Source organism: Bartonella sp. AA86SXKL (assembly GCF_042196885.1).
Genome location: NZ_JBHIRE010000002.1, coordinates 57,672 through 115,342, shown reverse-complemented (window position 1 = coordinate 115,342; position 57,671 = coordinate 57,672). Strand labels below are relative to the sequence as shown.

The following is a 57,671-nucleotide window of genomic DNA, read 5'->3' as shown; positions in this document are numbered from 1 at the left end:
ACAAGCGCTACACGAGCAGAAATTGATCAGCTTTTTGGTTCTGAAATTGGAAAGTTGGTTGAAGGGCTTACAAAGCTTAATAAGCTTGATCTTGTATCAAAGAAAGCCGTACAAGCAGAAAATCTTCGTAAACTTCTTATAGCTATTTCTGATGATGTTCGTGTTCTTTTAGTCAAACTTGCTGATCGTCTTCATAATATGCGTACCCTTGGTGTTATGCGTGATGATAAACGTCGGCGAATTGCTGAGGAGACGATGGATATCTATGCGCCACTTGCAGGTCGTATGGGTATGCAGGATATGCGTGAGGAATTAGAGGATCTCTCTTTCTTTTATTTAAATCCAGAAGGTTATCGTACGATTACCAATCGACTTTCTGAATTATTGAAACACAACCGTGATTTGCTTTCCACAATTGAAAATGAATTGACAAAACTTTTTTTCGAGCATGGCATTAAAGCAGATGTTAAAAGCCGTCAGAAAAAATCTTATTCAGTCTTTCGCAAAATGGAAAGTAAAGCATTATCTTTTGAACAATTATCGGATATTTTTGGATTTCGTGTGATTGTTGAGTCCGTGAATGATTGTTATCGTGCTCTTGGTGTCATTCATACGACATGGCCAATGGTTCCTGGTCGTTTTAAAGATTATATCTCTATACCAAAGCAAAATGATTATCGTTCTATTCATACAACAATTGTTGGTCCTTCAAGACAACGTGTTGAGTTGCAAATTAGAACGGCTGCTATGGATGAAGTTGCTGAATATGGGGTTGCTGCTCATTCCATATATAAAGAGCACGGCTCCAATTATTCGACTGTGAAGTTATCAAGTGAAACGAATGCCTATGCATGGTTGCGTCAAACGATACAATCTTTGTCTGATGGAGATAATCCAGAAGAGTTTTTAGAACATACAAAACTTGAGCTTTTTCAAGACCAAGTTTTTTGTTTTACGCCGAAAGGTCGATTAATTGCTTTTCCTAAAGGAGCTACGCCTATTGATTTTGCTTATGCCGTCCATACAGATATCGGTGATTCTTGTGTTGGTGTAAAAATCAATGGTCGTATTATGCCTTTAATGACCAAATTAAAAAATGGTGATGAGGTTGATATTATTCGCTCACACGCTCAAATTCCGCCAGCAGCATGGGAATTTCTTGTTGTCACGGGTAAAGCACGTTCAGCTATTCGACGAGCAAGTCGTGCAGCGGTACGTAAACAATATTCGGGTTTAGGATATCGTATTCTAGAGCGTTCATTTGAATATATGGGAAAGCAATTTTCAAAAGACCTTTTGAAGAAAGTTTTGCCACGTTTAGCACGTAAAGATGTAGAGGATGTATTGGCTGCTGTTGGGCGTGGAGAGCTGTTTTCCGCTGATGTGATTAAAGCGGTTTATCCTGATTATCAAGATCACCGTGTGGTACAAAAGTCATCTTTTAAGCCTGGGGAAGAAGGTTGGTTTAATATTGAAAATGCTCAAGGTATGATTTTTAAAGTTCCAGAAAATGAAAAGAATGGAATGGTCGAGAATCATCAATCTAAAGCCTTGCCTATTAGAGGAACCCGTGGAGATATACCCGTACGTTTTTCACCGGAAGGAGCAGTACCTGGAGATCGGATTGTTGGTATTATGCAGCCAGGAGCTGGGATCGTTATTTATCCAATCCAGTCTTCAGCTTTGATGGCGTATGATGATCAACCAGAACGATGGATTGATGTCCGCTGGGATATTGATGCCCAAATGAATGAACGTTTTCCTGCACGGATGAATATTTTAGTTGTAAATAGTCCTGGTTCTTTGGCTGAAATTACACAAATAATTTCTGCTAACGATGCCAATATCCAAAATTTATCTTTTATCCGTACAGCACCAGATTTTACAGAAATTATGATTGATTTGGAAGTGTGGGATTTAAAACATTTGAATCGTATTTTTTCTCAGTTAAAAAAGGCAGGTTCAGTAAGTACAGTACGGCGGGTTCATGGATAAAAAGAAAGATTTTGCAATGAATACACAAGATGTCATTGATATTTTTAAACAAGCAGATGCTATTCTAGAAGGGCATTTTATTTTAACATCGGGGCGCCATAGTGCGACTTATATGCAAAAAGCGAAAGTATTCATGCATGCTGACTTGACGGAAAAGTTATGTCGTGGATTGGCTGAAAAAATCAAAAAATCTATTGAGGGAAAAATTGACTATGTTGTTGGTCCCGCAATTGGCGGTCTTATTCCTTCCTATGAAACTTCACGTCACCTTGGTGTTCCTTCTCTTTGGGTAGAGCGTGTAAATGGCATCTTTGAATTGCGTCGTTTTGAAATCAAGAAGGGTGCACGGGTTGTTATTGTTGAAGATATTGTAACAACGGGTCTTTCCATTCGTGAGACTGTTGAAGCGCTTGTTGCAGCAGGAGCAGAGGTATTGGCCAGTGCATGTATCCTTGATCGTTCTGGTGGTAAGGTCAATGTTGGAGTTCCATTGATTGCGCTTGCTGAATACGAGATAACCTCTTATGCTAGTGATGCACTTCCTGCAGAGCTTTCTGTTCTTCCCGCGATTAAACCAGGCAGTCGAAATATTTAATTGTCGTTCTATTTTTTTTGTGCAAAAGCTTAAAAAGATTAATTTGGATGATATAGATTATTTCATCATCAAAAGATGTATATTGAGAGTCATATGCTTTTTCGTCGTCGAAAACCAATAGATTTTGTAACGCGTATTCGACTTTGGTTATGGCCACGTCGTTCATTTTCTCGCTCATTTTGCTACATACATAAACGTATTTTGCGTATATCAGCAACACCGCATGAAGTAGCATTAGGGGTTGCTGTTGGCGTTTTTTTAGCTTGTTCACCTTTCTTTGGGCTGCATATTATTTTGGCAATATTTTTTTCTTGGCTTTTGCGTGCAAACTTTGCTGCCGCAATCATTGGGACAATTTTTTCTAATCCACTCACATTTTTATTGATTGTCATGGCTGATTATAAAGTAGGGTATTTTTGTTTATCACTTTTTAGCGATGTCAAAGAGATTTCTCTTTCGCAAATTCGTGCTCTATTTAATGGTTTGACATTGTCAAATCTCTCTCTCCTCTTTAAAGGCGCATGGGACACAATTATGAGTCCTATGATTTTAGGGGGAACTCTTTTAGGTATTGTTTTTGGTGGTTTATCTTATATAGGTGTTTACAGAGCAACGGTTCGTTTTAAACAAAAGCGATATCAAAAGATTATAAAAAAAGGCGTTTAAAGAAGCGCTCATCGTAAGAAAGATCGGGTAATATCTTATGATTATTGGTCTTGGAAATGATCTGGTTGATATACGACGTATTGAGAAAATGTTGGTTCGTTATGGTGAGCGTTTTATCCAACGTATTTTTACGGATATTGAAAGAAATAGATCTGAAAATCTCAAAAAAAGCTCCTCTTCCTATGCAAAAAGATTTGCTGCTAAAGAAGCATGTGCTAAAGCCTTAGGAACGGGAATCGCTTGTGGTATCAATTGGAAAGACATGGGGGTAGTCAATTTGCCATCTGGTAAACCAATAATGCAATTAACAAATCGTGCGCAAATACAACTTCAAAAGTTATTACCTCCTCATCATGATGCAGTTATTCATCTTAGTATAACAGATGATTTTCCTTGGGCACAGGCATTTATTATTATCGAAGCACTTCCACGTGGATAGATGGCGTGAGAGATTGTGCTTTTGTTATTTGAATATTATGATGAAAAAAATTATATCTGTGATGAGAAGGCAGTTGGTGATGATCCAAAAAGATAAAGTGCATAAAAAAGAAAAAAAAGGTGGGCTTCGTGAATTTATTTCTGTTTTAATACAGGCTCTACTTTTAGCAGCGTTTATTCGGACACTTTTTTTCCAGCCGTTTAGTATTCCTTCCGGTTCAATGCGTCCTACTTTGTTGGTGGGAGATTATCTGTTTGTTTCTAAGTATGCATATGGGTATTCTCGTTTTTCCATCCCCTTTTCTCCTCCTCTTTTTTCTGGACGGATTTGGGCATCTCAACCTCAACGTGGAGATGTGGTCGTTTTTCGCTTACCAAGTAATCCGAAGATTGATTATATAAAACGCGTCGTTGGGCTACCAGGTGATCGTATACAAGTCCGTCAAAGTGTCCTTTATATTAATGATGAGGCTGTTTCACGTCACTTTATGGGGGAGATTGATAATTCTGATATAACGGAAGTGAACTATCCTGTTGAGGTTTATCGCGAGACAATGCCTAACGGTGTCAGTTATGATACACTTGATTTAGCTTTCATCCCGAAAGTTGATGATACAGAAGTCTTTGAAGTTCCTCAGGGACATTACTTTATGATGGGGGATAACCGCGACAATTCAGATGATAGTCGTTTAGATGTAGGCTATGTTCCAGAAGAAAATCTTATTGGTCGCGCGAGCGTGATTTTCTTTTCTATCAGTAATGGTTCAAGTGCTTGGCAGATTTGGCGTTGGCCATTTGATGTGCGTTGGAAACGTTTGTTTTCTTTCATAAATACGGTTCATGATTTGCCGCTTATCAAGCAAGGAAACAACGATGAAACGTCTCATGATTGATCAGCTTTTCAAGCTGACGGGGCATCGTTTTAAAGATGAAGAGAGGTTAAAGAAGGCATTAACACACTCGAGTGTACAAGATTCGGAACAGGGGAATTATGAACGACTAGAGTTTCTAGGGGATCGGGTTTTAGGGCTTTTGATTGCAGAGATGCTGTATCAACTTTTTCCTCAGGCAAGTGAAGGTGAATTATCAGTCCGTTTAAATCATCTGGTCAATGCACAGACATGTGCTGATATTGCGCGTGAAATGAGACTTCCTGATATGATCCGTGTTGGTTTTGAGATGAAAAATTTTGAGGGGCGTCGACTTATCAATATGCATGCAGATGTCGTGGAAGCTTTGATTGCCGTAATATATCTCGATGGAGGATTGGAAAGTGTTCGCCCTTTTATTCAAAAATATTGGCAAAGTAGGGCAAAGAAAATGGATGCTGGTCGACGTGATGCCAAGACAGAATTACAGGAATGGGCGCATATCCAAGGCAATGCACAACCACATTATCAGGTTATAAAACGTTCAGGTCCAGATCACGATCCTGTTTTTATGGTAGAGGTCAGTATTTCTGGGTTTGCTTCAGAGATTGGGCAGGGAAGCTCCAAAAGATATGCTGAAAGAATGGCAGCTGAAAAAATTTTGCGACGAGAGGGTGTATGGAAAACAGTGGGAAAAAATAATCATGAGTGACGTTATGAAAACGCGTTCTGGGTTTGTTGTGCTTATTGGGATGCCTAATGCCGGTAAATCGACATTGGTTAATCAATTGGTTGGAACAAAGGTTTCAATTGTAACACATAAGGTACAAACAACACGAACTTTAATCCGCGGTATTGTCATTCATGATGATGTGCAAATTGTGTTGGTCGATACACCGGGTGTTTTTCGTCCCCATAAGCGCTTAGAACGAGCCATGGTCTCTGCTGCTTGGGGAGGGGCTAAGAGCGCTGATGTTCTGCTTGTTTTAATTGACGCTCAAAGTGGTCTTTCGGATGAAGTTGATATGATGTTAGATATTGTAAACAATATGAAACAAGAAAAAGTTCTTGTTCTTAATAAGGTTGATACAGTTGTTAAATCATCTCTTCTAGCGTTAACCACTAAAATAAATGAACGTGTAAAGTTTGCGCAAACATTTATGATTTCTGCTCTAAACGGTTCTGGTTGCAAGGATTTACTTCATGCGTTGAGTAACATGATGCAGGAAGGACCATGGTATTATCCGGAAGATCAAATTTCTGATATGCCTATGCGTCATCTTGCTGCTGAAATTACGCGTGAAAAACTTTTTCTTCGTCTTCATGATGAACTTCCTTATTCCTCAACGGTTGAAACAGAAAACTGGGAAGAGCGTTCAGATGGTTCCGTTAAAATTAATCAAGTTATTTATGTCGAGCGTGAGAGTCAGAAAAAAATTGTCTTAGGAGCAAAAGGCGATACAATTAAAGCGATTGGTCAAGCAGCACGTAAAGAACTCATGGAAATTATGGATCAAAAGGTTCATCTTTTTCTCTTTGTGAAAGTGCGCGATAATTGGGATACCGATCCAGAACGTTATCGTGAAATGGGATTGGATTTTTTAAAATAAGATTTTTAAAAATAATTAAAGTAAAATGAAGTGGAAAGAACAAGCCGTTATACTTGGTACGCGCCAATATGGTGAAACAAGTGTTATTCTTGAGATTATGACACGTGAACATGGTCGTTATATGGGAGTGGTAAAAGGGGGGCGCTCGCGTCGCATGGCAGCTCTTCTTCAACCTGGAAATTTTGTGGAGGCTGAATGGTGGGCTCGTTTAGACGAACATTTGGGACTTTTTCGGCTTGAAGCTCTTGATTTACATGCGGCACGATTAATCTGTCTACCAGAAGCACTTTATGCTTTGCAATTGATAGCTTTTCATTTGCGGCTTCTTCCCGAACGTGATCCGCACCCCATTTTATATGATATTTTACACCTTTTTATGCAGAATTTTGATGAACCATTTGTAAATGCAGAATTGCTTGTACGTTTTGAAATGCGGCTTCTTGAAGAACTTGGTTTTGGTCTTGATTTATCTTGTTGTGCTGCAACAGGTCGTCAGGAAAGGCTTCATTACGTATCACCAAAATCTGGTCGGGCTGTCTGTGAAGAAGCAGGAGAACCTTGGAAAAAAAAACTTCTTATTCTACCACAGTTTCTTGTACAAAGAATGACTCGTCCTGCTGATTTTAGTGATATAATAAATGGTTTTATACTGACGGGTTTTTTTCTTATGCGTCATGTCTGGGAGCCACGAGATATAAAGCAGCCGTCAGTGCGCATGAATTTGATACAATTGTTTGAGCGCCAATTTGGTGTACAGGCATTAATTTGTTGATCTGATGATAATTGAATGGGAAAATGAGAATTTTAAAGACAATTGCTGAAGTTCGCCAATATACTTCAGAGGAACGACGTTTAGGTTTTTCGATTGGTTTTGTTCCAACAATGGGGGCATTGCATGATGGTCATCTTGCATTAGTACAGTATGCAAGAGCAATGTGTGATCGCGTAGTAGTTTCTATTTTTGTCAATCCAAAGCAATTTGGACCTCATGAAGATTTTTCTCAATATCCAAGAGATTTGAAGGGCGATTGTGCTTTGTTAAAAGAAGCAGGTGTTGAATGTGTTTTTGCTCCTTCTGTAGATGAAATGTGGCCACCAGGAAATGACACAATTGTACAAGTGAAAAAATTATCACGTATTTTGATGGGAAAATTACGTCCAGGGCACTTTTGTGGTGTAACAAGCGTTGTTGCTAAACTTTTTAACATTGTCCAACCAGATAAGGCTTTTTTTGGGGAAAAAGATTTTCAACAAATTTTAATTATTCGGCGTATGGTTGAAGATTTGGCTTTTCCTATTGAAATCGTTGGAGTTCCTATTCTACGGGAGTCAGATGGTGTAGCTTGTTCTTCACGCAATCAGCTTTTAACATTAGAAGATCGTAAAGCTGCCAAAATTCTTCCTGAAAGTGGAAAAGCTGCTGAAAAGCTTTACCATGAAGGTGAACGGTCGGTTGATAAATTATGCAAAACTGTTCATGATATTTTACAACAAGAAACGCGTGCAATCATTGAAGCGATAGATTTACGGGATATGGAAAATTTATGCGTGATTAGAGGAACATTGAATAAACCAGCAGTTTTACTTCTTACTGTCCGCTTTGGTGAGGTAAGGCTGATTGATCAATATATATTGCAAGAGAAGGGTGGAAAATGAGTGTACATAAAACCGTAAAGCGTATAACATCTTCCGAAATACGTGCAAGAAAGGGACAACAGCCAATTGTTTCTTTAACAGCTTATCAAGCTTATACTGCGCGGATTGCTGATCCATATTGCGATATCCTTTTGGTTGGTGATAGCGTTGGGATGGTTGTGTATGGGTTTGAGACAACGCTTCCTGTTAATTTAGATATGATGATTTTACACGGGAAAGCCGTGGTGCGTGGATCTCAAAAAGCTCTTGTGGTTATTGATATGCCTTTTGGTTCTTATGAAGAAAGTCCAGAACAAGCTTTTTTTAATGCATCGCGTATTCTTGCTCAAACGGGGTGTGGTGCAGTTAAGCTTGAAGGGGGTGTTTATATAGCAGAAACAATAGATTTTTTGTGTAAACGTGGCATTCCAGTGATGGGGCACATTGGTCTTACACCCCAGGCGGTGAATCGTTTTGGTGGCTTCAAAACACAAGGACGCAAGGAGAATGATTGGCAAAGAATTGAAGCAGATGGAGCAGCGATTGAAGAGGCAGGTGCTTTTGCTGTTGTTTTAGAAGGGATTGTCGAACCTTTAGCGGTGAAACTGACAAATAAGCTTTCTATCCCTACGATCGGTATAGGGGCGTCTAATCAATGTGATGGACAAGTATTGGTTATGGAAGATATGTTGGGCTATGGTTCTCATGTGCCAAAATTTGTACGCCGTTATGGAGACCTTGAACAAGCCATGGAAACTGCAATAAAGAATTATGCAGAGGATGTCACATCTCGTGCTTTCCCAGCGGATAATGAAGTTTATAAACTAAAATAAACTTCAGTTTAAGATGAAAGGTTTGACAAGAGAACATTTGTTGTTTTGATAATAAATGTGCATTATTTAATATATTTTGTATACAATTTGAGCTGTGATTTTTTCCATTTCTTGAATGGAGTCACGCCTCTCATGCAAAACAGAACGCCATTGGGTCGCTAATTCACGTGCTTTTTTAAAGAGAGCTTTCTTAAGGCACCCAATCCTATTTCGCTACGGCGTTCGTGAATAATATAGTGGTAAGTCCCTTATGAAGTGTATAAAATTTATAGAGCACTCCCGTCTTTACGCTTCATAAGAAAGCAAGCCGGCATCATCACACACTTTGCCAATTTTCAATGCTGCGACAGCGCTTAGCACTTGAGATGGTTCATAAGAAGCATTTTAACTCTTTCTTTAAAAAATTTTACCCACACGCCAGCCCCGCTTGTGGTGTGCAAGAGAATGATTTTGATTGATTCAATATAAACAGATTTGAAATGAGTGAAGCTTACGATATTAGGAGCTCTCATTCAAAATGAAAAAACAATGAATTATTATTATAAGTCAGTGTGATGAGTCTGTAATGACAAGGAATCAACAATGCGAAGAGTCTATAATCTTTGGGCATCTAAGTCATTAAAGCGCGTTAAAAATGCGTTTTCAATGTGTTGTGTAGAATAAGGGGATAAATTAAGATCATCGGGTAGAATATTATTGGGAGAGCCAAAATAGTGAAGGGCTTCTTCTGTATTAAATCCAGCAAGCGTAATCGCTTCATAATAGGCAGCAATACGGTCGGCTTGTTTAATTTTTTTTAAAAGTTTTTGAGAAAGATCAACGGGAAGAGAAAAGCGCATGTGGATAGCATCTTGGATGCGCTTTTCAACGCGTTCATATTGTTTTCCTATGACAGCTTTAAAAGGGGAAATCATATCGCCGATGACATATTCTGGAGCATCATGAAGAAGGGTATAAAGACATTCATTGCTTCCCGATTGTGGAAAAAGTTTTTGAAATATTTGTTCAACCAAAAGTGAATGTTGTGCAACAGAATAGGCATGCTCTCCTCGTGTTTGACCGTTCCAACGTGCTACGCGAGCAAGTCCATGGGCAATATCTTCAATTTCAACATCAAAAGGAGAAGGGTTGAGAAGATCAAGTCGCCTTCCAGAGAGCATTCTTTGCCAAGCGCGGGCTTCTCCATTTTTTAATAATTCAGCTTTAGCCATGAGTGTTTTCTATAGTATTTTCAGGAAAGGTAAAATTCATATTTTCAGCAATGCTTATAGTGACAGGAATGTTTTTTACAGTAAAGGGGATGTTATGATCCATAGCATCTTTGACGTGGTCAATACGCATTAAAGCAAGAGCCTCATTTTCTACACATGTTCCCAAGTAGCCAAGCACTTTTGTTCCTGCTTCAATGCTAGATTGAGGGGTTAATTTACACTGGCCTTTTACAATAAAAATACGGCGACGTGCTGCACGGCGGTGGTGCATTCGTGAAACAATTTCTTGTCCAATATAACATCCTTTATTGAATGCAAGTCCATTGATTTGATCGTAATTAATATCATGAGGAAAGACTTTGCCAATTTCATAGTCTTGATCACTTTCCGCAATTGCATAACGGATACGCAATTGATTCCATGTGTCATGATATTCTGAAGTCAAAAAAGGTTTTTTGCCATAGATTCGTATTATTTTTTCTTGTTGTGGGAAGCGTTTATCAACAAAACTTGAATCAAAATTTAAAGCATCTGATTCATTATTCAAAGAAACTGTAACAAGCTCTTGGAATGGTTGTGTAATTTCTACTTTTTTGCGCAGCTTATAGAGCAACAGACGCTTATGGAGCGTATCAGCTAAAGGCATTCTGATATCAATCAAGTAACCATCTTCTTTTTTTCCGATAAGAAAATCAGCAAGAACCTTTCCTTGTGGGGATAAAAGGGCTCCAGGGAAAAGTTCCTGTGGACTGATTTTTTTTACATCTGTCGTGATCAGGGATTGTAGAAAATCTGTTGCTTCTTCACCTGTAATTTGAATAAGCCCGCGGTTTTTTAAGCAAATGGCATTTTGTTTTTCAATCATGGTTCTTGCCTTTCTGCTCAAAGTTACATAATCGATAAGTGAGCAATATGTAAGGAGCGTGGTTATGTTTAAAACATTTGATACAATTTTTAAAGGTGCAACACTTGTGAATCATGATGGAAGAAGCAAGCGTGATATTGGTATTACAAATGGTCGTATTGCTGAAATAGGCGACCTTACATGTGCATCGGCTAGTGAGGTCATTGATTGTACGGGGCTTCATATTTTACCAGGAGTTATTGATAGCCAAGTGCATTTTCGTGAGCCAGGAAATGAATATAAGGAGGATTTGGAAAGTGGCTCGTATTCTGCTGTGTTAGGGGGTGTTACGGCAGTTTTTGAAATGCCTAATACCAATCCATTGACAACATCAGAAGAAACATTAAGCGATAAGGTTCAACGCGCATTTCATCGAATGCATTGTGATTTTGCATTTTGGGTTGGAGGAACGCGTGAAAATGCTCATGAACTATCTGAATTAGAAAGACTTCCTGGTGCGGCTGGAATTAAAGTTTTTATGGGGTCCTCTACCGGTGATCTTTTGGTTGATGATGATGAAAGTGTACGCCTTATTTTGAAGAATACACGCCGTCGTGCGGCTTTTCATTCTGAAGATGAGGCGAGGCTCAAAGAGCGTAAAATATTGCGTATTGAAGGGGATGCATCGTCACATCCGATTTGGCGTGATGAAGTTGCGGCATTAAAATGTACGCAGCGTTTGGTAAAAATTGCTCATGAGACGAAGGCTCGGATTCATGTGTTACATCTTTCGACAGAAGAAGAAATTGATTTTCTAAAAAAACATAAGGATGTTGCAACAATTGAAGTGACACAACATCATTTGACGCTCACGGCTGATGATTATAAGAAGTTTGGTACATTAATTCAGATGAATCCGCCTATTCGTGAGCCGCGCCACCGTGACGCTCTTTGGTACGGTGTTCAACAAGGAATTATTGATGTCTTAGGTTCAGATCATGCGCCTCATACTCTTGAAGAAAAACTTCAACCTTATCCCTCTTCACCTTCAGGTATGACAGGCGTGCAAACAACAGCAGCAATTATGTTGACACATGTGAATGCAGGAAAAATATCTCTTGAACGTTTTGTTGATCTCACTTCACATGGCCCTAGTCGTATTTTTGGTATAAGTTGTAAAGGGCGCATTGCTGTTGGGTTTGATGCTGATTTAACCATTGTTGATCTTAAGCGAGAGGAAATTATTACGAATAGCTTAATTGGTTCTCGCGCCGGTTGGACACCTTATGATGGTCAAAAAGTTAAAGGTTGGCCTGTTGGGACTATTATCCGTGGTATGCGCGTTATGTGGGAAGGTGAAATTGTCACACCTTCACAAGGAGAGCCTGTTAAATTTATGGAAACTTTGGTGTAAACAGATTAAAATTATAAGTATGCCGTAAAATACCATCCTTTAGAGTGGTGATATAGGGTATGTCAGCCTCTTTGGTACATAAGTGTTTTTTTAATGAGTGGTGAATATTTTTAGGCTTGTTTTTAGAAACTATGAAGCAAATTACATGAGTGGGAAGCCAAGAGGAAACTTATTCAACAAGAACCTAGATTATTTACAGAGCAAATTTAGTTAAAAATCTTTGTCCGTTAAAGTGTGGGGAGGAAGCCAAAGAACAGTTTTGTATGGGGAAAAAGGCGCATATGAATAAAAGCGTATCAAGACATTATTCTTTAAACGTCTCTCTATTTTCAGAGCTGGTTTATTGCTCCCCGCATTTGTGAAAGGAGTATCATTGATATCGCTAAGATTGAGAGAGCTACTTTTTGTATAGATTAATTATTTATAATGCATGAGGAGGTTTTCAGATAAAATTCTTCCTTCCTCAATGTATCTTTGGTTGGCTTCAATGGCTGCTTGTGTACAATGATGATAATTTTCTGAGAAAGCACGATACGCTTCATTAAACGCTTCATAAAAATAAGCACGTCTTTGTGGAATGGGGCGTTCTGCTTCAATCAGTGCATTCATATAGTCATACCATTGGTTTGTTGGAGGCTCGCAAAGATTTTGGAGAGAATGCAATGATCCCAAAATTTCTGCTAGTCGGAGTAATTTTTTTTCATAAGGTGGAGATTGTTGTGCAAAGGTTGGCATTGAAATGACAAGAAATATTAAAATAATGATGTTCATCAATCTATACCGCATTATTTTTATTGCTTTCTTTGAATAAAACTCTGTAAAGATAAAATAATTTTGTCATGAGAACGGTGTAAAAATAAAGTTAATTGCTACATTATTCTCAATTATTGATTATAAAATATAGGGCGTAAGAGGCAGTAAGGAACCCATTGTGGAATATTGAAAATACTGACGAAGCTTTGTGTGGTTAAAAATTTAAGATTTTCTTTCTGCAAACTATCTATTTTTCACATAGATTTATATTGTATTGCCTATAGATTTTTTTCTAAGCTCATTTTCTTTAAGGAGAGAAAGCATCTCTAATGATAGAACGCTTTTGTCCAATCAAATAAAATAGATTGTTTTTATGATAAACGATGGATACAGCCGTAAATACAATGGGAAAATGGTAAGAAGAATTTACTATAAGATACAAGTTTTTAGCTTAAACCGCGTAATACAATGATTTGAGATAAGATACATCTAAAAGGATCGGTGCATAATATCGTCCATGGAGTCAATAAATGAAAGAGTTGCGATTTTATAATACGCTAACACGTAAAAAAGAAAAATTTACACCAATAGATGCGACAAGAGTACGCCTTTATGTTTGTGGACCGACAATTTATGATTATGCGCATATAGGAAATGCACGTCCTGTTATTGTTTTTGATATTTTATTTCGCTTATTGCGTCATGTTTATGGCAATGAGCATGTTCTATATGCACGTAATATTACAGATGTCGATGATAAAATTAATGCACGAGCAGCTAGCGAATATCCAAACGTATCATTGAATGAGGCTATTCGTCACTTAACAGAACGTACATATTCTCAGTTTCAGCAAGATACCATAGCACTTGGTTGTCTGTTGCCAACCAGTCAGCCACGCGCCACTGAGCATTTAGAGGAGATGCGCTCTTTAATTGAAAGGTTGCTTGAAAAGGGGCACGCTTATGAAGCGGAAAATCATATATTATTTTCTGTAAGTAGCATAAAAAATCCTCCCCATTATGGGGCATTTGCAAATCGTTCTTTAGATGAAATGAGGGCGGGGGCGCGTATCGATGTTGCTGCTTATAAAAGGGAAGAGATGGATTTTGTTTTGTGGAAGCCTTCTGTGGAAGGAGAACCAGGTTGGAAATCACCGGGCGGAATTCCTGTTTTAGGTCGTCCAGGTTGGCATATTGAATGTTCTGCAATGTCAATGGCAAAGTTATTAGCGCCCTATGGCGGTGGTTTAACCTGTGATGATCCGACCGCCAATGTTTTTGATATCCATGGTGGTGGAATTGATTTAATTTTTCCTCATCATGAAAATGAGATTGCACAAAGTTGTTCAGCTTTTGGGACGGAGCGAATGGCTAATTTTTGGATGCATAATGGTTTTTTACAAGTTGAAGGCAAAAAGATGTCGAAAAGCTTTGGCAATTTCATAACTATTCGTTCTGTTTTAGAGAATAATTTGGGGGAGTTTAATGGTATTTTAACCGATGAAATGAAGCAAAATTGGGCTGGTTTGTCTGCGCGTTTTTCGATGTTGCAAACGCATTATCGTGAACCATTAAATTGGACAGCACAGCGTTTAATACAATCGAGCAGCGAACTGTATCGTTGGTATGAATGGCTTCGCAGCAAAAAGAGTGAGATGAAAAACAATGAAGCAATTGATGATACTTTGATAGATGCACTTAGTGATGATCTTAATACTCCAAAAGCACTGACTCTTTTGCGAAAATTTTATAAAGAAGGAAATGCTTTGGCTCTTCTGAATGGGATGAATTTATTAGGACTGTTAAGACAAGAATGGATTAAAGAAATAGATTGCCCATTATTTATGAGAAAAACTTTCCTTGATACAAAATTTATTGATCAGCGCATTGCCGAAAGACTAAGACTTATCCATAATAAAGAGTGGGAAGCAGCGGATACAATTCGTGATGAGCTTGCAGCCGAGGGGGTTCTTTTAAAAGACAGTAAGGATCCGCAGAGTGGTGAGCGCATAACTGTGTGGGAAATAAAACGATTTTAATTTCTCTATTCCTGCAGCTTCATAAAAAAGGAGAATATGATGGAATTTTTATATCATTATGGATATATCGCGCTTAAACTGGCTGTAGGTCTTGTTGCCTTCTTATTTATTTTAAGAACGACGGGGCGGGGGAGTCTTAGTCAGATGACACCAGTTGATTTGGTCAGTAATTTTGTCATGGGAGGTATTATTGGAGGAGTTATTTATAATCAGAATATTAGTAGCATTCAATTATTGCTTGTTTTATTCATCTGGCAAACCTTGATTACATCTTTTAATTTTATTGCACGCTATTCAGTTTTTTTTCGTCGTCTTATTGCAGGGCGGAATGTCACATTAGTTTTAGATGGAGTTTTCCAAATGGATAAGATTAAGAGCTTAGGGATCAATATTAATGATCTCATTACGATGTTACGTCTTAAAGGGTGTCACTTACATGAAGCTGCTTTTGTTCGTTTGGAAACCAATGGTGATTTCACTGTCATTAAAAAGGAAGAGGGAAAGAAATCGACGATTTTAATAGAAAATGGTGAAGTTATTGATGAGGGACTTAAAGAGATTGGTAAAACAAAAAAGTGGCTTCAGGCAGAATTGAAAAAAAAACATGTAAAAGTTGAAAATTTATTTGCAGCAGAGTGGTATGAAAATACAGATCAAAATAATAAATTGTATAGTGGATTATTTCTTGTTCCTTTTTCAAAAACAGTCTAACTTCAAAAAACAGGTAGGTATAGCTTATTGGAAGCCATAATGAAGAGATGAATCTATAAATAACCACAGAGGGTATTTTGCCTGTTTGTGCGGATGATAGAGAAGTAAGGACTTTATGAAACGCAATGAAATGACAAAAACTGTATCATCAGATACAGGGAAGACTCTGCACACACTTTACAATTTATGGCCCTATATGTGGCCGGTAGGGCGGCGTGATCTAAAAATGCGTGTGCTATGGGCAATATTTTATCTTGTTTTGGCTAAGCTCGTTCTCATATCTGTACCGTATTTATTTAAATATTCTACGAATGTGCTTGATTCAAGCTTTCAGCTACCTGAATGGTTCCCATCCAGTTGGATTATTCCCATCATGCTTGTTTTGGCATACAATGTCGCGCGTATTATGCAGGCTGGATTAAATCAATTACGCGATTCCCTGTTTGCCACTGTTGGTCAATACGCTGTTCGTCAATTAGCTTATAAAACCTTTGTACATATGCATGAGTTATCTTTGCGATTTCATTTGGAACGCCGAACAGGTGGGCTTTCTCGTGTGATTGAGCGTGGAACAAAAGGAATCGAAGCGATCGTAAGATTTTCAATTCTTAGTACAGTACCAACAGTTTTAGAATTTATATTAACGGCACTGGTATTTTATATAAGTTATGGGTGGCATTATCTTCTCATTGTTGTTGTAACGGTTGGATTATATATTTTGTTTACCATTAAGGCGAGTGATTGGCGTATTCGCATTCGACAAAAAATGAATACAGCGGATACTGAGGCGAATACTCGCGCTGTTGATTCTCTTTTGAATTTTGAAACGGTCAAATATTTTGGTAATGAAACTCTAGAAGCCGATCGATTTGATGCTTCTATGGTAGGTTATGAAAAAGCCGCAACAAAGATTTGGACATCTTTAAGCTGGCTTAATTTTGGTCAGACTCTTATCTTTGGTATTGGAATGACGATCATGATGCTGATGTCAGCTTATGAAGTTTTTTATAAGACACAAACTTTAGGAGATTTTGTTTTTATTAATGCGCTTTTAATGCAACTTTCCATTCCACTAAATTTTATTGGTTCAATGTATCGTGATATTCGACAAGGTTTAACGGATATTGAAGCAATGTTTGATCTTTTAGATGTTCAGAAAGAGATCGTTGATAAATCGGATGCTAAACCGTTAGAGATAAGCGATGGGACCATTTGTTTTCATCAGGTAAAGTTTTCCTATGATTCGAGACGTCAGATTCTCAGAGATATTGATTTTGAAGTTCCTGGAGGAAAAACAGTCGCTATTGTCGGTCCATCGGGTGCCGGTAAATCTACTATTTCTCGGTTGCTTTTTCGGTTTTATGATGTTGATGCAGGCTCTATCACAATTGATGGGCAGGATATTCGTGACGTAACACAAAAGAGTTTGCGTGAAGCGATTGGCATGGTCCCACAAGATACGGTGTTATTTAATGATACAATTGCCTATAATATTTGCTATGGGCGTCCAAGTGCTACAGATGAAGAGATGCGCAAAGCTGCTGAAATGGCACAAATATCAAAATTTATTGAAATTTTACCGGAAGGTTTTCAGTCTATGGTAGGAGAGCGAGGTCTCAAATTATCAGGTGGTGAAAAACAACGCGTGGCTATTGCACGGACACTTTTAAAAGCTCCTCCACTTCTTATTCTAGATGAAGCAACGGCGGCTCTTGATACGGCGACGGAACAGGAAATTCAACAAGCATTGGATATTGTAAGCCGTGGACGTACAACATTGATTATTGCGCACCGTCTTTCTACTGTTATCAATGCGGATGAAATTTTAGTTCTTAAAAGTGGTCGTATTATTGAAAATGGGACGCATACAGAGCTTTTACGCAAGAAAGGTCTCTATGCTTCAATGTGGAATAAGCAGCTTGAAGCATCGCAAGCAGAAGAAAAATTACGTAAAATGCGTGAAGAAGATGAGACGAGTGTTGTTAATCGTAAAAAATAAATAGAGCAAAATGTAATCTATATCTTTATATGGAGTGATTGATTAAATACATAAAAAGACACAAGAGGAACAAAAAGCTTTGTTGCTTGTTTAAGTTTACGATGAATAGGAAATTATATGAGTATTCTGCAATCTTTCCATAATAGCTTTGTAACGGTTCATAAAGAAGGTTATCCTTTTATTGTAGCGTTTTTTGTTATTTCGCTCATTCTTGGTTGGATATGGAGTCCGTTGTTTTGGTTTGGTCTCGTTCTCACGGTGTGGTGTGTATACTTTTTCCGTGATCCAGATCGTGTGATCCCTTTGAATTCAAATTGGGTTATGTCGCCTGCAGATGGGCGTATTTCATTTGTGGAATCATGTGTTCCACCTGAAGAATTAGGATTAGGGAAAGATGAAATGATCCGTATTTCCATTTTTATGGATGTTTTTTCATGCCATATTAATCGTATTCCTATCAGTGGTACAGTAGAGTCTATCGTTTATCATCCAGGTCGATTTACCAATGCTGACTTTGATAAAGCTAGTCAGTTTAATGAGCGTAATGGGGTGGTAATTGATAGCAAACATGGTAAAATTGGTGTCGTACAAATAGCGGGAATGGTTGCGCGCCGGATTGTTTGCTGGTCAAAAGAAAACGATGCCGTTATGACTGGTGAGCGATTTGGATTGATTCGTTTTGGTTCTCGCCTTGATGTTTATATACCAACTGAAATGAAATTGCGTGTTGCAGTTGGACAGACAGCAATTGCTGGAGAAACAGTTTTGGGTTCTTTTGATGATAAGAGTGCCACAACGGACTTCAGATACGATTAGGACTCACAATGAAAAATTTTTCGCCATTTTCTTCATTCAATCCTGAGGGGCAGCATGATGATGTTGCAAATCGGCGGCGTTCACCTACATCAATGCGGTATGTCATTCCCAATATCATTACTATTTTAGCAATTTGTGCAGGGATGAGCAGCATTCGTTTGGCTTTTGAACATCGCTATGAAGCTGCTATTTTAATGGTGCTTTTGGCCGCAGTTTTAGATGGTGCTGATGGTCGCATTGCCCGTTTAATAGATGGTAGTTCATCTTTTGGGGCACAGATGGATTCTCTTGCTGATGTTATAAATTTTGGTGTTACCCCTGCACTCATTGTTTATTCTTTTATCTTGAATCAAGCGAATCATATTGGGTGGGTTGCTGCCCTTGTTTATTGTGTTGCTTGTTGTTTGCGATTAGCACGTTTTAATGTGATGTTAGATAACCCCAATATACCTAAGTGGCAGAGAAGTTATTTTGTTGGTGTTCCAGCACCAGCAGGAGCATTATTACTTTTATTGCCTACCTATTTAGGCACTCTTGGTTTGGTCCCCAATTGGGGGTGGGCATTATTTTTTAGTCTTTATACTGTAATTATTGCTTTTCTTTTGATTAGTCGTTTACCGGTATGGAATGCAAAAACAATTGATCAAAATTTAAGGCGCGATATCGTTATACCTTGCATGTTGGTCATTGTTATTTATGTCGGTTTTCTTGCGACTTACACATGGGAAACTTTATTGATTACAGCTGTTAGCTATATGATTTTTCTCCCTTGTAGTTTTATCGCTTATAATAAACGTGCTACTTTAGAAGAGAAAAAGGCTGATGCTAAAGCTATCCAAGAATTATAAAGTGCTTCATTCTTCTGTCGAAAAGCACAGGAAAAAGAGAGAGTCAAACGATTTACTTCTCATATGATGATCAATCAGGTACATGATAATCTACAAACCGATTTTTATGGACATTAAAGAGTTTTCCAGTTTCCTTTAAATCAGGTGATAACAAATGGACTATCTTTTTTGCAACCTCTTGTGGTAAAGGAAGAGTTTGTGGATCTTCACCGGGCATAGCTTCAGCGCGCATGGCAGTGCGTGTGGCACCAGGGTTGACACAATTAATCTTAATAGGGGTTTGTTTGAGTTCTTCTGCCCAACAGCGGGCAATCACCTCTAAAGCCGCTTTAGAGGCTGCATAAGCTCCCCAGAAAGGGCGCGCAGCATGCGCAACGCTTGAGGATAACAGGATGGCTCGTCCAGCATCAGATTCACGTAATAAAGGCTCAACGGCTTTCATTAAGCGCCATTGGCTGAAAAGATTTATTTGAAAAACATCTTCAAATACCGTGTTTTCTATATGCGCTATTGGTGAGAGTGTTCCAAGAATTCCTGCGTTTGCAACGATAATATCAAGTTTTTTCCAGCGTTTGGCAATTGAGATAGCAAGGGTATCGATGTTTTCCATATGATGCAAGTCAAGGGGAACAAGGGTTGCATGAGCTCCTTTTTCTCGGATTTGATTATCTAATTCAGTAAGTCCACTGACTGTTCGTGCAAGAGCAATAATATGAGCACCGCGTGCAGCAAGCTCGAGTGCCAAATAATAGCCAATCCCTCTTGATGCGCCAGTAACAAGTGCAACACGCCCATGGAGACTAAAGTCACGTTTTGTCATCATTAATCTCTTGTTTTAAGAACAGATGATTGATGAATTTTGGAGAGATTTTCTTGATCAACCAGATGCGTAGGATAATATCCAGTAAAATAATGGTCAGTAAATTGTGGATCGGCGTTATTCCGTTTTTCCCCTGCTACAGCAAGATATAATCCATCCGTTGAAAGAAATTCTAATGAATCTGCTCCAATAAAATCACACATAGATTTTAAATTTGGATATTGATTTGCTAAAAGGTTTTCAGCTTTAGGTGTATCAATACCATAAAAGTCAGGATAAAAAATCATAGGGCTAGAAATGCGCATATGAACTTCTTTTGCTCCTGCATCGCGAAGCATTCGTACAATTTTAAGGGATGTTGTTCCACGCACAATAGAGTCATCAACCAGAATAACACGTTTTCCTTCAATCACAGGACGGTTTGCCGAATGTTTTAACTTGACGCCAAAAGCGCGAATTTGTTGTGTTGGTTCGATAAAAGTGCGGCCAACATAGTGATTACGAATAATACCAAGCTCGAAGGGAATTCCAATTTCTTGTGCATAGCCAATTGCGGCAGGTGTTCCTCCGTCAGGAACAGGAACTACAACATCACCCTTACAGGGGGCTTCTTGTGCTAAACGAATTCCCATATTTTTACGTGTTGTATAAACACTACGCCCTCCAACGATTGAGTCCGGGCGGGCAAAATAAACATATTCAAATAAACAAAGCTTTTCTGGTGTCTCATTTTCTGGTTTTATAATTTTTTTCGTAATTTCCCCATTTTTTTGTATTTCACATATGATGATTTCTCCATTTTTAACATCACGGACATATTTTGCTCCAATAATATCAAGAGCACAAGTTTCAGAACAAAAAATAGGCTTACCATTAAGTTCCCCCATCACGAGAGGTCTAATTCCTGTTGGATCGCGTGCCGCAATAAGCTTTGTACGTGTGAGCGCTAACATAGCATACCCACCTTCTACTTGCCGAATCGCATCAACAAAACGATCAGAGGACGATTCATAACGTGAGCGGGCGATAAGATGGAGAAAAACTTCTGAATCTGACGTTGATTGACAGATAGCACCAGAAGCGATGAGTTCACGGCGTAATGTGAGACCATTGGTAAGATTACCATTATGCGCAATAGCAATACCTCCAACTTTCAATTCAGCAAAAAGGGGTTGAACATTGCGTAATGCCACTTCTCCAGTTGTTGAATAACGGGTATGTCCAATAGCACGATTTCCTGGTAAGCGCGCAAGTGTTGCAGGGTTTGTATAGTGATCGCCAACAAGACCTAAATGCTTTTCTTGATGAAATATTTTATTATGGTAAGAAACAATCCCAGCTGCTTCTTGCCCACGATGCTGAAGTGCGTGGAGTCCAAGAGCTGTTAATGTTGCGGCATCTTCATGCCCAAGAATACCAAAAACTCCACATTCTTCATGAAGGGTATCATCATCTAATGAAAATTCTTGACAGAAAACATCGCTTTTTATCATCATATTCTTTCAGTTGTGATATGGAGGAATCATTAATATCACATTTTACATCATTTAGTTCTCTTTCCTCATGAAAAACTATTCTCTATTTTTTGAAAATTATCTTTTCATGAGAGTGTTGCTCATACGTATGTTTATTGCTGTCTTTAAACAAATTTTCCGTCTTTTCGAGAACAGATCCAATATCTTTTGGGAGTATTTCCCAAACTTTTTGTCCCAATGAATCTAAAATAGGCCTTGTTTTTGCATTTTTTAACCAATTCGCTTGAAGCTCGGGTTTAATCAGTGCATTAAGCAGTAACATACCGATGACCATGATAAGTAAACCACGAAGTGCTCCAAAAATAAAACCAATAGCACGGTCAAGGATACCAATTCGACTATCAATAATAAAATCAGAGATCTTCATTGTAATAATTGAAGTAATAATGAGAACAACAATAAAAATTGTGACCAATGTTGTGATCAATGCAATCATTTTATTAGAGAGATATTGTTCAAAGAAAGGTAAGACAGGTTTGAATAAAAACAGTGTCGTAACAGCTGCAACTGCCCAAGAAATCAACGATAACACTTCACGTGAAAATCCTCGAAGCATAGCAAGAAAAGCGGACAACAGGATGATTACTACGACAATTCCATCAAGGATTGTTATGATCATTTGTTTGTTCCTTATACATAAAGTTGTGTTCTTTTAAGTCTGTGTGCAAATATATTTTTTGTTATGCCATTTTTTGTTCTTATAGCAAGGATCTTTTGTATTTTATAGAGTTTTTTCTATATTATCATATCTGTGGTGCAGATCATTTTTTACTTACGGTAAGAGTAGCAACGAGTTCGGGAAGGTCGGAGAAAGTTTTTTGTTGAAAGTTGAGCGACTTCATCATTTCGGTTGTTGTTGTGGGGTGAAAGGCTCCTTGAAAGCCGAGTTTTTTTGCTTCATTGATGCGCTGTGCTGAATGTGCAACAGCGCGGGTAGCTCCTGAAAGACTAACTTCACCAAAATATACATAATCCGTTGGCAATGCGATATTGGCAAGAGAAGATACCAAAGCAGCGGCTACAGCTAAATCAGCAGCGGGTTCTGATATGCGATATCCACCTGCTACGTTCAGATAGACATCATGCTGTCCAAAACGAATGCCACAATGGGCTTCTAAAACGGCAAGAATCATAGAAAGGCGATTTCCATCCCATCCGACAACCGCACGTCTTGGTGTCCCAAGGGAAGAAGGAGCAACAAGCGCTTGAATTTCTACGAGTATCGGGCGAGTCCCTTCCATTCCTGCAAAAACAGCAGCGCCTGGTGCTTTTTCATTACGTTCCCCTAAAAATAATTCAGATGGATTTATCACTTCGCGTAATCCTTTATCAGACATTTCAAAGACACCAATTTCATCTGTTGGTCCGAAGCGATTTTTTACAGTTCTAAGAATGCGATAATGATGTCCTCCTTCACCCTCAAAATAGAGAACGCCATCAACCATATGTTCAACGACTCGAGGACCAGCAATTTGTCCATCTTTTGTAACATGCCCAACAAGAACAACGGCGGCTCCTGTTTTCTTGGCAAAGCGGATCATTGCCTGAGCACCGATACGTACTTGTGTGACAGTGCCAGGTGCTGAATCTGCTGTATCTGACCATAGGGTTTGAATCGAATCGATAATCACCATATCAAGGTTTTTATGTTCGCTTAAGGTTGCCAGAATATCTTCAACATTGGTTTCAGCAGCAAGTTTCACTTCTGTATTGTTAGCTTCAAGCCTTTGTGCGCGCAGACAAATTTGCGCAATAGCCTCTTCACCTGAAACATAGATGACATTATATCCTTTACGTGATAAAGCAGCGGCTGTTTGTGTCAGCAATGTTGATTTACCAATACCCGGATCACCTCCAACAAGGAGTGCTGATCCACGGACAAAGCCCCCACCGGTAACACGATCAAGTTCAGCAATACCAGAATGAATACGTGGAGCATCTTCGATATTTCCAGAAAGAGATGTGAGTGTGACAATGCGTCCTTTACGAGCATTCTGCTTAGGACCACTTCCTATGCCGCTATTTATAGTTTCTTCGATAAGAGAATTCCATTCCCCACAAGCGCTACATTTCCCTGCCCAACGAGAATGGATGGTTCCGCAATTTTGACAGATAAATTGAATACGATTACGCGCCATATCGATTTAACCAATTTGCTCTGGAAGATAATCATTATCTTCCAGGTCACTGAATCGTGTGAAAGAAGACTGAAAGGCAAGTGGCACGATTCCTGTCGGTCCATGACGTTGTTTTGCAACAATAACATCAGCTTTTCCAAAAACTTTGTCCATTGTCTCTATCCATTTCATATGTTCAAGGCTACCGAACTTTGGTTCTTCATTTTTGAGGTAATATTCTTCGCGATAGACAAACAGAACGATGTCGGCATCTTGCTCAATAGAACCAAATCCACCTAAATCTGAAAGTTTTGGGCGTTTATCTGTTCTGTTTTCAACTTGATGTGAAAGTTGTGAAAGAGCAATAATAGGGATATTTAATTCTTTTGCTAAAGCTTTTAATTCTGCAGTGATTTCTTGAATACGATATTCAGATGTGTATTTTAAATCACTTGTCATGAGTTGGATATAATCAATAATTAAGACATCCAAACCATGTTTTTGCTTGAGACGCCGAGCACGGGCAGCCAGTTGTGAAACTGATATTCCTCCAGTTTGATCAATATAAAGGGGTGCCTTTTGGAGCTGATTTACCGTACGAATAATTTTTGAAAATTGTTCATCTGAAATATGACCACGTCGAATATCAGAAGAAGAGACTTCCGTTTGTTCAGAAATAATACGTGTTGCAAGCTGCTCTGAGGACATTTCAAGTGAGAAGAACCCTACAACGCCGCCTTCATTTTCCTGGATATTACCATTATGATTATAAGCATTGGCAATATTAAAGGCAATATTGGTAGCAAGTGAAGTTTTACCCATACCAGGGCGTCCCGCAAGGATAATTAAGTCGGATGGTTGTAATCCTCCCATTTTTTCATCAAGTGTTTGAATATGAGTCGCTATCCCTGATATTTGCGAAGAGCGCTTTTTTGCAGCACTTGCTATATCAACAACTCTTTTGATAGCTTCATCAAGACTGTCAAATCTACTATCGCAGTCTTCTTTTTTTTCTAGCATAATTATACACTTTCCTTTTGTTAGATATCAGTTTTTATGCAATTTTATATCAAGAATATTTTGCATGTTGTAGAATTTTCTCTGTGCTGTAGTATTTAAAACACTGCTTGTTTTTTATATTGCGGTAACTAGGGTAATTTTTCAGATAGATTAGAAAATATTTTTGTTAAAAGGTTAGAGGTTGTCCTATAAAGAGGAAAGTTTCTGATATTCTACATAATAGTCAGCCTTGCACAACAGCAGCAATTATTTTTGAATTTAAAAACAAGAAAATGAGTGTCTTGTGAGAAGGAGTTTTGTAAAAGAAGGAACAATATAGAAAGATTTAGATTAGCTATGGATTTTAATATATGTACCCCACTTACAACATTAAGAGATGTGTTATCATTTCATGCAAGAAGAATGTTATTAAATAGCAAATAACGGCGGCTAGAATCATTGAAAAATGATTCTTTGTAAGAAATTTCATTCTTGATAAGAACTACATTTTTTAATGAGAAGAATGGTTTCACAATTTTGACAGATAAATTGAATACGATTGCGCGTCATGTTGATTTAACCAATTTGCTCTGGAAGATAATTACTATCGGCCAGATCACTAAAGCGTGTGAAGTCAGATTGAAAGGCAAGGGGAACGATTCCTGTCGGACCATGGCGCTGTTTTGCAATAATAACATCAGCTTTTCCAAAAGCTTTGTCCATTATTTCTAGCCATTTTTGATGTTCCAAAGTGTTTAGTTTTGGTTCTTCATTTTTGAGATAATATTCTTCGCGATAGACAAACAGAACGATGTCGGCATCTTGCTCAATTGAACCAGATTCACGTAAATCTGAGAGCTGTGGACGTTTATCTGTTCTATTTTCTACTTGACGTGAAAGTTGAGAGAGAGCGATAATAGGAATATTCAATTCTTTCGCTAATGCTTTTAATCCTGTGGTAATTTCTGTGATCTCTTGAACACGATTTTCTGATGAACGCTTTGAACTGCTTGTCATGAGTTGGATATAGTCAATAAACAAGATATCTAAACCATGTTGCCGCTTGAGACGCCGCGCACGAGCAGCTAATTGCGTAATTGATATTCCACCAGTTTGATCAATATAAAGGGGTGCCTTTTGTAGTTGGTTCACCGCACGAATAATTTTTGAAAATTGTTCATCTGAAATATTACCACGCCGAATATCAGAAGAAGAGACTTCTGTTTGTTCAGAAATAATACGGGTTGCAAGCTGTTCGGATGACATCTCAAGTGAGAAGAATCCTACAATGCCGCCTTCATTTTCTTGGATATTGGCATTACGATTATAAGCATTAGCAATATTAAAGGCAATATTGGTAGCCAGTGAAGTTTTACCCATACCAGGGCGGCCCGCAAGGATAATTAAGTCAGATGCTTGTAATCCTCCCATTTTTTCATCAAGTGTTTTAATATGGGTGGCTATCCCTGATAATTGTGAAGAGCGCTTTTTCGCAGCACTTGCCATATCGATAGCTTTTTTAATAGCCTCATTAAAATTTTCAAATCCACCTCCATATTTCCCTTTTTCTGCTAGCTCAAATAACTGATTTTCAACAGTTTCAATTTGTTGGGTAGGCGTGAGTTCTACAGGAGCATCAAAGGCTGTATTGACAACTTGAGTTCCAAGGTCAATCAAAGACCGTCGGATAAAAAGATCGTAAATGACGCGTCCATAATCTTCAGCGTTAATAATAGTGACTGCCTCTGTGGCTAAGCGAACAACATATTGGTATACAGTAATATCTCCAATTTTTTCTTCCATTTGGATATAGGGCTTGATTGTAACTGGATCTACACGTTTTCCTGTTTTAATAAGATGAGATAAAACATGATAAATTTTTTGATGCAATGGTTCAAAAAAATGTTCTGGTTTTAGAAAATCTGAAACGCGGTCAAGAGAATCATTGTTTATAAAGATGGCACCAAGCAATGCCTGTTCAGCTTCAATATTATGCGGAAGTTGCCGAAAAGAAGGAGAATCCTCTTTCTTTGAAGAGCTGACATTAACAACGTTAGTTTCTTCCATAATATTTTTCCACTAAAATTCTAAGTCTAGCTACTTTAGGCGATAAATTGAAAATCGTATAATTAAAAGAATAGAGCGACAAATCTTCATTTTAAGTTAAAATTATATAATTTTTTGAAACTCTCTTTTCGTTCCTCATTTATCATTTGTGTATTATTTATATAACGTCTATCTATTTTATTTTATAATATGTGATTTTAAAGTGGAAGTTTTGCTACTCTAAATTTAAGTATTTTTAAGTTACTTAACCTTAAAATTCCAATATCTGTGTAAGTAGAATTATTTTTTTATAACTGAAATTATTTCAGATCATGTGAGGATATAATCAACTTAACGCTCATACAAACTTTAGCCTTAAGGGTAGAACTTTAAATTATTTTTGCTTTATATGCTGGAAAACAAAAGACATTTCCTCTTAGTGATATTATCATTCTCGGCATGTAATGCCTTTAAATAGTATATTTCTAATTCTTTCATAAAAATTAGGTTCTTTATGTACGATAGCCATAAAATACTCACTTTTAAAGTGTGAGTATTTTATGAGCGATATTTATAATGGAATAAAAAATATAAAACAGAAAGAAAAAATAGCAATTAAGCTTCTTGATGAGAACTGTTTATATCGTTGTCATTAATTTCTTCTGCCAATAATTCTTCCTGACTTTCTTCTAATAATTCTTCTGGAATATTATATATTTCTTTAGCCGAAGTGAGAGTTTCACCTTCTGCTTGGCGTTGTGCTTCACTGGTAGAACGCGCAACGTTAATAATCACAGAAATTTGAACCTCTGGATGTAAACTAAGAGTGATAGTGTGAAGACCGATCATTTTTATTGGATGATTAAGTTCGATTTGATTTCTTCCAATAGAAAAGCCTTCATCTGTTATGATTTCAGCAATATCACGTGTTGACACAGAACCATAAAGTTGTCCCGTTTCACCAGCAGAACGAACAACAATGAATGATTGTCCATCAAGTTTTTCAGCAATTTTTTGCGCTTCGCTTTTGCGTTCAAGATTACGTGCTTCAAGTTGTGCACGTTGTACCTCAAAATGTTTTTTATTAGCTTCATTTGCCCGTAAAGCTTTACCTTGAGGCAAGAGAAAATTACGCGCATAACCATCTTTAACTGAGACAATATCACCCATCTGACCAAGACGAGGAATGCGCTCAAGTAAAATAATATCCATAGTTTTTCCTTTCGAACAAATAAATTTAGTGGAGTTTTTTGCGTGATTGAAAATTGTATTGAATAGCAGCCCAAATTCCCATCAAAAGTACCATGAAAACAATAGGTGGAGCAAAAACGACTGTAAAAATAGCAATATAAACAAGAGAAAGTATAATAATTCGACCGTTTACCCCTTTTGTAATATTGTGAAGATATGCTAGACCGCTAATTAATATGATGACAATGTATGCAGTACTAAAGACAAGGGTACTCAAGTTAAGAGAAGCGCTCAGCTCAACCATCGATGTTATGCAAACAATAATGAAAATAATAATTCCAGAAATTGGAAGGCGGAGAGTTTGGCTCCAATCATCACGGGGTCTTTTCAGCCATTTCATATGTTGTGCTGCTATAATGGAAAAGTAAAGGTTACCAATGAGAAAAACCAAACTATAAATAGTCAAAGAAAAAGCAGTAAAAGTTGCTGTATGCGTCATTAAAAGCTCACTAAAAGCGCGTATATAGGCTTCTTTTATTGACTGTGTTTGTTGCAGAGTTTGTGCTATGTTTTCGGTGATTTTTTTTGCAACGATGGGTGTGGAAGGACGTGTTTGAACATAGAGCCCAATGAAAGTTGCTATAAGAGCGATAAAATTAGTTAAATGAAAAATAACCGATGATAATGGATACCATATCAGTTCATTTTCTTTTTGCGCTGGTCGTGCAAGCCCAAGAAGCCAAGAAGCATAGACAGCAGGAAGGAAAAATAAGACCATAAAGCCAAGAGCAATATAGGTATTAGTGGTTATGATAAGAACAACAGTAGCACTTATGAGGGCGATGAGACTGGCTAATGTTCCTTGACCGAACGCAACAATAAAAATTGGTAATGAAAGAAAGCAGCCAAGAAGAAGAGAAAAAAAGGGCACGATATTTGCAACACTGATGATTGCCAACCCTATCACAACAGCAAATAATCCTGCTAAAATACCGGTTAATATCTCATAAGTACGATTTTTTTTCATTTATTGCTGTCCTGCTTTCTGCAGTTAGAGGCGTGTCAATACCCCAACTTTGACATTTAATAGCTTAACATAGGATACAACAAGCTATTTTTTAACCATATAAGAAAAGCAACTGGAGAAACTCTCCAGTTGCATAGCATATTGATCGCTTACTTTATAACGTACGGAAGTAAGCCTAAAAAGCGAGCACGTTTGATAGCATTAGCTAATTCGCGCTGTTTTTTCTGACTAACAGCAGTAATCCGTGAAGGAACAATTTTCCCACGTTCGGAAATATAACGTTGTAACAACTTGATGTCTTTATAATCAATTTTGGGAGCATTGGTCCCTGAAAAAGGACATGTTTTACGACGACGATGAAAGGGGCGACGTGCAGAGTTTTGATTAGTATCAGTCATCATTCTACCCCTTCTATAGTATTTTCACGTTGACGACGTGGAAAACGAGGACGCTCTTCATCATGTCCAATGTGACTATTGCGATCAAGGTGTGAGAGCATAGCAGATTTTTCTTTTTCGTGTTTTTCTACGCGAATGGTCATATAACGCAAAATATCTTCATTGATGCGCATCTGACGCTCCACTTCAGCAATTGCTGAAGCTGGTGCATCAATATTGACTAAGACATAATAAGCTTTACGGTTTTTACGAATACGGTAAGCAAGAGGACGAAGTCCCCAATTTTCTATACGCCCAACTTTTCCACCATGCGCTTCAATGACACCTTTGTAGAGACTCAAAAGTTCATCAACTTGCTGCGGAGCAATGTCTTGTCGGGCAAGGAACATATGTTCATAAAGAGCCATTGTTTTGCCTTTCTTCAATTAAATTTCACCGGTTTTAGCGCAAAGCCTCTGCGACTTGTCTTTTTTGGAAATCCAAAGAAGAAAGGACGCGTTTACAATTCGAGACATCTCAGAGCGGAGACACGGGAGGCCGGAAACATTGTATTTCCTACTGATATTTTACAGCCCTCCGTTCAACCTCCAGCTAAAGTGCCGGCAACGAATATTTCATATCTACAGGTTATCTTTTAAAATAGCAAGTTTATGCACATAAAAAATTGATTTGTTAAATCTTGATATATTTCCTTCTTCTACAAAAAGATAATACTGTAATATAAAGGCAAAGGAGGGAAAAATGGACTTTTTAAACCAGATTGATGTTACACTCTTTGAAATGTTTGTCGGCAATCATCAAGCTTGGTCGATTATAGTTTTGTTTAGTATTTTTTGTGCAAAGTTTTTAATTTATATTATTCCTCTCCATCTTTGTGCGTTGTGGTTTTGTAGTGGGGAGAGGGAACGGTGTGTTGTGCTAAGCATTTGCATGAGTATTTGTGCATCTCTTTTCATAGGTTATCTCATTTCTCTTTTTTATTTTCATCCTCGCCCATTCGTGGTAGGGCTGACGACACCGCTTATTCAACATCGTGCAACAGCTTCTTTTCCTAGTAATCATGCCTTGACCATTGCATCTTATGCAGCTAACTTTTATTTTTACCGATACAAAGTTACTTTTAAATTTGCCACCGTATTTTTGTGTTTGATCTGTTGGGCGCGCATCTTTGTGGGTGTACATTATCCCTTTGATATTTTAGCAGGTGCACTTTTAGGAAGTCTCATAAGTTTGGGTGTTATTCAGTTTATAGCACCCTATTTTCCTAAGTTTTTATATCAAATTCCGCCCTTAAAATATAATTTTAAGTGTGGTATTCGTTTTAAATAAAGGGCTTTATATTGATTTGTGCGGATGAATAAGGTCAAAAGAAAATAATTTAATTGTACAGTTTTAGGAGTTGATAAATGGGTGCAGCTTTTATTTTTCCAGGGCAGGGGAGTCAACTTGTTGGTATGGGGAAAGCGCTTGCAGAGCAATTTATTGTCGCAAGGATGGTTTTCGAGGAAGTTGATGATGCTTTGGGTGAGAAATTATCAAAGATCATTTTTGAAGGACCAGCAGATGTTTTAACGTTAACAGCAAATGCACAACCGGCATTAATGGCTGTATCTATGGCTGTCATTCGTGTGATGAAACAATTAGGGCTTCGTATAGAAGAAAAGGTAAGGTTTGTTGCTGGTCATTCTTTAGGCGAATATTCGGCTCTTTGTGCTGCTGGTACATTTACTCTCACAGATACAGCAAGACTTTTGCGTATTCGTGGCAATGCTATGCAGGCTGCTGTCGCGGTTGGTGAAGGTTCTATGGCTGCATTAATTGGTTTAGAAGAGCACATTGTGGAAGAAATTTGTGAAACTGTTTCTGGAGAAGGACTATGTCAGATTGCTAATGATAATGGTGGTGGGCAAATTGTTATTTCCGGTAAAGCAAAAGCAGTTGAGGCAGCGGTAGAGATTGCATCAACAAAAGGTGCAAAACGTGCACTTCTTCTTCCTGTTTCTGCACCTTTTCATTCATCTTTAATGCAACCTGCTGCTGATACCATGAAGAAAGCACTTTTGACTGTTAACAAAATGTCCCCTATTGTTCCTTTGATTGCCAATGTTTCTGTTGCACCTGAGAGCAATCCAGAGCGTATTACTACTCTTCTTGTCCAACAAGTGACTGGGAGGGTGCGATGGCGTGAAACAATAGAATGGATCGCTGCTAATGGAGTTGATACGCTTTTTGAAGTTGGTTCTGGAAAAGTTTTAACAGGTTTAACGCGTCGTATTAACAAAGATATAAAGGGGGTAACCATTGGAACAGTTGATGAAATAGAATCAGCGCTAGGTATGCTTGGCGTTTAATCTATAAGGAGTTAAAAGATGTTTAGATTAACAGGACGTAAAGCTCTTGTAACGGGGGCTTCGGGAGGAATTGGTGAGGCAATTGCACGCTGCTTTCATGCACAAGGAGCCATTGTTGGACTTCATGGAACACGTGAAGAAAAGCTCAGAGAAGTGGCGGCAGAATTAGGGCAGAATGTTTTTGTATTTCCCGCTAATCTTTCTGAACGCCAATCGATTAAACAATTGGCTGAAGTTGCAGAGAGAAAAATGGATGGCGTCGATATTTTGGTTAACAATGCAGGAATCACTAGGGATGGTCTTTTCGTGCGTATGCAAGATAAAGACTGGGATGATGTTTTAGAAGTTAACCTAACAGCTGCTTCTCTTTTGACGCGTGAATTAATACATTCTATGATGCGCCGCCGTTATGGAAGAATTATTAACATTACATCTGTTGTTGGTGTAGTGGGAAATCCTGGACAAACGAATTATTGTGCTGCAAAAGCAGGCTTGATAGGTTTTTCTAAAGCATTGGCACAAGAAATTGCTTCGCGAAATATCACTGTCAATTGTATTGCTCCAGGATTTATTAAATCTGCAATGACAGACAAGCTTAATGAAAAGCAAAAAGAAGCCATTATGGCTGCAATTCCAATGAAGCGTATGGGAAGTGGGCAAGAAATAGCTACTGCTGCTGTTTATTTAGCAAGCGATGAAGCAGCCTATACGACAGGTCAAACACTCCATATCAATGGTGGAATGGCAATGATATGAGTATTTATTTTATTCCACATTGATTTATGAGTTGTATTATTTTAGATAGTAACGATTGAAATGGATAGATGCATCTATTTCTTTAATATGGTCGTTAATCAATTGATGTCGGAATGTCAGATTGGTTCATTTTGTAGGGGATATCCACAGGATGTTTTAAATCATTACTAAAATCTTTTAAAGTAATGCATCTATTGCTTGATTAGATGAACCGATATAGTTAACCAAATTATAGGAAATATAAATTCGAGGATTTCAACATGAGTGATACAGTAGAGCGCGTTAAAAAAATTATCGTGGAACATCTTGGGGTTAATGCTGATAAAGTTGTAGAAAATGCAAGCTTTATCGATGATCTAGGGGCTGATAGCCTTGATACGGTTGAACTCGTTATGGCTTTTGAAGAAGAGTTTGGGGTAGAAATTCCAGATGAAGCTGCTGAAACGATTTTTACAGTTGGCGATGCAGTCAAGTTCATTGATAAAGCTTCTGCGTGATTACTAAAGGGCAAAGGCATAAATTGCTTTTGCCTATATTCTTCGGAGCTCTTTTGAAAAGAGAGCTTTGAGAGGTGAAGTTTAGTTCAAGGTTAGAAGTTATGAAACGTGTTGTTGTTACTGGTTTAGGATTGGTATCTCCATTAGCTGGTAATATTGAATGTAGTTGGAAACGACTTCTTGAAGGAAGAAGTGGTGTCCGACGTATCACTGAGTTTGATGTGTCAGATTTGCCATGCCAGATTGCTGCGCGTATCCCCTTAGGGGATGGAACAGAGGGGACCTATAATGCTGATTTGTATATGGAACCTAAGGAGCAACGTAAAGTTGATGCATTTATTGTTTATGCAATGGCTGCTGCTAACCAAGCGCTTGCAGATGCCGAATGGTTTCCTAAGAGTGATGAAGATCAGATTTGTACAGGTGTGTTAATTGGTTCGGGAATTGGGGGAGTTGAAGGTATTGTTGAAGCTGGTTATACGCTTCGTGATAAGGGCCCACGTCGTGTTTCTCCCTTTTTTATTCCAGGTCGTTTGATTAATCTTGCTTCTGGTTATGTGTCTATTCAATATGGTTTACGGGGGCCTAATCATTCTGTTGTAACAGCTTGTTCAACAGGGGCGCATGCGATTGGTGATGCGGCACGTTTGATTATGTTTGGTGATGCAGATGTCATGGTGGCAGGGGGGACTGAATCTCCGATAAATCGGATATCTCTTGCAGGTTTTGCAGCTTGTAGAGCTCTTTCTACTTGTCGCAATGATGATCCTGAACGGGCGTCACGTCCTTATGATACTGATCGTGATGGTTTTGTGATGGGGGAAGGAGCAGCTGTTGTTGTTTTAGAAGAGCTGGAACATGCCAAAAAACGAGGAGCACGTATTTATGCTGAGGTTATTGGCTATGGTTTATCTGGTGACGCTTACCACATTACAGCACCTTCAGAAAGTGGTGAAGGGGCTCAGCGTAGTATGATAGCTGCTCTTAAGCGTGCACAAGTGAATGTGAGTGAACTTGATTATATTAATGCTCATGGTACATCTACGATGGCTGATTCCATAGAGCTAGCGGCTGTTGAGCGTGTTTTAGGGAGTTATGCACCACAAGTTTCTATGTCATCAACGAAATCATCTATCGGGCATTTACTTGGTGCAGCCGGTGCTGCTGAGGCTATTTTTTCTATTTTAGCTATACGGGATAATATAGCCCCAGCGACACTTAATCTTGACAATCCATCGATTGAAACAAAAATCGATCTTGTACCACACAAACCGCGTGAACGAAAGATTGATACAATTCTTTCTAATTCTTTTGGATTTGGTGGGACAAATGCATCGTTGGTGATGCGACGTTTTAGGGGATAATAAGTATTTTTATTTAATTTCTGCTTTTGAGTTTTCTACTTTATTATAAGGTGAATGAGAAATTATAATATTATCCTTAATCGCTATTGAGGGGTTATGTCCGATGTGAAAAATGGAAAATCATTAAAGGACGTAAGTGATTCCTCTTCGAATCATTTAGCAGATAGTTATGACATGTTAATACATAAAAAACGAAAGAAATCATCTATCGTCCGTAATCCGTTGGTCATTCTCGGTCATTTTTTTCTTATGCTGATTGTGATTATTCTTTTTGCCATAAGTATTCCTCTTTATATTGGAAAAAGTATTTTTGAAGAAAAGGGAAAAATTGAGGAAGAACAAATTGTTCTTATCCATCCTGGTACCGGAATTCGTGAAATTGCTTCATTGCTAGAAAAACGTGGTTTCATTCGATCATCAGATATTTTTGTTTATGGGGTTGGTTATCACCAAAAAACAACGCATCTGAAGGCTGGTGAATATTTAATTCCAGCTCATGCTTCGATGCAGGATATTATGGATATTCTTGTGAAAGGAAAATCTATAGAATATACATTTACAGTACCTGAAGGTTTAACGGTTCAGCAAGTTTTCGATCGATTAGCTGCGAATGAAATTTTGATTGGAGACCTTCCAAAAATTTTGCCTCCAGAAGGCTGTTTAATGACGGATACAGTTCATTTTATTCGGGGGACAACGCGTAAAGAGATTGTAAATAGATTGCGTGAAGGACAGACAAAATTAATTCATGATATATGGGCTACGCGTTCACCTGATTTACCTATTAAATCAATTGATGAATTTGTTATATTAGCCTCAATTGTTGAGAAAGAAACGGGAATTGCAGCAGAAAGACCAATGGTTGCTGCGGTATTTTATAACCGCCTTACAAAGCATATGCGTCTTCAATCGGATCCAACAGTGATTTATGGTCTCTTCGGAGGAAAAGGAAAACCATCCGGTCGTGCGATTTATCGTTCAGATCTTGAGAAGGAAACACCATATAATACTTATAAAATTAATGGTTTGCCCCCAACGGCTATTGCAAATCCAGGTCGAGATTCTTTGAAAGCGGTGGCACATCCACCAAGCAGTGATGCACTTTATTTTGTTGCTGATGGTTCAGGAGGGCATGTTTTTTCTCGAACTTTAGAAGAACATAATATGAATGTTCGCAAGTGGCGAGAATTAAAGGCAAGACATTGAATTTATAGTGATAACACCATCGTAAATGAAAATCTCAAATATAGTAAAATTTTTCTATTTAAACTTTTTATGAGAATGATAAAAAATTATTTTCTTGTCTGTCACAAGTGGGAAGTGGGATTAGCGTATGGATAAAAATATTTAAGAAAGAAGTGAATATACTGCTAATACCTTATCTCAAAAAAGAGCAGAATAATATTGAGAATTTCTAAGAAAACACATTGATTAGGGGATAGGTTGAGATAATGTATAATTCAAACTTTGGAGAAACATTTATGAACAAAGTAGAGTGATGTAATGACAGTCTTTGAAAGTAAATTGAGTACTATAAAAATGAATCAACGCCGCGGTTTTTTATTTATTCTCTCTTCACCTTCAGGTGCTGGTAAATCAACAATTTCTCGATTACTTCTAAAAGAGGGACAATTAGAGCTTTCCGTAAGTATGACCACAAGGAAAAGGCGTCCTAGTGAAGTAGATGGGCTGCATTATTACTTTATTTCAAAAGAAGAGTTTGAATATAAGCGTGATAGGGATGAATTTATTGAGTGGGCAGAAGTTCACGGAAATTATTATGGCACTTTACGTGAAACTGTTGAAAGCGCATTGAATGCTGGCCAAGATATGTTATTTGATATTGATTATCAAGGTACCGAGCAGCTGCAAAAAAAGATGCTAGGAGACACTGTCTCTGTTTTTATTCTTCCACCATCAATGAAAGAGCTTGTTTCGCGTTTACATCGTCGAGCAGAAGATAGTCAAGATACTATCAATTTGCGATTGGAAAATGCACGAACGGAGTTAAAGCATTGGCTTTCTTATGATTATGTTGTGATTAACGAAGATTTAGATCAGTCTTTATCTTTTATTAAATCAATTTATTTAGCTGAAACCGTAAAACGTGAGCGTTGTTCTTATCTTGGCTCTTTTGTTGATGGGCTTATTGCTGAAAAAATCGATAAATGTTGTGATTAAAAAAGGTTTTATAACACAAAGTGTATTTTTTAGAGCACTAGATGCGCTAAAGTTACAAATTCAGAAACCGAGAGCGTTTCAGCACGGCGCGTTCCATCAATTCCAGCTTTTTCTAATAGCTCTTCACCTCCAAGTATTTTGAGATTTTGACGAAGCATTTTTCGTCTTTGTCCAAAGGCGGTTTTTGTGACGAGGCTTAGTTTTTTTGCAGAGCAGGCAAGAGGTTGTGTTCGCGGAATAATATGAACAACGGAAGACGTTACTTTAGGTATTGGTATGAAGGCTTGAGGGGGGACATCAAAAGCAATTTTAGCAGTGGTACGCCAGCCAGTTAAGACACTAAGACGTCCATAATGAGTAGATTGAGGTTTAGCTGTAATCCGTTTGGCAACTTCACGTTGAAACATCAATGTCATTGATTCATAAAAAGGAGGCCATGGTTCAGTTAAAAGCCAATTTAATAAGAGTTGTGTCCCAATATTATAGGGAAGATTTGCAATAATGCGAGGTTTTACTGGGCTTGTTTCAAAGAGTTTTGAGAAGTCTTGCTTCAGTGCATCATTACAAATAACTTTTAATTTTTTAGGATAGTGTTTTTCTATTTCTAAGAGAGCCGGTATGCAGCGCTCATCGCGTTCTATTGCTGTTACAATGGCACCCTTTGCTAGCAAGGCACGTGTGAGACCTCCAGGACCTGGACCAATTTCAAGAACAGGTTTTCCTTCTATATTGCCTGCTTGATGAGCAATTTTAGATGTTAAATTAAGATCAAAAAGAAAATTCTGCCCCAAAGATTTATGCGCTTGTAATCCGTATATATCAATGACCTCACGCAGAGGAGGGAGATTATCTATTGGCATGGGTTTAAATTATTTTTTGCAAGTTGATTTGCAAGTTTAAGAGCAGCAATAAAGCTTTCGGGAGAGGCTATCCCTTTATCAGCAATGTCAAAAGCAGTTCCGTGATCTGGAGACGTGCGAATAAAAGGTAGACCTAACGTGACATTAACAGTGCTATCAAAATCTAATGTCTTAACAGGGATAAGGGCTTGATCATGATACATACAAATGGCAACGTCATATGCTTTTCTTGCGCATTCATGGAACATTGTGTCGGCAGGCAGTGGGCCTGCAATATTGAGTCCTTTCTTTTTAAGATATTCAATAGCAGGAGTGATAACTTCAATATCTTCTTTCCCCATTGCACCTCCTTCTCCAGCATGAGGATTAAGACCAGCAACAGCTAGTCGGGGTGACGTTATTTTAAACCTTGTTTTTAAGTCATATTCAGTAATAAGTACCGTTTGAATAATTAAATCACGGGTAAGCTGTGAAGGAACATTTTTAAATGGAATATGAACAGTTATTGGTACTGTTTTTAATCGGGGTCCTGCTAACATCATAACTGGATGATAACATTTATGAAAAGCTTTATGGGCTAAATCGGCTAAAAATTCTGTATGACCTGGAAATTGAAAACCGGCATCATAAAGACTCTTTTTTGCAATAGGACAAGTGATAAGTGCACATGCATGGCCATTTTGAATCAATTGAACACAGCGTTTAATTGCTTCAATAATTCCAGCGGCATTATTCGATGAAGGTATACCTAATTGATCACTTTGTTTGTTTTTTAACGGTATGATAGGAAGAGCGTTTTGAAAATTTTTTGCAGGATTATTGATTAAAACAGATTGCACCTCAACATCAATCTGTAAAAAACGAGCGCGCGAACGAATAACATCTGGATCAGCAAGAAGTACAAAACGTGGAATTTGGCGCGTAACACGCAAATTCCACGCTTTTAGTACTATTTCAGGACCAATTCCGGCAGGATCACCACCGCTAACAATAAGAGCAGCCATTATGAATTTTGAATGCGTGCCACTCGCCGCAGTTCTCCTAAATATTTTTCGCTTAATTCTTCAAGTTTTTGCGGGCTTCTTTTTTTACTATCTTGAAGAGAAAATATCAGTCGAGCGACATAATCATCAGAAACTCTTTTTATTTTGCAGACAGCAATTGCTTCGATTCCATCAGATGTTTCTTGTAATTTTGTCATTTTTCCAGCAGGCGTTTCAAGAATAGCTTGTTCCCATGCATTAGGAAGTTGTGGCTCCAGAAACTTTCCTAAGTGGCGGATAGTAACGTCTAAAATACCTCTTGCTTGATTGTGAGCATTGGCACATCCACGGAAATGTGCGCGAAAATTACTTGCTTCTCTTTGACGTCTTTCAAAGATTTCTGAACGACGATGTGCAGGAATGACAAAAACAATTCGCTGTAATGTATATTCGTTGGTTGAAGGTTTTACACCACCATTTTTTAATATTCTGCGTACAGCTTCTTGTTCGCTAATCATACCAGTTTCAGCTTGATAGCGTGCACTAACAAGACGCCCCCATCCTATTTGTCCACGGATGTAATCTTTAAAGTGTTGCACAGTGATCTCAGTTTGGATCAGAATCTGGTTGAGCTGATCAATCGTCATATTATTTTGTGTCGCAAAATTCTCAAAAGCTCTATCAACTTCATCATTGCTTACTTCAATATTACGACGTTTTATTTCAATATTTTTTAGCTTTTCGTCAATAAGCTCTTTTTTAGCCTGTGCCACCAAATTGCTTTGCTTTTGTTGTAACCTGAGAAAAGCAAGGCGTCTTTGTATATCATAATTTGTGATGGGGTTGCCATTAACTGTAACAACAATAGAAGTCTGCGCAAAGACTGTCGGAATCAAAAATCCATTTATTAGCAGGCTACTTACGCTCAAAGATGCAATATAAAATAAAGCAAGAAAACGCTTTTTCAATTTATTCATGTAAATAGGCTTTCGCATTGTTTATTAATTCTCATCAACAACTTAAAATACACGCTTTCTTTCATAAAAACAATGATAAGTTAAATGACTGATACATTCCCTTTATAAATTAATCTATCTTTTTTCCGATATCTGCAATCGTACGCAATGAAAGAGAGAAATTAAAGTTTTGCAAGGGTGCTTTCCTGCCTGGATTCGTTACCTGTTGATAACCGAATGTTAACCCGAAACATTCATCCATATAACTCAAGCTAATTCCTCGCTTTATAAATGTACCAGATACTAAATCATAACCGGCGTTGCTATTAATGGACCAATAATCTGCCAATTTAAGTCCTGTTTGAAAAGAAATTTCTTGGCGCTTTTGAGAATATTCATAATCTGGTTGCTTTGCGATATAGGCATATTGTAGAGCCGCCCAAAAATTTTGCCATTTTTGTGATGCTTCGATTTCACTACGGCGGATTTTCCCTGTTTTTTTGTCAAAGCGTCCACGCGTTTCTAAGGAAAAACCACTTTTATGGGTTGTACCAAACATTGCAACATAGTCTGAACGTTTTGCCTCTAAGCTAGAATGAGTACCGACATTGATAAAGTCCTTTTCTGCAAAAGAATTCTTTCCTGCTAGATGAAAGGATTGTCCAATGAGACCATAAAGAGACCAATTATCATTAAGGCTTCCAGAATATCTTATACCTATATTGGCTCTTGTACCACCTTCTACACGATCATAACCAGAAAATTTGTCTCGTTGAAAGAGAGTGGTTGCATCAAAGACAAAGCTTTGAGCATCTTCATTAGGAATTTGTCCAATATATTGTTCATTATTGCGTATAAAAATTTGTGCAGTTGGTTCTATAATATGTGTAGAATGATCAGCTATAATGAGGAAGGGATAGCGTAGTTCCAACCCTGCTGTTGCCATGCCACGAATTGCTGAACCATGAGTTGCGGATAAGGCATTGTTTTCTATAGAATCTGTATGATTTTTGCTTGCATTGGTTGTAATGATATCAGCTCGTAGAGAGAGAAGAGGGGTTAAAATGAGTCCATTGTGCGTGTTGAAGCGCTTTTTCCACTGAAGCTCGTTTGTTAAACGCAAACTATTTCCAGCCATACCAGAAAGTCTTACTGTGTTGAGAGGGTTTCCGTTCTGGTCGGGTGAATTGAAGTCAGCATGGCGACGATAAACTGATTGTATATTACTATGGAAGGTAAGCTCTCCATTATAAATGGGTTCATCTGGTGTGAAAAAATAATCGATGCGTGGTAAGACCCACGCTTGTCGAGAGTGACGTTCATAATGAGGATCATTCAGTATTGAATCTTGAACTTTAAAATGATAAAAACGCATATCAAAATAATTTTTTCCTGCAAGACCATTCAAATAGATCTGAGAAAGTTGTGTAGGATTGTTATAGTTTTCAAGTTTATAGGCACGACTAAAATGCCGATCTGATTGTGCAAGAATATCCCATCCATAAGCCCAGTGTGAGTTAATACGAGAATCCCCCTTTGTCGCCAGCATATAACGGTTTTTATGTTGGGCATCAATCGTATCATTATCAAATCTATGCGGTTTCATTTGATATATATGAGCAAAGCGAATGTTATAACGGCCCGTTTTTAAACGCTGACGCCATTCCCCTTCGGTTAAAAGCCCTTGTTGGGTATAAACCGTAGAAGAAAGGGTAAAATCATAATGGGGGGCGAGATTCCAGAAATAAGAATTCTTTATCCCCATACCGAGATAATCAGTATAAAAAAAATGAGGAGTAAGCAGACCGCTAGCACGCCTGACAGTTGGATCATAGATCTCAAAATTTGGAAATTTTATAACCGGTACACCAAAAACTTCAAAACTGCTATTTTCAAACCGAATTTTTTTGACGCTATTATTCCATATGATCTTTCTTGCTTTAATTTTCCATAGGACGTCTCGATCTGGTTTATAAGAGCAAGGTTCACAGGCTGTATAGGTTGCATTTTCAAAGACTGTTATGTGATTGTGTTTGCGTGTAGCATTTTGGGCTGAAAAGTGAACATTGTTGGCTGTATCAATACGTAAGGCGTTTACAAAACCCTCGCCAAGATCTTTGGTCATATCAATTTGGTTGGAATAAATTTTATTACCATCCTTTTGAGTAATTTCAACGTTCCCTTGTGCTATAAGCCGTCCTGTTTTTTGATTGTAAATAATTTTTTGAGCGATAACTTTATTGCCATCATATTCGATTTGGACATTACCGTTTGCAGAAACAGTGTTTTCATCACGATTGTAGATGAGTTCATCCGCAGAGAGCAAAAGAGGAGGTTCCGGATTTTGAATGCGACTTTGAGAAGGAGATTGAAGGCTTTGAGCGTGCGCACAATAAGATAAAGCACCTCCTAAAATAATCCCCACAACACTTTTAAAAGCGAGAGCACTTAATTTTGTTAAAATAGTTTTTTTAAGTGTTAATGCTTTCACTTAGCCATCCTCTTTATGAAGTAAAAAAGAGATTCCTAAGAATAACGCAATAACAACGGGTGTCCAAGCTGCAATAATTGGTGGAATATATCCAGCATTACCAAAAGCTTGAACAAGTACGGAAATAACATAAAGCATAAACCCAGCTATTACGCCACCAAGAATCAACATTCTAGATTGCCCAAAACGTGTAAAATTTAAAGATACAGTTGCTGCAATGAGGGTCATTGCCACAAGCAATGCCGGTAATGCAATCAAAGATTGGAAATACATATCAAAATTATTAGCAGAATAGCCAAATGAACGTGCAATCATAATTTTTTTTGGCAATTGGTAAAATGGAATAGTTGCGGGATTCACTAAACGTTCCGTTAAAAATTCAGGTTTTAGATTGGTTTTTATTTGCAACACGGTAAATTTTTCAGGAGGATGCCCTATTTTATAGATTGTTCCATTTGTTAATTGCCAAAATCCATTAGTCAAGGTTGCTTTTGGGGCGTTAATCCAATTTTTAACGGTTGCATTGTCATTGTATTGTACAAAGGTTGCATCGAGAAGAGAAAGTCCTTGATCGGTGATAGATTTAGCACCAATGGTTGTTCTGCCTAAATTTGTACGTTGTGTTAACCAGTGGATACTTGTATTGTGAAGAGGTGTTAGTACATTGTGATTGCGCCATTCAGTCATCTTTTTTTCTGCTTGAGAAAATCCCCATGCAGCAAGTGGATTAATGAGAAGAATTGAAAATAATCCTAAAAGAAAAGCTCCAAAACAAGCTGGCATAAGAAATTGCCATGCAGAAACACCGATTGAACGAGTCACCACAAGTTCAAGTTTTTTGTTGAGCGAGATAAGCGTTGCCATTGCAGAAAAGAGTGCAATGAAAGGGATAAGTTGTTGCATGATAAAAGGGATGCGTAAAACAGAGAGGAAAAATGCATCTTTTGCTGTATAATGCGGAAGGGAAGATAGCCTACCGGAATTCTCTGTGAAATCGATTAAAAGAGCAAGAACAAAAATGCTTCCCAAGAAATAACAAGTTATTTTAAGATAACGTATAAAAAAATATCGTCCAAGTGTCCACCCAATCATGATATTTTATCCGAGGAATCTTGAGATTTTCGATGTTCAAATTTGTTCATTATTTTTTGAAAAGCGATTTGAAGTATCTCATTAACTTTTGTGGGAAGCCCAATTTTATGATTCGTTAAAAGCATAAAAAAGACAAATGCACTTGTTCCTATAGGTATAATATAAAGGAGAGGAACGTATGCAAGATCGCTTTTTGATTTTTCTGCGAAAAAATATCCTATCCAATACACCAGAAAAGAAAGGGCAATTGCCGAGAGGTTTGCGGAATGACGAGCTTGTCGATGGGAGCGTACATCCCCTGCCGCTGCTAATGCAATAAGTGAAAAAACAATAGGGTAGAGCCATTGTGTTAATCTGCGGTGAAATTCAGCTTTATATTGGAGTGGTTTTCGTTGATAGTAGGGATCTTTTGGGTCAGGGTTTTGTAAATAAGAAAGAGACCGATCTTTTGGATAAAGAGTAGGTGTTTTATCACTGGGGATAAACTCTCCTAGGCTAAAAGTATATGAGCTAAATTGCACGATTGAAACACTGTTATTTTGATGATTGACTCTTTCTATTTCACCGTTATTGAGAACCAGAAAACTGCCGTTTTTATTATTCACAATGGATGCGTCTGTTGCATAATAAAAAAGATCAGTTTTAGGATCACGCTGGTCGGCAATGAAAAGGCGTTCAAGTGTTCCGTTTGGATTTCGTTCGCCAATTTCTATGTAAAGGTTATTGGCGAGTTTTTGAAAGCTCCCTTCACTAATGAATAGATTAATAAGATCAAAATGAGCGCTTGCTAGCATTTGTCGCATATGAAGACGCGCTTGAGGAACAACAAAATTAGCTATAGAAAAGGAGATACAGGATGCAACAATAGCAAGAAGAAGGATAGGTTTCCAAACAGTACTTTTAGGAAAACCAGAGGCATTGATGACAGCAAATTCTGAGTCTTGATGCATTGCTGAGAGGATGGTTGTAACTGCGATCACTAATGCAAATGGAATGACAAGAAAAATAACAGAAGGAACCAATGAGAGTGAAAATTGTAAGACTGTGAGGAGTGTTTGTTTACTTGTTGTGAGAAAGTTTATCCGTGCAAGAATTTGTATAGTCCAACTAACGCCCACTGCTGCAATCATGACAGAACTAAACAAAACAAGGACACGTTTCAGGATGTAGAACTCAATAATACGCATAAATTGGGGAAAATCCTCAGTTTTTAATTCGATAGCAAATATTCTTACTGCTTTCGGTTAAAATGTAATAAAGTTTGAAAAAATATCCTTTCATGAATTGGATATTTTTACCAAATAAATAATATAAAATTGCCTATGAGGTCCTCTTTAAATTTTCCGTACATTATATTTTATTTTCAACTATAGTCTACAAAGAAACTAGAAGAATCTAGAAGATAACTTAAAAAACTTTTTATTAACGTTGAAAATAAAAATTATTGTCTTTTAAAGACACGTGCAAAAAGATGATGCATCTCAATCAAAAAAGAGGGTTTATATCTTGAACCGTTTCCTTTGTATTAGGAATATAGAGGTTTTTTTAAAAAGATGTTAGCTTTTTTATAAAGAATGATGAAGGCTTAAGAGATTGGATATTTTATTCTATCATTTGACGCAGTCAACGCTGAAGGATATTTTGCCGACGCTTGTGGAGCGTGCATTGGCTCGTTTTGGTACAGTAACAATACAGTGTGTGAGTAAAGAACAACGCGATTCTATAGATATACATTTATGGGTTTATACTGATGAATCATTTATTGGACATGGAACGGAGTGTGATCAATATCCAAACTTTCAGCCTGTATTTCTTACGACAGGACAAGAAAATCCGAATGATTCAAAGATTCGTTTTCTCATAGAGGGAGCTGTTTGTTCGGATATTGATGCTTATCAACGACTTGTCGTGATATTTGATGGTAAAAGTGAAGAGCAGTTGAATCTCGTTCGTGCACAGTGGAAAAAATATAAAATGGAAAATCATAATTTAACGTATTGGCAACAGACTGAAGATCGTCGCTGGGAAAAACAGGTTTAATGCGTCTCGTATCTATTGTTCTGATTTTTATAGGATTACTGGGAATAGTAAATCCTTCACTTTTTATTACGGAAGGCTCAGGGGGAGGGCGTTGGGTTTTTATTGTGATTTTTCTTTTAGGCATGTTAAATATATGGACTATAATTAAAAAAATGAAACGCCATAATGATGATTATTGATCGAATTTTGCTTGTTTTATGGGCTGTGATGTTGTCCTTCTTTTGCGTTTCATGGTTGGGGACAACGCATATCTTATCAGAAATGTTTGCTGTTTCTTATATAAGCAATATTGCAGATTTTTTATTTTTCTTTTTGAGTGCCTTGTTCGCGGGAATATTGTGGTGGAAAATACCTCAACCCCTGTCTTTAAAAATGAAACTGGCAGCATTTTTGCTGCCAGTACTTATTTTATTCTTCTTTATTATATTTTAGTTGGATATTTCATCATCTGTAAATCCGACGAAGCAAATCAGTGAAATAAAAGAAGCAAGAAGCAAATAATAGCCGATATAAGATGTATCAAAATGTTGTACCAGATATTCTGCAATATAAGGCGCAAGAGAGGCTCCTACGATACCCGATAAGTTGAAAGTAATAGAAGAACCAGTATATCGAATTGCTGTTGGGTATGGTGAAGCCAAAACAGCACCAAGAGGACTGTATATCATCCCCATGATAGACAAACCGATAACAGACATTGCAAGGACTCCTATAACTCCAGAATTTAAGAAATAAGGAATTGCAAAAGAATAGATACCGGTGATGATTGTAACCCAAATCATCAAAGTTCGACGTCTAATACGATCAGCGAGTTTTCCAGTGATGACAGTAAAAATTCCACAGAAAATAGCACCAACAATTTCGACTTGAAGAGCTTGATAAAATGGCAATTGCAGATGGTTTGTTGAGTAGCTTAACAAATATGCAGTGACCAAGTAAAACAAAACAAATGTTGCCATACCAGAAAATATTCCAAGAAATAGGATTCGTGGACATTTTAAAAAGACATCGATGATAGGAACTTTGACACGTTCTTTACTTTCAAGAGTTTTTTTGAATTGAACAGTTTCATTGATTGAAAGACGGATCCATAATCCTATAATCATAAAAACAACTGAAGCAATAAAAGGAATGCGCCATCCCCAAGCTAAAAGTTCTTCATGATCAAGGAAATGCAACAGACCTAAATAAACGGCAATAGATAAAAATAAACCGATTGGAACACCCAATTGGGGGAACATCGCGTACCAGCCGCGCTTTTCTGGAGGGGCATTTTCTGTTGCGAGCAAAACAGCTCCTCCCCATTCTCCTCCTAATCCCATTCCCTGTCCAATACGGCACAAGGTCAAGAGGAAAGGGGCAAACCATCCAGCGGTTTCATAAGTAGGAAGAAAACCAATAATGACTGTTGAAAGCCCCATTGTGAGAAGAGAAGCAATAAGTGTTGCTTTTCTTCCAATTTTATCTCCAAAATGTCCAAAAACAATTGATCCAAAGGGCCGAGCAAAAAAGGCCGCTCCAAAGATCAGGAAAGATTGTAAAATGGCAATCTGATCATTTTGTGTTGGAAAAAACACATGAGGAAATATGAGAGCTGCGGCAGTGGCAAAGACATAGAAATCAAAGAATTCAATTGTTGGGCCAATAAGGCTTGCAAACAAAATGCGACGAGGGGAATTTCTGTTGCTTGTAGCTTTCATTTCTGAGTTTATAGACATGAATAGAATGTCCCTTTCAGTATATGACAAATCAAATGACGAGTTAACTGACTATAACTATAGAAATTTCAAATCAGTGTCGAGTCAATATTGTGACACTTCGTTATATATTAGAATAATGATTATGGACTGATGAGTATGAATAAGTGGTCTATATATTATCCATATTGAATAAAATAAAGACACTGCTTTAAATGCTGTAGAAGATGGCAATAGGTGGACATAAACGCAGCTCTCATTCACATTGCTGTTTCCTTTAAAGTTTAATGCTATTTTTATCTATTAAGGAATCAATCTTATTCGTAGATCGGTGTTTAGTGTCTTAAAATATTAAAAATATTTTTCATGGATGCAATTATAACACTTTTAAAGTGTATCTAAAACAAATTAAATCTTTTAGCTGTGCATGCATTTTAAAACACATGATGTATATTTGATCTGTCAGAGTTTAATCCATCGAATGCTTTGTTATCTTAAAAAAACATGAGGTTGAGCAATTGCATTGAGTTGTTTTGGTCTATGCACTTTTTTCTAAATGGGAGAATTTAAATTTAAAATTATGGAGTGTGAATAATGCAACGCAAATTGAAATTAAGTTTTTGTGCATTAATAACCAGTGGTTTTTTTGTCAAGATTGCGAGTGCAGATGGAGTAGCGACACCAAAAGAAAAGTTATTAACACCAGTAAGTATCAGTGAACACCTAGAAGAGACAAGAAAGTTGTTATCGGAAGTGAGGGGACTAAAAGAAAAAAAGGGGGAATCAAAAAAGATAGAGAATAAACAGACAGTAGAAGGAAGTGATCTTTCAGAAGAGGAAAGGAAGAGATTAGAAAAGCTATTCTTTGAAGTCCTCACAAATTCAATAATAAGCGATGGTGCTGCGATCTATATTACTAACCGTGACTCTGAAGGTTCTGAAATAAATAGCTTTAACTATAAAGATGCAGCTTATTCCATTAATAATACGGTTAGAGAAGGGGGAAAACTCTACATTGATGCAGCAAGTGTTAGTAGAGATACAACAATTGAGCATGGTGGGATTGAGGTTGTACAAAACTTGAGCAGTTCGGAATATGCCACTGTAAAAAAAGGTGGTAAACAAATTGTTGAGAGTGGTGCAAATGCAGAAGGGGCTCAAATCCATGGTGGCGAGCAGATTATTTTTGGTAAGGGAAGCCTTGGATCTGGTTTATCGCGAAAAGATAAGGCAAGTAGTGCTTATAACACCGAAATTTATGCTGAAAATGGAATGCTAGGACTACAAAGTGTCTATAGTGGTGGGATGGCTGTTGACACAAAGGTTATGAAAGGAGGTGTCCAGAATCTTGATGGTAAAGAGAATTCTAATAACGGCTTTGCAGAAGATACTGATATAGAGGGTGAGGATTTTACAATAAATGAAGGGGCTTTTGCACTGAGTACAGAACTTTTTAAAAATGGTGCGCAGAATATCTTAGCAGGAGGGAATGCGAGCGAAGTTACTTTATACGATAGAGCTACTCAGAAGATATATGATTCTGGATACGTGGATAATCTAACAATTAATCATCAAGCAAAATCATGGGTTTTTGCTGGTGCGATATTAGGTGAAAATACAAATGTTAATAATTTTGGCAACCTCTATCTTTATGCTGGAAATGGTGAAGCTGTTACGGAAGTAGACAATCTTAATTTAAATGGAGAAGATACCAAACTATACATTATTGCGTCTGAAGATAACAGCAAAAAACCTCAGGTTAATGTCCAGAATTTAACGGGAAGTGGCAGAGTTATTTTTACGTCTTTAGGGACTAATAAGCATTATTCTCAGCTTAATATTGATGATCTTTCAGGTTCTTTACATTTCAATTTTAATGTCAATTTTGCCAAGCACCTTAGTGATTATCTTGTCATTAAAGAAAGTGGTTCAGGTTATCATACAGTAAGTATTACTGATTCTGGGGGTGAGATCACAATCCCTTCCCACAGAAGATTTACATTAATTTCTGATCATAGTGGAAACGCTCATTTTACTCTGACAAACACTTTTGGTGAAAAAATCAAAGCTATTGATGCCGGAACTTACATGTACAGTTTGAAACAGAGAAAAAATGAGAGCAATGGTAAAATTTGGTATTTAGATGCGAATTATGCTCTTGATGAGACAAATACCTCTTTATTTTCTGATTTTAGCTTGCAACCATCTGCTATAGCTTCATTATCGAATGATCTCACAGAACGCACAATTGAAAAGGGAATGATTGTTACGATTGCTGATCCTAGCTTTGATAGTAACAGTGAGAAAGTTGAAAGCACTGGAGAAACTTCGATTAGTAATACAGTTAAAGACAGTGGAAAGATCTCCGTTTATCACGGTGGTTTTAGCTTGTATACAACAATTCAAAGAGGCGGCACTGAGCTTGTTAGAACACAGGGTCTTTCACAGGATAGTACAGTTAAGAAAGGGGGAAAACAAAAGGTTGAAGATGGGGGAAAAGCTGAAGGGGTTAAAATTTACGGTGGTGAGCAGTTTGTTTCAGGAAAGTCTGATATCAAAGGTGAGATGGTAAGAAGCAGTGCCTATGACACTATCGTTTCTGGTAAAAATGGAGTGTTAGGATACCAGAATGTATATGATGATGGAGAGGTTTTTAGCACAAAGATCATGGAAGGAGGGGTACAAAATCTTTTTGTGGAAGAAGATCTAGACCATTATAGCAGTTTTGCATTTGATACGAAGGTCTTTTCTGGTGGAGAGCAACACGTTTTAGCGGGAGGAATTGCGATTGGTGTTCTCTTACAAGGGAATGCTTTCCAAGCAATAGATTTAGGAGGCTATGTAAAAGATTTAATAATTAAGGATCAAGCACAATCGTGGTTACATTTTGGTGCAACATTAGAAGGAAGCACTATGATTCATGATTCTGGACGGATTTATCTTTATGCTGGTACTGAGCGATCTCGTACTGAAGTAGAAAAAATTGTTTTAAATGACAAAGATACCACATTATACTCTATTGCTTCCAAGATAGACGGTGAAAGCTCTTTGATTGAGGATTTAAGCGGGAATGGACGCGTTATTTTTACTTCTACCGTGTTTAATCCACATTATTCTAAACTTGAGGTCGGTAATCTTTCAGGTAATTTACATTTTAGGTTTAATACTAATTTTGTAGAACAGCGCGGTGATTATCTTCTCATAAAAAGAGGAGCAGGTCATCACACCATAAGCGTTATCGATTCTGGTGTTGAAATTACCAATTCTCCTCTACAAGATCAGAATTTAGTTTTGGAACTTGATTTAATTCATGATCAAAGCGGAAATGCGCATTTTACTCTGATAGATTTTTCTGGAGAAGAGACGAGTACGATTGATAATGGAGTCTACATGTATGGCTTAAAGACAAAAGATGATAATGGGGCAAAGACTTGGTATTTGGCTACGTCACAAATAACTTTTGCTCCTGTAATCTCTTCACCTTATGCGGAGTCACCTATAGATAAGCTTCCTGAAAAAGAAGAAAATATGACATCGTCAAAAGATTTTAGTATCTCTGATGTAATTGATTACAGTATTGGCGAAGGAGGAGGAATTCTACAAAGCTCTTTGCTCGGTGATGATAACGTAGTTTATATCTCTGATGATGGAGAGCGAGGTGTTCTTAAGAAGTCCATTAACAATACAATTCAGGGATCAGGAAGACTTTATGTTGAAGCTGGTGGTTTCAGTAAGAATACGACAATTGAAAATGGTGGTGTTGAGATTGTAGGGGAACAAGGGATTTCAGAATTTACGATTATTTACGAGGGTGGAAAACAAAGAGTGGAGGGAGGAGGAACCGCATTGAGAGCTGAAATTTATGGTGGGGAGCAGCTTGTTTTCGGAGATGGTTATGTAAATGGTGGAATTGTGGGGAGCAGCGCTTATAACACGACACTTTATGGTCAAGGTGATACGCCAGGACAGCAGAATGTATATGATGATGGGATGGCTGTGGGAACAAAAGTGATGAGTGGAGGAATACAAACTCTTGCTAAGTGGTTCGCAGATGATGATGATTTTATACAAAAGAGTGGTGGTTTAGCCGTAAATACTGAAGTTTTTTCAGAGGGTATGCAGCGTGTTTTAGCAGGGGGTGAAGCGAATAGAGTAATTTTACGCACTGGTGGTGTTCAAGAAGTCTATGCGGGTGGAATTGTGAAGAATCTAACGATTGAAGGTAATGCCAATTCATGGATTTCTCCTAGTGCAATATTAGGAGGAGAAATAAAAGTTCAAGATTTTGGTGGGATCTATCTTGATGCTGGAGGTGATGGTCAACAAACTATAGTAGAAAACATTGAATTAAATGGAGAAGACGCTCAATTATACTCCGTTGCTCGTGGGGTTGACGACAAAAGTACACGCATTCAGCAGTTAAGCGGTGTAGGAAAAGTCATTTTCACCTCTTCTGAAGATGATTTATATTACTCTCAGCTTTATATTAATAATCTAGCAGGGAGTCTACACTTCGATTTTAATGTCAGCCTTGCAGAAGGAAAAGGTGATTACCTCTTTATTGAGAATGGGAGTGGTTTTCACACAATAAGTGCCGTAGATTCTGGTATTGAAGTTGTTGATCCTTCTTCAGCAGGACTTGATTTAATTTTTGATCAAAGTGGTAGCGCATCTTTTACTCTACAAAGTTTTTCTGGCGCAAAAACTGTAATGGTTGATGGAGGAACTTATACTTATGGCTTAAAACACAAAAATATTGAGAATGAAGAGGGAAAAATTTGGTATTTGACTGCAGTTTACATGGATAGTGCGCCACGCAGAAGCAGATCTATGCGGCATTTAAATCAAAATCAATCAGTTTCTTCTCTTTCAACGATTACAGCACCACAAGAGCATGCTATTAAATTGCCATGTCGAAGAAAAAACCGCCAAAACTTAAGGCAAAAATCTCAGGCTTCTGTATCTCCAACTATTTCCTCTCTTAGAAGTCACGTTACTGAAGTCTTAGGTTCAGGAAGTTCTCATCCTCTTTCTGATGAAAAACAACAAACTGCTGTTTTAACCTCTTCTCAATCTTTAGCCGATCAAATGATTGTGCGTCCAGTTCATAAAGAACAACCTTTTCCACAATTGAGTGAGAATCTTTCAGTTTCTCACTTTTTGACCACTCCCTCTACAGATGCGGTATTGTCTATGTCTGTGGCGCCAGCGATGGTTTTTCACAATGAAATGCAAACCGTACGTGCGGGAAGAGGAATTCTAGATAAAAGTAAAAAGAATACGGCTTTATGGAGCTATGCGATTAAATCTAAAGAGAGTGTTGTTACAGAGCATATAGATTTTAAACTGGATCAGACCGGTATCGTTTTGGGGATCAATGGTTTAAGCGAGTGGGAAAATGGAGAGTTTTATATAGGTGGTTTTGGCAGTTATGATCGTGCCCGTGTTGCGCATGCACGGGGGGGTAACAGTGGAATCAATACTTATGGTATTGGCGCTTATGTCACTTATTTGGATCATAGTGGATGGTATCTCGATGGTATTTTAAAATACAATCATTATCAAAATACCCTAAAAGCCGTTTCAACGAATGGTTTAGAGATTGAAGGAACATATACTCAAAGGGCATTGGGAACTTCCTTTGAAGCTGGTTATCGACTTAAGACGTCAAAGAACAGTTGGTTACAGCCTTATGGACAATTTACATGGTTACAAGTTGAGGGTAAAGAAATCAAGTTATCGAATGGCATGACAGGTGACATGCGTCCATTCACTTCATTACGCAGTGAGGTTGGCTTATCTTTAGGATATGAATTTGGTTCTCGCATAGATTCCTCATCACTTGCGTATATTACAGCAGCATGGTTGCGTGAGAATAAAGATGACAATCATACCTTGATTAATCAACGCCATCCATTTACCACTGACTTATCGGGGAATGCAGGTAAATTAGGAATAGGTTTAAGCAGTTTAGTGAGTGAGAAGTTAAAGTTATATGGTGAGGCACATTATATTAAAGGGCGTAAAACAAAACAGTCCCTTCAGGGTATTTTAGGTGTACGCTATATTTTCTAATTATATGGTTATTTTTTAGTTATCTTTAAATGTATGATTAGTTTTTTTAAGTTTTTAATGCAGCATCAGAGAACAATTTTTCAGAGCACGCAGCTTCGTTGTTCATGATAAACTGTATTCCCTTATATACTTGATTATGCATTACTTTTTTTGATAAGAAAATTCTGAGGAAATGCTAAAGAAGCACTATAAAAACGCCCTTATATTCTTGATCAAAAAAGTATTTAAAAACTATAAAGAACGGTTTTTTATGAGATAAGGGGGATTTTTAAGAAGGATTATTGCAATCTAAGGTTGAAAATATGTTTTGTAGAGCTAATTACGTTCAGTGTCTATGCAGGCGTGAAAGGGGGGAGGATATGGCTCTACAATATAAATGGAAACGACATTGTTGGATACTCATGTTGAGCAGCTGTTTTGTGCAGGCTGCTGCTGCAAATGAGAGGGGGATACCGCTTTTTTGTCAATCTTCAAGTTATGAAAATAGCAAAATATTTCAGGATCAATACAATGAGGATATGAAAACGGGAAGATGCATACTTGGAGCATCTAATGATGTTATTATAAGGGCGCGTAATGAATTAGACTTTTTAAAAAAGCCTAGCGATTTTACTGAGGATAAGGGCGCTAGAGTGTTTGTGAGTCAACAGGAGCTTGACAGCAGTCATCGTGAAAATGTTGAAAATAATGTACAAGAACACAATACTAAAATTCTTAAAAAACCTGAACTTATTTCCATTAAAGATGGGGCACTGTTAGAAAATTATATTCTTGATAATGAAGGTAAAGCATACATTTCAAATGATGGTGAGATTGATAGCCCAGGGCGATCCATTAATAACACAGTAAGGAATGGTGCAGAGCTTTATGTGTATGCAGGAGGACTCAGTGAGGATAGTAAAATTGAACATGGCGGAATTGAAAATGTTGAGGCTTTAAAGGGAAAACAAGGCTTTTCGAAAAATGCAGTCGTTAAAGAAGGTGGACAACAAAGTGTTGGAAATGGAGGAAAAGTAGAGGGGACTAAAATTTATGGTGGTGAGCAACTTGTTTTCGGGGAGGGGGATGTTGGAGAAGAGGTTAAAGGGAGTAGTGCTTCTCATACTATCATTTATGGTCAAGATGAAACACTAGGCCAACAAAAAGTATATGATGGCGGAAAAGTTTGGAATACGAAAGTTATGCAAGGGGGTGTCCAAGAGGTTGGACAAAAGTCTCAAAGTGCAAAAAATGGTGGTTTTGCATTTGACACAGAAGTTTTTGGCGGTGGTAAACAACGTATCTTAAAAGGCGGTCAGGCTATTGGAGTTATTTTAAATGAGAGTGCTATTCAGGAAATATATACTGATGGATCTGTAAAAAATCTAACAATGAATGATCAAACAAAATCATGGGTGCATGCTGGGGCAACATTAGAAGGAAAGACACAGTTAAATCATTCTGGGCAGATCCATCTTTATGCTGGGAATGATCAACATCATACCATAGTAGAAGATATTATTTTAAATGGAAAAGATACAAAACTGTACTCTATTACTGATGAGTTTGATGGAAAAAGTTCTTTGATACAAAAATTAAGTGGTGAAGGGAGTGTTATTTTTTCGTTTACAGGTTCTGATCCATATTATTCTCAGCTTCATGTGAATAATCTTTCAGGAAATTTACATTTCGCGTTCAATACTACGATTGCCCATAACCGTGGTGATTATCTCTTGGTTGAGAAAGGTGCTGGGAATCATACGATAAGTGTTGCTGATTCTGGAGTTGAAATCACGGATCCTTTTTCAAATAAGCGTGATTTAATTATGGATCAAAGTGGTGGAGCACATTTTACACTGACAGATCTTAAGGGTGACAAAATTAACGCCATTGATGGTGGAACTTATATGTATGATTTGAAAGAAAGAAAGGATGAAAATGGAAAAGTTTGGTTTTTATCTGCAGATCGCCTCAGTGGACCAGAAACCTCTATTCCAGATCCGGAAAATCCTTTTGTTCCTGGTGAAACAACAACGACACCCTCTACAGATGCAGTATTAACGTTGTCCGTAGTTCCTGGACTTATTTTTAATAATGAGTTGCAAATTATACGGAATGGTAGAAAAATTTGGGACAGAAATAAGAAAGATATCGAACTATGGACTTATGGGATTAAGAGCAGAGAACGTGTTGCGACAGGCCATACACACTTTAAGCTTGGGCAAACAGGTTTAGTTTTTGGTGCTGATCAGTTGAGTGAATTAAGGCATGGAGAGTTGTATGTTGGTGGTTTCGGTAGTTATGATCAAGCACGTATTTCTCATGCACGAGGTGGTAATAGTGATCTGAGCTCTTATAGCATTGGAACTTACGCAACTTATTTTGATCATCGCGGATGGTATATGGATGGTGTTTTGAAATATAATTATTACCGAAATAATTTGAAAGCCATATCAACGAATGGTTTAGCCATTCAAAGTCATTACAATCAGTGGGCGATAGGTGGATCATTTGAGATTGGTTGTTATTTTGAACCGGCACAGAATACTTGGATGCAGCCTTATATCAAGCTAACAGGTTTGCAGGTTGAAGGTAAAAGAATAAAACTTTCCAATGGAATGATAGGTGATCTAAGCCCATTAACTTCATTCCGCAGTGAAGTTGGATTGACTGCAGGACATGAATTTTTTGTGAGTTCAGAAACTTCATTAACAGCTTACATTATGGCAGCTTGGTTGCGTGAGAATATAAATAATAATTATACGACAATTAATAACCAGTATAAATTTATTACAGATTTGTCAGGCAGTGCGGGTAAATTGGGAATTGGTTTAAACGGTTCGGTCAATGATAAACTAACACTTTATGCGGAAGCACATTATCTAAAAGGACATAAGATTAAGAATGCTCTTCAAGGTATTTTAGGATTACGCTATAGTTTCTAAATATGTGTGCATGGCTGATTAACTTTACAAATGTAATTGTTTTGCAAACTTAAACAGATAACGTTCGGCTATGTCTTCTCGAGAGTGTAAGGACTTTCTCAAATAGTAGAAATGTCTTTATACTCTTTCTTTTAAAGGCAACATACTGAATTTATAATAATAATTCATTTCTATGCATGGTGAATGAGAGTCACAAAAATCATAGGATTCTCTCATTCCAAATCTGTTTATGTTGAATCAATCAAAATTATTCGCTTGGCACATCGCAAGCGGGATGAAGGTGTGTATAAAAACTATACAAAAAAGAAGTAAAAATGTCTCTGATGAATCGTCTCTAGTGTCAAGGGCTATCACAACATTGGGATGGCAAAGTGTATGATGATACCGGCCCGCTTCTTCATAAGCGTAAAGATTGGGGGTCAATGGCTTTACCGGTATACCATTCATGGATGACGTCGCGAAATGGGCTTGAGTGCATTGAGAGATGTCTCTTTAAAACAAGTGCGTGAATGTACAACCCAATGGCGTTTTGTTTTACGTGAAGGGGGGCGCCATTAAAGGGCACGAGCATTTTTTTCATCTATAATTCCAGATATGCAAATTATTCCTTGAATTTAAGTAAACACTTTGAATTTTATTCAATTTTCTGCCTTAAGTTAGAGCTTTTTAGTGGTTTATAGATAAACAACTTAAAGTTGTTTAAATTAAAAAATACACTAAAAAATTGTATTTAGACATAAATAAAACACATTATGATACAATCTAAAACGAGCTACCTATGTAGCCGCGGGGTATTTTTCTAAATAATTGAGAGTGGAGTGTGGATAATGCGGTATAAATACAAATTAAGTTTTTCAGTATTGATGATCAGTAGTTATCTTGTGCAATCTGCAAGTGTAGTTGAGAGTAGGAATAGAGTGCTAACAAGAGCAACACATGTGGTAAATAGAGAAGAGGAAGAAAAAAAATTAGAACAGATTGCTAGTTTTTTCAAAAATAATATTACGATTGAATATGGTGATATAGAGCTTGTTGAAAATGGAGAAACTTCTGTAGGTTCTACTATTAAAAAAGGAGGGATACAAATAGTTACACGAGCAGGAATTGCAATGAACGCCAAAATTTTGGGAGGTCAGCAGTTTATTCATGAAGAGCCATATATTGATCTTACAAGCGTGGAGAGAAAAAGTAGTGCATATAATTCCACAGTTACTGGGGATGGTGGAACAGTTGGACAGCAGAATGTGTATGATGGAGCGTGGGTTTGGTATACGAAAGTGGGAGATAACGGAGAACAAAATCTTTATGCAGGACAAAGAAAAGAGGGAGGGAAATCAATGTATGCTCAGGTTTCTGGGAATGGGAGACAACACGTTTTAGCGTTAGGAGAATCTTATGCTACTAATTTGAAAGATCATGCTATTCAAGTTGTATATCCTGAAGGGTTTGTGGATGGTCTGACTATTAACAACTTTGCTAAATCGTGGTTCCATGTTGGTATACAAGATGTCCTTGGAGAAGTAAGGATCAATGATCACGGAGAACTTTATTTATTCGCTGGTGATAGGACAAATCATACGACTAAGAAAAAAATTCCTATGAAGGACAGAGTGGATGAAATAATATTTGAGGTTGGTGAACGGAATATGGGAGAAAAACCTCAGATTGAAATTGAAGATTTAGGGGGGCGCGGAGGGACTGTTATTTTTACTTCTATACCGTATGATCCACGACATATTTCACTTCATGTTAAGAAACTTTCAGGGGATTTACATTTTCGATTCAATATTAATGCTACGGGGAATTCAAGTGATTACTTGTCGATTGATGAAGGTTCAGGTAATCACAAAATAAGCGTTGCAGATTCTGGTCGTGAAATTACAGGTCCTCTCTCACAACAGAATAGTTTGGTCACAGGGATTAATTTAGTTACTGATAAAGTTGGAGGCGCTAATTTTACTCTGGAAGATCTTTCGGGTAAGGACATTACAGCTG

At 37.6% G+C, this 57,671-nt stretch carries 48 protein-coding genes and 2 pseudogenes (2 of these 50 cut by a window edge); 30 read left to right on the top strand and 20 right to left on the bottom strand.

Translation table 11 applies throughout. The annotated features are described in order from the left end of the window. From ACFIO5_RS01745 to panB, 10 genes are all read left to right on the top strand, one after another. On the top strand, positions 1-1,995 hold the 3' portion of the coding sequence (locus ACFIO5_RS01745; RefSeq protein ID WP_375634164.1) for a RelA/SpoT family protein. It extends 231 nt beyond the left edge of the window; the window shows 1,995 of its 2,226 coding nt (coding positions 232-2,226); its start codon lies beyond the left edge, outside the window; it ends in the stop codon at positions 1,993-1,995. A 16-nt stretch (positions 1,996-2,011) separates the two neighbouring features. Next, on the top strand, positions 2,012-2,590 hold the full coding sequence (gene pyrE, locus ACFIO5_RS01740; RefSeq protein WP_375634303.1) for an orotate phosphoribosyltransferase: 579 nt from the start codon (positions 2,012-2,014) through the stop codon (positions 2,588-2,590). A gap of 93 nt (positions 2,591-2,683) precedes the next feature. Continuing rightward, positions 2,684-3,256: a DUF2062 domain-containing protein gene (locus tag ACFIO5_RS01735; RefSeq protein WP_375617637.1), complete on the top strand. Its 573-nt coding sequence runs from the start codon at positions 2,684-2,686 to the stop codon at positions 3,254-3,256. Between the two features lie 37 nt (positions 3,257-3,293). After that, the gene (acpS, locus tag ACFIO5_RS01730; protein ID WP_375634162.1) at positions 3,294-3,695 is read left to right on the top strand and encodes a holo-ACP synthase; all 402 of its coding nucleotides are present in this window, start codon (positions 3,294-3,296) and stop codon (positions 3,693-3,695) included. 79 nt (positions 3,696-3,774) lie between these two features. Next, a complete protein-coding gene (lepB, locus tag ACFIO5_RS01725) occupies positions 3,775-4,587 on the top strand; it encodes a signal peptidase I (protein ID WP_375611213.1) in 813 nt (270 codons plus the stop codon). Further along, positions 4,568-5,275, top strand: a complete 708-nt coding sequence (gene rnc / locus ACFIO5_RS01720) for a ribonuclease III (RefSeq protein WP_375634160.1) — start codon at positions 4,568-4,570, stop codon at positions 5,273-5,275. The genes lepB and rnc overlap by 20 nt, the downstream gene beginning before the upstream one ends. Beyond that, a complete protein-coding gene (gene era / locus ACFIO5_RS01715; RefSeq protein WP_012754937.1) occupies positions 5,268-6,173 on the top strand; it encodes a GTPase Era in 906 nt (301 codons plus the stop codon). The genes rnc and era overlap by 8 nt, the downstream gene beginning before the upstream one ends. Positions 6,174-6,198: 25 nt before the next feature. Beyond that, positions 6,199-6,945, top strand: coding sequence for a DNA repair protein RecO (recO, locus tag ACFIO5_RS01710; RefSeq protein ID WP_375617640.1), 747 nt, complete (start codon positions 6,199-6,201; stop codon positions 6,943-6,945). A 23-nt stretch (positions 6,946-6,968) separates the two neighbouring features. After that, positions 6,969-7,829: a pantoate--beta-alanine ligase gene (gene panC / locus ACFIO5_RS01705; RefSeq protein ID WP_375634313.1), complete on the top strand. Its 861-nt coding sequence runs from the start codon at positions 6,969-6,971 to the stop codon at positions 7,827-7,829. Continuing rightward, positions 7,826-8,641: a 3-methyl-2-oxobutanoate hydroxymethyltransferase gene (gene panB, locus ACFIO5_RS01700; protein WP_375634156.1), complete on the top strand. Its 816-nt coding sequence runs from the start codon at positions 7,826-7,828 to the stop codon at positions 8,639-8,641. Before panC ends, panB begins: the two co-directional genes overlap by 4 nt. 593 nt (positions 8,642-9,234) lie before the next feature. Here panB and ACFIO5_RS01695 read toward each other — a convergent pair. Then, the gene (locus tag ACFIO5_RS01695) at positions 9,235-9,852 is read right to left on the bottom strand and encodes a YfbR-like 5'-deoxynucleotidase (RefSeq protein ID WP_375634154.1); all 618 of its coding nucleotides are present in this window, start codon (positions 9,850-9,852) and stop codon (positions 9,235-9,237) included. Then, on the bottom strand, positions 9,845-10,717 hold the full coding sequence (ygfZ, locus tag ACFIO5_RS01690) for a CAF17-like 4Fe-4S cluster assembly/insertion protein YgfZ (protein WP_375634152.1): 873 nt from the start codon (positions 10,715-10,717) through the stop codon (positions 9,845-9,847). The genes ACFIO5_RS01695 and ygfZ overlap by 8 nt, the downstream gene beginning before the upstream one ends. Positions 10,718-10,781: 64 nt before the next feature. Between ygfZ and ACFIO5_RS01685 the strand changes: the two genes are divergently transcribed. Continuing rightward, complete coding sequence (locus ACFIO5_RS01685) at positions 10,782-12,110, top strand: dihydroorotase (RefSeq protein WP_375701133.1); 1,329 nt, start codon at positions 10,782-10,784, stop codon at positions 12,108-12,110. Positions 12,111-12,527: 417 nt separating this feature from the next. On the opposite strand, the gene ACFIO5_RS01680 is transcribed toward ACFIO5_RS01685, so the two are convergent. Beyond that, positions 12,528-12,896: a TIGR02301 family protein gene (locus tag ACFIO5_RS01680; protein ID WP_375612942.1), complete on the bottom strand. Its 369-nt coding sequence runs from the start codon at positions 12,894-12,896 to the stop codon at positions 12,528-12,530. 497 nt (positions 12,897-13,393) lie between these two features. Here ACFIO5_RS01680 and cysS point away from each other — a divergent pair, with 497 nt between their 5' ends. From cysS to pssA, 5 genes are all read left to right on the top strand, one after another. Beyond that, positions 13,394-14,902 carry a cysteine--tRNA ligase gene (gene cysS / locus ACFIO5_RS01675; protein ID WP_375701134.1) on the top strand — a complete coding sequence of 503 codons (1,509 nt, stop codon included), beginning with the start codon at positions 13,394-13,396 and terminating at the stop codon, positions 14,900-14,902. 39 nt (positions 14,903-14,941) lie between these two features. Continuing rightward, on the top strand, positions 14,942-15,613 hold the full coding sequence (locus tag ACFIO5_RS01670) for a DUF421 domain-containing protein (RefSeq protein WP_375705067.1): 672 nt from the start codon (positions 14,942-14,944) through the stop codon (positions 15,611-15,613). A 115-nt stretch (positions 15,614-15,728) separates the two neighbouring features. After that, positions 15,729-17,612: an ABCB family ABC transporter ATP-binding protein/permease gene (locus tag ACFIO5_RS01665; RefSeq protein WP_375620728.1), complete on the top strand. Its 1,884-nt coding sequence runs from the start codon at positions 15,729-15,731 to the stop codon at positions 17,610-17,612. A gap of 117 nt (positions 17,613-17,729) precedes the next feature. Next, on the top strand, positions 17,730-18,428 hold the full coding sequence (locus tag ACFIO5_RS01660) for a phosphatidylserine decarboxylase (protein WP_375612939.1): 699 nt from the start codon (positions 17,730-17,732) through the stop codon (positions 18,426-18,428). A gap of 8 nt (positions 18,429-18,436) precedes the next feature. Further along, complete coding sequence (gene pssA, locus ACFIO5_RS01655) at positions 18,437-19,276, top strand: CDP-diacylglycerol--serine O-phosphatidyltransferase (RefSeq protein ID WP_375611225.1); 840 nt, start codon at positions 18,437-18,439, stop codon at positions 19,274-19,276. A gap of 70 nt (positions 19,277-19,346) precedes the next feature. On the opposite strand, the gene ACFIO5_RS01650 is transcribed toward pssA, so the two are convergent. The 10 genes and pseudogenes from ACFIO5_RS01650 to rpsF all read right to left on the bottom strand — a co-directional run bounded on the left by ACFIO5_RS01650 (position 19,347) and on the right by rpsF (position 29,816). Further along, positions 19,347-20,096 (bottom strand): SDR family NAD(P)-dependent oxidoreductase, encoded by a 750-nt coding sequence (locus ACFIO5_RS01650; RefSeq protein WP_375613045.1) that lies wholly within the window; start codon positions 20,094-20,096, stop codon positions 19,347-19,349. A 2-nt stretch (positions 20,097-20,098) separates the two neighbouring features. Next, positions 20,099-21,592 (bottom strand): amidophosphoribosyltransferase, encoded by a 1,494-nt coding sequence (gene purF, locus ACFIO5_RS01645; protein WP_375683971.1) that lies wholly within the window; start codon positions 21,590-21,592, stop codon positions 20,099-20,101. Positions 21,593-21,674: 82 nt separating this feature from the next. Then, entirely contained in the window at positions 21,675-22,250 is a 576-nt protein-coding gene (locus ACFIO5_RS01640; protein ID WP_375680269.1) for a CvpA family protein, read from the bottom strand. Positions 22,251-22,392: 142 nt separating this feature from the next. After that, complete coding sequence (radA, locus tag ACFIO5_RS01635) at positions 22,393-23,769, bottom strand: DNA repair protein RadA (RefSeq protein WP_375612937.1); 1,377 nt, start codon at positions 23,767-23,769, stop codon at positions 22,393-22,395. A gap of 6 nt (positions 23,770-23,775) precedes the next feature. After that, positions 23,776-24,720, bottom strand: a pseudogene (locus tag ACFIO5_RS01630) (DnaB-like helicase C-terminal domain-containing protein); the annotation flags it as partial. 603 nt (positions 24,721-25,323) lie between these two features. Beyond that, positions 25,324-26,814, bottom strand: a complete 1,491-nt coding sequence (locus ACFIO5_RS01625) for a replicative DNA helicase (RefSeq protein ID WP_375683972.1) — start codon at positions 26,812-26,814, stop codon at positions 25,324-25,326. A 594-nt stretch (positions 26,815-27,408) separates the two neighbouring features. After that, positions 27,409-28,005: a 50S ribosomal protein L9 gene (rplI, locus tag ACFIO5_RS01620; protein WP_375636273.1), complete on the bottom strand. Its 597-nt coding sequence runs from the start codon at positions 28,003-28,005 to the stop codon at positions 27,409-27,411. A 25-nt stretch (positions 28,006-28,030) separates the two neighbouring features. Beyond that, positions 28,031-29,011 (bottom strand): YybS family protein, encoded by a 981-nt coding sequence (locus ACFIO5_RS01615; RefSeq protein ID WP_375634326.1) that lies wholly within the window; start codon positions 29,009-29,011, stop codon positions 28,031-28,033. 149 nt (positions 29,012-29,160) lie between these two features. Then, positions 29,161-29,409 (bottom strand): 30S ribosomal protein S18, encoded by a 249-nt coding sequence (gene rpsR, locus ACFIO5_RS01610; protein WP_012754957.1) that lies wholly within the window; start codon positions 29,407-29,409, stop codon positions 29,161-29,163. Further along, positions 29,409-29,816 (bottom strand): 30S ribosomal protein S6, encoded by a 408-nt coding sequence (gene rpsF, locus ACFIO5_RS01605; protein WP_375612935.1) that lies wholly within the window; start codon positions 29,814-29,816, stop codon positions 29,409-29,411. Before rpsF ends, rpsR begins: the two co-directional genes overlap by 1 nt. Positions 29,817-30,150: 334 nt before the next feature. Here rpsF and ACFIO5_RS01600 point away from each other — a divergent pair, with 334 nt between their 5' ends. The 7 genes from ACFIO5_RS01600 (at position 30,151) to gmk (ending at position 36,558) form a co-directional block, all read left to right on the top strand. After that, entirely contained in the window at positions 30,151-30,738 is a 588-nt protein-coding gene (locus ACFIO5_RS01600) for an undecaprenyl-diphosphatase (RefSeq protein ID WP_375617656.1), read from the top strand. A gap of 77 nt (positions 30,739-30,815) precedes the next feature. Beyond that, positions 30,816-31,760 (top strand): ACP S-malonyltransferase, encoded by a 945-nt coding sequence (gene fabD / locus ACFIO5_RS01595; protein WP_375705062.1) that lies wholly within the window; start codon positions 30,816-30,818, stop codon positions 31,758-31,760. An 18-nt stretch (positions 31,761-31,778) separates the two neighbouring features. Then, entirely contained in the window at positions 31,779-32,516 is a 738-nt protein-coding gene (fabG, locus tag ACFIO5_RS01590; RefSeq protein ID WP_375617657.1) for a 3-oxoacyl-[acyl-carrier-protein] reductase, read from the top strand. Between the two features lie 260 nt (positions 32,517-32,776). Then, the gene (locus ACFIO5_RS01585; protein ID WP_004860281.1) at positions 32,777-33,013 is read left to right on the top strand and encodes an acyl carrier protein; all 237 of its coding nucleotides are present in this window, start codon (positions 32,777-32,779) and stop codon (positions 33,011-33,013) included. A gap of 101 nt (positions 33,014-33,114) precedes the next feature. Next, positions 33,115-34,377, top strand: coding sequence for a beta-ketoacyl-ACP synthase II (gene fabF / locus ACFIO5_RS01580; RefSeq protein ID WP_375636277.1), 1,263 nt, complete (start codon positions 33,115-33,117; stop codon positions 34,375-34,377). Positions 34,378-34,473: 96 nt separating this feature from the next. Then, entirely contained in the window at positions 34,474-35,583 is a 1,110-nt protein-coding gene (gene mltG / locus ACFIO5_RS01575; RefSeq protein ID WP_375654936.1) for an endolytic transglycosylase MltG, read from the top strand. A 297-nt stretch (positions 35,584-35,880) separates the two neighbouring features. Beyond that, positions 35,881-36,558, top strand: coding sequence for a guanylate kinase (gene gmk, locus ACFIO5_RS01570; RefSeq protein ID WP_375629245.1), 678 nt, complete (start codon positions 35,881-35,883; stop codon positions 36,556-36,558). Positions 36,559-36,587: 29 nt separating this feature from the next. On the opposite strand, the gene rsmA is transcribed toward gmk, so the two are convergent. The 6 genes from rsmA to lptF form a co-directional block, all read right to left on the bottom strand. After that, positions 36,588-37,418, bottom strand: a complete 831-nt coding sequence (gene rsmA / locus ACFIO5_RS01565) for a 16S rRNA (adenine(1518)-N(6)/adenine(1519)-N(6))-dimethyltransferase RsmA (RefSeq protein WP_375636282.1) — start codon at positions 37,416-37,418, stop codon at positions 36,588-36,590. Beyond that, the gene (gene pdxA, locus ACFIO5_RS01560) at positions 37,409-38,422 is read right to left on the bottom strand and encodes a 4-hydroxythreonine-4-phosphate dehydrogenase PdxA (RefSeq protein WP_375634334.1); all 1,014 of its coding nucleotides are present in this window, start codon (positions 38,420-38,422) and stop codon (positions 37,409-37,411) included. Before pdxA ends, rsmA begins: the two co-directional genes overlap by 10 nt. Beyond that, a complete protein-coding gene (locus tag ACFIO5_RS01555) occupies positions 38,422-39,378 on the bottom strand; it encodes a SurA N-terminal domain-containing protein (RefSeq protein WP_375634117.1) in 957 nt (318 codons plus the stop codon). Before ACFIO5_RS01555 ends, pdxA begins: the two co-directional genes overlap by 1 nt. A 109-nt stretch (positions 39,379-39,487) precedes the next feature. Next, a complete protein-coding gene (locus ACFIO5_RS01550; RefSeq protein ID WP_375705061.1) occupies positions 39,488-41,848 on the bottom strand; it encodes an LPS-assembly protein LptD in 2,361 nt (786 codons plus the stop codon). Beyond that, positions 41,849-42,940 (bottom strand): LPS export ABC transporter permease LptG, encoded by a 1,092-nt coding sequence (gene lptG / locus ACFIO5_RS01545; RefSeq protein ID WP_375634113.1) that lies wholly within the window; start codon positions 42,938-42,940, stop codon positions 41,849-41,851. Next, positions 42,937-44,127, bottom strand: coding sequence for an LPS export ABC transporter permease LptF (lptF, locus tag ACFIO5_RS01540; RefSeq protein ID WP_375634111.1), 1,191 nt, complete (start codon positions 44,125-44,127; stop codon positions 42,937-42,939). Before lptF ends, lptG begins: the two co-directional genes overlap by 4 nt. A 406-nt stretch (positions 44,128-44,533) precedes the next feature. Between lptF and ACFIO5_RS01535 the strand changes: the two genes are divergently transcribed. From ACFIO5_RS01535 to ACFIO5_RS01525, 3 genes are read left to right on the top strand one after another with little or no spacing between them, the layout of a single operon-like run. Further along, positions 44,534-44,980 (top strand): DNA polymerase III subunit chi, encoded by a 447-nt coding sequence (locus tag ACFIO5_RS01535; protein WP_375634338.1) that lies wholly within the window; start codon positions 44,534-44,536, stop codon positions 44,978-44,980. Beyond that, positions 44,980-45,159, top strand: coding sequence for a hypothetical protein (locus ACFIO5_RS01530; protein ID WP_375634340.1), 180 nt, complete (start codon positions 44,980-44,982; stop codon positions 45,157-45,159). The genes ACFIO5_RS01535 and ACFIO5_RS01530 overlap by 1 nt, the downstream gene beginning before the upstream one ends. Then, entirely contained in the window at positions 45,149-45,412 is a 264-nt protein-coding gene (locus ACFIO5_RS01525; protein WP_375636314.1) for a hypothetical protein, read from the top strand. Before ACFIO5_RS01530 ends, ACFIO5_RS01525 begins: the two co-directional genes overlap by 11 nt. Here ACFIO5_RS01525 and ACFIO5_RS01520 read toward each other — a convergent pair. Further along, complete coding sequence (locus ACFIO5_RS01520) at positions 45,409-46,698, bottom strand: MFS transporter (RefSeq protein ID WP_375634342.1); 1,290 nt, start codon at positions 46,696-46,698, stop codon at positions 45,409-45,411. The genes ACFIO5_RS01525 and ACFIO5_RS01520 overlap by 4 nt on opposite strands. Positions 46,699-47,271: 573 nt before the next feature. Between ACFIO5_RS01520 and bafA (ACFIO5_RS01515) the strand changes: the two genes are divergently transcribed. From bafA (ACFIO5_RS01515) to bafA (ACFIO5_RS01500), 4 genes and pseudogenes are all read left to right on the top strand, one after another. Then, the gene (bafA, locus tag ACFIO5_RS01515) at positions 47,272-52,752 is read left to right on the top strand and encodes a BafA family autotransporter (RefSeq protein ID WP_375705060.1); all 5,481 of its coding nucleotides are present in this window, start codon (positions 47,272-47,274) and stop codon (positions 52,750-52,752) included. Between the two features lie 359 nt (positions 52,753-53,111). Continuing rightward, entirely contained in the window at positions 53,112-55,676 is a 2,565-nt protein-coding gene (gene bafA, locus ACFIO5_RS01510; protein WP_375632648.1) for a BafA family autotransporter, read from the top strand. Between the two features lie 314 nt (positions 55,677-55,990). Then, positions 55,991-56,222 (top strand): annotated as a pseudogene (locus ACFIO5_RS01505) (integrase); the annotation flags it as partial. Between the two features lie 281 nt (positions 56,223-56,503). Next, positions 56,504-57,671: the 5' end (the start) of a BafA family autotransporter gene (bafA, locus tag ACFIO5_RS01500; protein WP_375705059.1), read on the top strand. It continues 1,394 nt past the right edge of the window; only the first 1,168 of its 2,562 coding nucleotides appear in the window; the start codon lies at positions 56,504-56,506; its stop codon lies off the right edge, out of view.

Coding starts and splice junctions, on each gene's coding strand:
- pyrE (WP_375634303.1), top strand. CDS start 2,012: ATGAATACACAAGATGTCATTGATATTTTTAAACAAGCAGATGCTATT.
- ACFIO5_RS01735 (WP_375617637.1), top strand. CDS start 2,684: ATGCTTTTTCGTCGTCGAAAACCAATAGATTTTGTAACGCGTATTCGA.
- acpS (WP_375634162.1), top strand. CDS start 3,294: ATGATTATTGGTCTTGGAAATGATCTGGTTGATATACGACGTATTGAG.
- lepB (WP_375611213.1), top strand. CDS start 3,775: ATGATCCAAAAAGATAAAGTGCATAAAAAAGAAAAAAAAGGTGGGCTT.
- rnc (WP_375634160.1), top strand. CDS start 4,568: ATGAAACGTCTCATGATTGATCAGCTTTTCAAGCTGACGGGGCATCGT.
- era (WP_012754937.1), top strand. CDS start 5,268: ATGAGTGACGTTATGAAAACGCGTTCTGGGTTTGTTGTGCTTATTGGG.
- recO (WP_375617640.1), top strand. CDS start 6,199: ATGAAGTGGAAAGAACAAGCCGTTATACTTGGTACGCGCCAATATGGT.
- panC (WP_375634313.1), top strand. CDS start 6,969: ATGAGAATTTTAAAGACAATTGCTGAAGTTCGCCAATATACTTCAGAG.
- panB (WP_375634156.1), top strand. CDS start 7,826: ATGAGTGTACATAAAACCGTAAAGCGTATAACATCTTCCGAAATACGT.
- ACFIO5_RS01695 (WP_375634154.1), bottom strand. CDS start 9,852: ATGGCTAAAGCTGAATTATTAAAAAATGGAGAAGCCCGCGCTTGGCAA.
- ygfZ (WP_375634152.1), bottom strand. CDS start 10,717: ATGATTGAAAAACAAAATGCCATTTGCTTAAAAAACCGCGGGCTTATT.
- ACFIO5_RS01685 (WP_375701133.1), top strand. CDS start 10,782: ATGTTTAAAACATTTGATACAATTTTTAAAGGTGCAACACTTGTGAAT.
- ACFIO5_RS01680 (WP_375612942.1), bottom strand. CDS start 12,896: ATGCGGTATAGATTGATGAACATCATTATTTTAATATTTCTTGTCATT.
- cysS (WP_375701134.1), top strand. CDS start 13,394: ATGAAAGAGTTGCGATTTTATAATACGCTAACACGTAAAAAAGAAAAA.
- ACFIO5_RS01670 (WP_375705067.1), top strand. CDS start 14,942: ATGGAATTTTTATATCATTATGGATATATCGCGCTTAAACTGGCTGTA.
- ACFIO5_RS01665 (WP_375620728.1), top strand. CDS start 15,729: ATGAAACGCAATGAAATGACAAAAACTGTATCATCAGATACAGGGAAG.
- ACFIO5_RS01660 (WP_375612939.1), top strand. CDS start 17,730: ATGAGTATTCTGCAATCTTTCCATAATAGCTTTGTAACGGTTCATAAA.
- pssA (WP_375611225.1), top strand. CDS start 18,437: ATGAAAAATTTTTCGCCATTTTCTTCATTCAATCCTGAGGGGCAGCAT.
- ACFIO5_RS01650 (WP_375613045.1), bottom strand. CDS start 20,096: ATGACAAAACGTGACTTTAGTCTCCATGGGCGTGTTGCACTTGTTACT.
- purF (WP_375683971.1), bottom strand. CDS start 21,592: ATGATGATAAAAAGCGATGTTTTCTGTCAAGAATTTTCATTAGATGAT.
- ACFIO5_RS01640 (WP_375680269.1), bottom strand. CDS start 22,250: ATGATCATAACAATCCTTGATGGAATTGTCGTAGTAATCATCCTGTTG.
- radA (WP_375612937.1), bottom strand. CDS start 23,769: ATGGCGCGTAATCGTATTCAATTTATCTGTCAAAATTGCGGAACCATC.
- ACFIO5_RS01625 (WP_375683972.1), bottom strand. CDS start 26,814: ATGGAAGAAACTAACGTTGTTAATGTCAGCTCTTCAAAGAAAGAGGAT.
- rplI (WP_375636273.1), bottom strand. CDS start 28,005: ATGGATATTATTTTACTTGAGCGCATTCCTCGTCTTGGTCAGATGGGT.
- ACFIO5_RS01615 (WP_375634326.1), bottom strand. CDS start 29,011: ATGAAAAAAAATCGTACTTATGAGATATTAACCGGTATTTTAGCAGGA.
- rpsR (WP_012754957.1), bottom strand. CDS start 29,409: ATGACTGATACTAATCAAAACTCTGCACGTCGCCCCTTTCATCGTCGT.
- rpsF (WP_375612935.1), bottom strand. CDS start 29,816: ATGGCTCTTTATGAACATATGTTCCTTGCCCGACAAGACATTGCTCCG.
- ACFIO5_RS01600 (WP_375617656.1), top strand. CDS start 30,151: ATGGACTTTTTAAACCAGATTGATGTTACACTCTTTGAAATGTTTGTC.
- fabD (WP_375705062.1), top strand. CDS start 30,816: ATGGGTGCAGCTTTTATTTTTCCAGGGCAGGGGAGTCAACTTGTTGGT.
- fabG (WP_375617657.1), top strand. CDS start 31,779: ATGTTTAGATTAACAGGACGTAAAGCTCTTGTAACGGGGGCTTCGGGA.
- ACFIO5_RS01585 (WP_004860281.1), top strand. CDS start 32,777: ATGAGTGATACAGTAGAGCGCGTTAAAAAAATTATCGTGGAACATCTT.
- fabF (WP_375636277.1), top strand. CDS start 33,115: ATGAAACGTGTTGTTGTTACTGGTTTAGGATTGGTATCTCCATTAGCT.
- mltG (WP_375654936.1), top strand. CDS start 34,474: ATGTCCGATGTGAAAAATGGAAAATCATTAAAGGACGTAAGTGATTCC.
- gmk (WP_375629245.1), top strand. CDS start 35,881: ATGACAGTCTTTGAAAGTAAATTGAGTACTATAAAAATGAATCAACGC.
- rsmA (WP_375636282.1), bottom strand. CDS start 37,418: ATGCCAATAGATAATCTCCCTCCTCTGCGTGAGGTCATTGATATATAC.
- pdxA (WP_375634334.1), bottom strand. CDS start 38,422: ATGGCTGCTCTTATTGTTAGCGGTGGTGATCCTGCCGGAATTGGTCCT.
- ACFIO5_RS01555 (WP_375634117.1), bottom strand. CDS start 39,378: ATGAATAAATTGAAAAAGCGTTTTCTTGCTTTATTTTATATTGCATCT.
- lptG (WP_375634113.1), bottom strand. CDS start 42,940: ATGATTGGGTGGACACTTGGACGATATTTTTTTATACGTTATCTTAAA.
- lptF (WP_375634111.1), bottom strand. CDS start 44,127: ATGCGTATTATTGAGTTCTACATCCTGAAACGTGTCCTTGTTTTGTTT.
- ACFIO5_RS01530 (WP_375634340.1), top strand. CDS start 44,980: ATGCGTCTCGTATCTATTGTTCTGATTTTTATAGGATTACTGGGAATA.
- ACFIO5_RS01525 (WP_375636314.1), top strand. CDS start 45,149: ATGATTATTGATCGAATTTTGCTTGTTTTATGGGCTGTGATGTTGTCC.
- ACFIO5_RS01520 (WP_375634342.1), bottom strand. CDS start 46,698: ATGTCTATAAACTCAGAAATGAAAGCTACAAGCAACAGAAATTCCCCT.
- bafA (WP_375705060.1), top strand. CDS start 47,272: ATGCAACGCAAATTGAAATTAAGTTTTTGTGCATTAATAACCAGTGGT.
- bafA (WP_375632648.1), top strand. CDS start 53,112: ATGGCTCTACAATATAAATGGAAACGACATTGTTGGATACTCATGTTG.